Annotated in this window: 50 protein-coding genes and 1 pseudogene (1 of these 51 only partly in view); 21 read left to right on the plus strand and 30 right to left on the minus strand. The window is 71.3% G+C overall.

Translation table 11 applies throughout. From position 1 onward, the window contains the following. Positions 1–173: 173 nt before the first annotated feature. Complete coding sequence (locus tag ACFWJW_RS24110; RefSeq protein ID WP_006603288.1) at positions 174–341, minus strand: DUF3117 domain-containing protein; 168 nt, start codon at positions 339–341, stop codon at positions 174–176. 323 nt (positions 342–664) lie between these two features. Here ACFWJW_RS24110 and ACFWJW_RS24115 point away from each other — a divergent pair, with 323 nt between their 5' ends. After that, positions 665–1465 (plus strand): enoyl-CoA hydratase/isomerase family protein, encoded by an 801-nt coding sequence (locus ACFWJW_RS24115; protein ID WP_387245011.1) that lies wholly within the window; start codon positions 665–667, stop codon positions 1463–1465. Positions 1466–1531: 66 nt separating this feature from the next. Here the strand turns inward: ACFWJW_RS24115 and ACFWJW_RS24120 are convergent, their stop codons facing one another. Continuing rightward, the gene (locus ACFWJW_RS24120) at positions 1532–2137 is read right to left on the minus strand and encodes a DNA-3-methyladenine glycosylase I (RefSeq protein ID WP_387245014.1); all 606 of its coding nucleotides are present in this window, start codon (positions 2135–2137) and stop codon (positions 1532–1534) included. Beyond that, positions 2134–2568, minus strand: coding sequence for a DivIVA domain-containing protein (locus tag ACFWJW_RS24125; RefSeq protein ID WP_387245017.1), 435 nt, complete (start codon positions 2566–2568; stop codon positions 2134–2136). Before ACFWJW_RS24125 ends, ACFWJW_RS24120 begins: the two co-directional genes overlap by 4 nt. 92 nt (positions 2569–2660) lie before the next feature. Between ACFWJW_RS24125 and folP the strand changes: the two genes are divergently transcribed. After that, positions 2661–3560, plus strand: a complete 900-nt coding sequence (gene folP, locus ACFWJW_RS24130; RefSeq protein WP_387245019.1) for a dihydropteroate synthase — start codon at positions 2661–2663, stop codon at positions 3558–3560. Positions 3561–3801: 241 nt separating this feature from the next. Here the strand turns inward: folP and ACFWJW_RS24135 are convergent, their stop codons facing one another. Further along, positions 3802–4551, minus strand: coding sequence for a TIGR00730 family Rossman fold protein (locus ACFWJW_RS24135; RefSeq protein ID WP_387245022.1), 750 nt, complete (start codon positions 4549–4551; stop codon positions 3802–3804). 112 nt (positions 4552–4663) lie between these two features. Beyond that, on the minus strand, positions 4664–5755 hold the full coding sequence (gene dapE, locus ACFWJW_RS24140) for a succinyl-diaminopimelate desuccinylase (RefSeq protein WP_387245025.1): 1092 nt from the start codon (positions 5753–5755) through the stop codon (positions 4664–4666). A 40-nt stretch (positions 5756–5795) separates the two neighbouring features. Between dapE and ACFWJW_RS24145 the strand changes: the two genes are divergently transcribed. After that, positions 5796–6725, plus strand: a complete 930-nt coding sequence (locus ACFWJW_RS24145; protein WP_387245028.1) for a heavy metal transporter — start codon at positions 5796–5798, stop codon at positions 6723–6725. Between the two features lie 302 nt (positions 6726–7027). Beyond that, on the plus strand, positions 7028–7486 hold the full coding sequence (locus ACFWJW_RS24150) for an ATP-binding protein (RefSeq protein WP_387245031.1): 459 nt from the start codon (positions 7028–7030) through the stop codon (positions 7484–7486). A 78-nt stretch (positions 7487–7564) separates the two neighbouring features. Here ACFWJW_RS24150 and dapC read toward each other — a convergent pair whose 3' ends face one another. Continuing rightward, positions 7565–8698, minus strand: coding sequence for a succinyldiaminopimelate transaminase (gene dapC, locus ACFWJW_RS24155; RefSeq protein ID WP_387245034.1), 1134 nt, complete (start codon positions 8696–8698; stop codon positions 7565–7567). Positions 8699–8877: 179 nt separating this feature from the next. Next, entirely contained in the window at positions 8878–9198 is a 321-nt protein-coding gene (gene fdxA, locus ACFWJW_RS24160) for a ferredoxin (protein WP_018089397.1), read from the minus strand. 140 nt (positions 9199–9338) lie between these two features. On the opposite strand from fdxA, the gene ACFWJW_RS24165 reads away from it, so the two are divergent. Continuing rightward, positions 9339–10412: a GNAT family N-acetyltransferase gene (locus ACFWJW_RS24165; protein ID WP_387245038.1), complete on the plus strand. Its 1074-nt coding sequence runs from the start codon at positions 9339–9341 to the stop codon at positions 10410–10412. A 17-nt stretch (positions 10413–10429) separates the two neighbouring features. Beyond that, complete coding sequence (locus ACFWJW_RS24170) at positions 10430–11290, plus strand: tetratricopeptide repeat protein (RefSeq protein WP_387245041.1); 861 nt, start codon at positions 10430–10432, stop codon at positions 11288–11290. On the opposite strand, the gene ACFWJW_RS24175 is transcribed toward ACFWJW_RS24170, so the two are convergent. The 8 genes and pseudogenes from ACFWJW_RS24175 to ACFWJW_RS24210 all read right to left on the minus strand — a co-directional run bounded on the left by ACFWJW_RS24175 (position 11257) and on the right by ACFWJW_RS24210 (position 18814). Continuing rightward, entirely contained in the window at positions 11257–12384 is a 1128-nt protein-coding gene (locus ACFWJW_RS24175) for a PP2C family protein-serine/threonine phosphatase (RefSeq protein WP_387245044.1), read from the minus strand. The two genes, ACFWJW_RS24170 and ACFWJW_RS24175, sit on opposite strands and share 34 nt — an antisense overlap. Positions 12385–12470: 86 nt before the next feature. Continuing rightward, entirely contained in the window at positions 12471–13076 is a 606-nt protein-coding gene (locus tag ACFWJW_RS24180; protein WP_387245047.1) for a response regulator, read from the minus strand. Positions 13077–13086: 10 nt separating this feature from the next. Then, positions 13087–14310: a sensor histidine kinase gene (locus ACFWJW_RS24185; protein WP_387245050.1), complete on the minus strand. Its 1224-nt coding sequence runs from the start codon at positions 14308–14310 to the stop codon at positions 13087–13089. Between the two features lie 5 nt (positions 14311–14315). Beyond that, positions 14316–14465, minus strand: a pseudogene (locus ACFWJW_RS24190) (ABC transporter permease); the annotation flags it as partial. A 167-nt stretch (positions 14466–14632) separates the two neighbouring features. Next, a complete protein-coding gene (locus ACFWJW_RS24195; RefSeq protein WP_387245053.1) occupies positions 14633–16744 on the minus strand; it encodes a hypothetical protein in 2112 nt (703 codons plus the stop codon). Between the two features lie 215 nt (positions 16745–16959). After that, a complete protein-coding gene (locus tag ACFWJW_RS24200; protein WP_387245056.1) occupies positions 16960–17487 on the minus strand; it encodes a DUF6113 family protein in 528 nt (175 codons plus the stop codon). Next, on the minus strand, positions 17484–18494 hold the full coding sequence (gene mshB, locus ACFWJW_RS24205) for an N-acetyl-1-D-myo-inositol-2-amino-2-deoxy-alpha-D-glucopyranoside deacetylase (protein WP_387245059.1): 1011 nt from the start codon (positions 18492–18494) through the stop codon (positions 17484–17486). The genes ACFWJW_RS24200 and mshB overlap by 4 nt, the downstream gene beginning before the upstream one ends. A 125-nt stretch (positions 18495–18619) precedes the next feature. Continuing rightward, positions 18620–18814: a hypothetical protein gene (locus tag ACFWJW_RS24210; protein ID WP_006603310.1), complete on the minus strand. Its 195-nt coding sequence runs from the start codon at positions 18812–18814 to the stop codon at positions 18620–18622. Between the two features lie 282 nt (positions 18815–19096). Here ACFWJW_RS24210 and ACFWJW_RS24215 point away from each other — a divergent pair, with 282 nt between their 5' ends. Beyond that, entirely contained in the window at positions 19097–21292 is a 2196-nt protein-coding gene (locus tag ACFWJW_RS24215) for a prolyl oligopeptidase family serine peptidase (RefSeq protein ID WP_387245064.1), read from the plus strand. A gap of 107 nt (positions 21293–21399) precedes the next feature. Here the strand turns inward: ACFWJW_RS24215 and ACFWJW_RS24220 are convergent, their stop codons facing one another. Then, a complete protein-coding gene (locus ACFWJW_RS24220; protein ID WP_387245067.1) occupies positions 21400–22512 on the minus strand; it encodes a hypothetical protein in 1113 nt (370 codons plus the stop codon). A gap of 485 nt (positions 22513–22997) precedes the next feature. Here ACFWJW_RS24220 and ACFWJW_RS24225 point away from each other — a divergent pair, with 485 nt between their 5' ends. The 5 genes from ACFWJW_RS24225 to ACFWJW_RS24245 all read left to right on the plus strand — a co-directional run bounded on the left by ACFWJW_RS24225 (position 22998) and on the right by ACFWJW_RS24245 (position 29259). Beyond that, on the plus strand, positions 22998–24032 hold the full coding sequence (locus ACFWJW_RS24225) for an ABC transporter permease (protein ID WP_387245070.1): 1035 nt from the start codon (positions 22998–23000) through the stop codon (positions 24030–24032). Positions 24033–24134: 102 nt separating this feature from the next. After that, on the plus strand, positions 24135–25934 hold the full coding sequence (locus ACFWJW_RS24230; RefSeq protein WP_387245073.1) for an ABC transporter substrate-binding protein: 1800 nt from the start codon (positions 24135–24137) through the stop codon (positions 25932–25934). A 129-nt stretch (positions 25935–26063) separates the two neighbouring features. After that, positions 26064–27035: an ABC transporter permease gene (locus tag ACFWJW_RS24235; protein ID WP_387245076.1), complete on the plus strand. Its 972-nt coding sequence runs from the start codon at positions 26064–26066 to the stop codon at positions 27033–27035. A gap of 10 nt (positions 27036–27045) precedes the next feature. After that, complete coding sequence (locus tag ACFWJW_RS24240) at positions 27046–28107, plus strand: ABC transporter ATP-binding protein (RefSeq protein ID WP_387245079.1); 1062 nt, start codon at positions 27046–27048, stop codon at positions 28105–28107. A 12-nt stretch (positions 28108–28119) separates the two neighbouring features. Beyond that, on the plus strand, positions 28120–29259 hold the full coding sequence (locus tag ACFWJW_RS24245) for an ABC transporter ATP-binding protein (RefSeq protein ID WP_387245082.1): 1140 nt from the start codon (positions 28120–28122) through the stop codon (positions 29257–29259). Positions 29260–29355: 96 nt separating this feature from the next. Here ACFWJW_RS24245 and ACFWJW_RS24250 read toward each other — a convergent pair whose 3' ends face one another. The 7 genes from ACFWJW_RS24250 to ACFWJW_RS24280 form a co-directional block, all read right to left on the minus strand. Further along, a complete protein-coding gene (locus ACFWJW_RS24250; protein ID WP_387245084.1) occupies positions 29356–30420 on the minus strand; it encodes an ABC transporter ATP-binding protein in 1065 nt (354 codons plus the stop codon). Continuing rightward, positions 30407–31426 carry an ABC transporter ATP-binding protein gene (locus ACFWJW_RS24255; protein WP_387245087.1) on the minus strand — a complete coding sequence of 340 codons (1020 nt, stop codon included), beginning with the start codon at positions 31424–31426 and terminating at the stop codon, positions 30407–30409. Before ACFWJW_RS24255 ends, ACFWJW_RS24250 begins: the two co-directional genes overlap by 14 nt. Before the next feature lie 11 nt (positions 31427–31437). Further along, a complete protein-coding gene (locus ACFWJW_RS24260; protein ID WP_387245090.1) occupies positions 31438–32427 on the minus strand; it encodes an ABC transporter permease in 990 nt (329 codons plus the stop codon). Then, complete coding sequence (locus tag ACFWJW_RS24265; RefSeq protein ID WP_387245093.1) at positions 32420–33343, minus strand: ABC transporter permease; 924 nt, start codon at positions 33341–33343, stop codon at positions 32420–32422. The genes ACFWJW_RS24260 and ACFWJW_RS24265 overlap by 8 nt, the downstream gene beginning before the upstream one ends. Positions 33344–33383: 40 nt before the next feature. Continuing rightward, entirely contained in the window at positions 33384–35003 is a 1620-nt protein-coding gene (locus ACFWJW_RS24270; protein ID WP_387245096.1) for an ABC transporter substrate-binding protein, read from the minus strand. Positions 35004–35276: 273 nt separating this feature from the next. Then, positions 35277–37181, minus strand: coding sequence for a translational GTPase TypA (gene typA, locus ACFWJW_RS24275; protein WP_387245099.1), 1905 nt, complete (start codon positions 37179–37181; stop codon positions 35277–35279). A gap of 184 nt (positions 37182–37365) precedes the next feature. Beyond that, positions 37366–39747, minus strand: coding sequence for an ABC transporter substrate-binding protein (locus tag ACFWJW_RS24280; protein WP_387245102.1), 2382 nt, complete (start codon positions 39745–39747; stop codon positions 37366–37368). Positions 39748–40154: 407 nt separating this feature from the next. Here ACFWJW_RS24280 and ACFWJW_RS24285 point away from each other — a divergent pair, with 407 nt between their 5' ends. From ACFWJW_RS24285 to ACFWJW_RS24300, 4 genes are all read left to right on the plus strand, one after another. Next, on the plus strand, positions 40155–40454 hold the full coding sequence (locus ACFWJW_RS24285) for a hypothetical protein (protein ID WP_042148165.1): 300 nt from the start codon (positions 40155–40157) through the stop codon (positions 40452–40454). A gap of 121 nt (positions 40455–40575) precedes the next feature. After that, on the plus strand, positions 40576–41403 hold the full coding sequence (locus ACFWJW_RS24290) for a hypothetical protein (RefSeq protein ID WP_387245105.1): 828 nt from the start codon (positions 40576–40578) through the stop codon (positions 41401–41403). 34 nt (positions 41404–41437) lie between these two features. Next, positions 41438–43396, plus strand: a complete 1959-nt coding sequence (locus ACFWJW_RS24295) for a fumarate reductase/succinate dehydrogenase flavoprotein subunit (RefSeq protein ID WP_387245108.1) — start codon at positions 41438–41440, stop codon at positions 43394–43396. Next, positions 43393–44190, plus strand: a complete 798-nt coding sequence (locus ACFWJW_RS24300) for a succinate dehydrogenase/fumarate reductase iron-sulfur subunit (RefSeq protein ID WP_387245111.1) — start codon at positions 43393–43395, stop codon at positions 44188–44190. Before ACFWJW_RS24295 ends, ACFWJW_RS24300 begins: the two co-directional genes overlap by 4 nt. An 82-nt stretch (positions 44191–44272) precedes the next feature. Here ACFWJW_RS24300 and ACFWJW_RS24305 read toward each other — a convergent pair whose 3' ends face one another. The 6 genes from ACFWJW_RS24305 to ACFWJW_RS24330 form a co-directional block, all read right to left on the minus strand. Further along, complete coding sequence (locus ACFWJW_RS24305; protein WP_387245159.1) at positions 44273–46945, minus strand: SpoIIE family protein phosphatase; 2673 nt, start codon at positions 46943–46945, stop codon at positions 44273–44275. 171 nt (positions 46946–47116) lie between these two features. Continuing rightward, the gene (locus tag ACFWJW_RS24310; protein ID WP_387245162.1) at positions 47117–47578 is read right to left on the minus strand and encodes an ATP-binding protein; all 462 of its coding nucleotides are present in this window, start codon (positions 47576–47578) and stop codon (positions 47117–47119) included. 291 nt (positions 47579–47869) lie between these two features. After that, positions 47870–48292, minus strand: coding sequence for a (deoxy)nucleoside triphosphate pyrophosphohydrolase (locus tag ACFWJW_RS24315; RefSeq protein ID WP_387245114.1), 423 nt, complete (start codon positions 48290–48292; stop codon positions 47870–47872). Positions 48293–48343: 51 nt separating this feature from the next. Continuing rightward, positions 48344–48523, minus strand: a complete 180-nt coding sequence (locus ACFWJW_RS24320) for an SPOR domain-containing protein (RefSeq protein WP_018089368.1) — start codon at positions 48521–48523, stop codon at positions 48344–48346. 241 nt (positions 48524–48764) lie between these two features. Further along, positions 48765–50459 (minus strand): APC family permease, encoded by a 1695-nt coding sequence (locus ACFWJW_RS24325; RefSeq protein ID WP_387245118.1) that lies wholly within the window; start codon positions 50457–50459, stop codon positions 48765–48767. 244 nt (positions 50460–50703) lie between these two features. Next, a complete protein-coding gene (locus tag ACFWJW_RS24330) occupies positions 50704–51456 on the minus strand; it encodes a GntR family transcriptional regulator (RefSeq protein ID WP_387245120.1) in 753 nt (250 codons plus the stop codon). Between the two features lie 333 nt (positions 51457–51789). Between ACFWJW_RS24330 and ACFWJW_RS24335 the strand changes: the two genes are divergently transcribed. Together ACFWJW_RS24335 and ACFWJW_RS24340 are read left to right on the plus strand one after the other, a co-directional pair. After that, complete coding sequence (locus ACFWJW_RS24335) at positions 51790–52539, plus strand: PIG-L deacetylase family protein (RefSeq protein ID WP_387245123.1); 750 nt, start codon at positions 51790–51792, stop codon at positions 52537–52539. Positions 52540–52797: 258 nt separating this feature from the next. After that, entirely contained in the window at positions 52798–53556 is a 759-nt protein-coding gene (locus tag ACFWJW_RS24340) for a carbonic anhydrase (protein ID WP_387245125.1), read from the plus strand. Positions 53557–53652: 96 nt separating this feature from the next. Here the strand turns inward: ACFWJW_RS24340 and ACFWJW_RS24345 are convergent, their stop codons facing one another. Beyond that, the gene (locus tag ACFWJW_RS24345) at positions 53653–54078 is read right to left on the minus strand and encodes an ATP-binding protein (protein ID WP_387245128.1); all 426 of its coding nucleotides are present in this window, start codon (positions 54076–54078) and stop codon (positions 53653–53655) included. Between the two features lie 162 nt (positions 54079–54240). Here ACFWJW_RS24345 and ACFWJW_RS24350 point away from each other — a divergent pair, with 162 nt between their 5' ends. From ACFWJW_RS24350 to ACFWJW_RS24360, 3 genes are all read left to right on the plus strand, one after another. Next, positions 54241–55008, plus strand: a complete 768-nt coding sequence (locus ACFWJW_RS24350; protein WP_387245131.1) for an IclR family transcriptional regulator — start codon at positions 54241–54243, stop codon at positions 55006–55008. 38 nt (positions 55009–55046) lie between these two features. Then, complete coding sequence (gene glpK, locus ACFWJW_RS24355) at positions 55047–56561, plus strand: glycerol kinase GlpK (RefSeq protein ID WP_387245134.1); 1515 nt, start codon at positions 55047–55049, stop codon at positions 56559–56561. A 176-nt stretch (positions 56562–56737) separates the two neighbouring features. Beyond that, on the plus strand, positions 56738–57023 hold the start of the coding sequence (locus tag ACFWJW_RS24360; protein ID WP_387245137.1) for a molybdopterin-dependent oxidoreductase. It continues 851 nt past the right edge of the window; 286 of the gene's 1137 nt are visible here — the first part of the coding sequence; its start codon is at positions 56738–56740; the stop codon falls past the right edge of the window.

Here is a 57023-nt window from a genome sequence, read left to right on the forward strand (position 1 = left end):
TGGGTCTGCCCGTCCACGGCCCACAAACCCGGGCTCCACCCCCCCCCCCGCTGCGTCCCCACGCCCCCCCGCCCCGCGGCGCGCCTTCACTGCGCGCCACGTGCCGGGGCCGGGGTAATACGGCTGGGGATACCGGGGTCAACCCCGGGAAACCGCCGGTTGCGCCGCCCTTGTCAGACGGTGACCTTGTCCAGGGCCTCACCCAGGGCCTTGGCTTCGTCGGGGGTCAGCTCGACGACGAGCCGCCCGCCGCCTTCGAGCGGAACACGCATGACGATGCCCCGCCCCTCCTTGGTCACCTCGAGCGGGCCGTCGCCCGTCCGCGGCTTCATGGCCGCCATGCTCGTTCCCCTTCCTGAAACCAGCTCATCTCAGCCGACGGCCCGAATAGGCACGTGTCACCGGCATCGAACACATTGCTTCCAGGCCATTATCCCGCATCGAACGACCCGATGACCAACATCGGGCTGCATCCCTTCGGCAACGCGCTCCCGCAAACCCCCTCAATTCGGAGAGGCGGCTGCAATACTTCTCCCCCCGCCGACCCCCGGCGCGCCCGCAATCTTTGATGTACGTCACATGCCGATGCCCGATGATCTCCGGCATCCTGAGCGCTGACTGCCGCTGCCGAGCAGTCCGAGCCGCGACGGAGGGGACTCCCACTATGGCCGACACCGTGCTCTATGACGTGACCGACGGACTCGCGACGATCACGCTCAACCGCCCCGACGCGATGAACGCGCTGAACATCGAGGCGAAGGTCCTGCTGCGGGACACGCTCCAGGAGGCCGCCGCCGATCCCGCCGTGCGCGCCGTACTCCTGACCGCCACCGGGCGCGCCTTCTGCGTCGGGCAGGACCTCAAGGAGCACATCGGCCTGCTGGCCGAGGACCGGGCCACCGGCTCCGGGAAGACCATGAACACCGTGCGTGAGCACTACAACCCCATCGTGACGGCGCTGACCGAGATGCCCAAGCCCGTGGTGGCGGGCGTCAACGGGGTCGCCGCGGGCGCCGGCGCGGGCTTCGCGATGGCCGCCGACTACCGCGTGGTCGCCGACTCCGCCTCCTTCAACACCTCCTTCGCGGGGGTCGCGCTGACCGCCGACTCCGGGATGTCCTGGACCCTGCCGCGGCTGATCGGCCAGGGCCGGGCCGCCGACCTGCTGCTCTTCCCGCGCAACGTCGGTGCCCAGGAGGCGTACGAGCTGGGGATCGCCAACAAGGTCGTGCCGGCCGAGGAGCTGGCCGGGGAGGCCGCGGCCATCGCCCGCCGGCTGGCCCAGGGCCCGACCGCCGCGTATGCCGCGCTCAAGGAGTCGCTGGCCTACGGGGCGGGGCACTCGCTCGTCGAAACCCTCGGCAAGGAGGACGAACTACAGGGCCGGGCCGGGGCGTCGGAGGACCACCGGATCGCGGTCGAGGCGTTCGTGAAGAAGGAGAAGCCGGTCTTCCTGGGGCGCTGACCCGCCCTGGGACCGGCTGCCCGGGACGCTGACGCGCCCTGGGACCGGCCCCGCCGGCCGGCCGGGTCAGCCGGCCGCCGCCTCCACGGCCGCCCGGACGTGGCACTCCGCCAGATGGTCGTTGACCAGGCCGCATGCCTGCATCATCGCGTAGGCGGTGGTGGGGCCGACGAAGCGGAAGCCGCGCTTCTTGAGGTCCTTGGCGAGCGCCGTGGACTCCGGGGTCGTCGGCTGGAGATCGTCGACGGTGCGCGGCACCGGCCGGCCCGCCCGGGCGGGGGCGAAGGACCAGATCAGGTCGTCGAGCTCGCCGGGGGCCAGCTCGGCGGCGACCTTGGCGTTGTTGATCGTCGCGGCGATCTTGGCGCGGTTGCGGATGATGCCGGGGTCGGTGAGCAGCCGCTCGGCGTCCGCGTCCGTGAACCGCGCCACCTTCGCGACCCGGAAGCCGGCGAACGCCGCGCGGAAGCCGGGGCGGCGGCGCAGGATCGTGATCCAGGAGAGCCCGGACTGGAACGCCTCCAGGCTCATCCGCTCGAAGAGGGCGTCGTCGCCATGGACCGGCAGGCCCCATTCGGTGTCGTGGTAGGCGCGGTAGTCCGCCATCTGCGCCGACTCCAGCCCCCACGGGCAGCGCGGGATGCCGTCCGGTTCCCTCACCACGCCGCTCATTCCCGCTCCTCGTCATCCGGCCGCCGACCGGGCGCTTCGGGTGCGGCCGCGGCATTCCCGCCGGGCCCCGTCTCCGGTACCGGACCGAGCACCGGCGGGCCGTCCTGTATCAGCCCCGGGCCGCCCATGGCGGAGGCATGCGCCCCGGCCAGCGCGGCCTCCAACTCGGCGATCCGGGCGTCCCGCTCGGCGAGTTCGGCACCCAGCCGGTCCAGGACGTCGTCAACTTCGGTCATCCGATAGCCACGGACGGTGACCGGCAGGCGGACGGCGGCCACATCGGCGCGGGCCACGGGGCGGTCCTCCGGCAGCGGGTCGTGCAGCCGGTCCGGCTCGGAATCCCGCAGCCCCCCGCCGTCACCGCCACCGACGACCACGAGCGTGACCGCGGCCACCACCACGACCATCGCGATCAGCAAGAACCAGAACACGACCAACTCCCCGGACTATGTGCCTGCACTGATCGTGCCATGCGGGTGTGACAGTTAGGGTCGCTCCCGGACCACGGAGAGGGAGTCAGGGAATGCTGCGGCTGGGGAATCGCGAGTTCGGCGCGCACGAGCCGGTGATCATGGCGATCGTCAACAGGACGCCGGACTCGTTCTACGACCAGGGCGCCACGTTCCGTGACGAGCCCGCCCTCGACCGGGTGGAACAGGCGGTGGCCGACGGTGCCGCGATCATCGACATCGGCGGCGTCAAGGCCGGTCCCGGCGAGGAGGTGAGCGCCGAGGAGGAGGCCCGCCGCACGGTCGGGTTCGTCGCCGAGGTGCGCAAGCGCTTCCCCGACGTGGTGATCAGCGTCGACACCTGGCGGCACGAGGTCGGCGAGGCGGTGTGCGAGGCCGGCGCGGATCTGCTCAACGACGCCTGGGGCGGGGTCGATCCACGGCTCGCCGAAGTTGCCGCGCGCTATGACGTCGGCCTGGTGTGCACCCACGCAGGCGGCGCCGAACCGCGGACCCGGCCGCACCGGGTGACCTACGACGACGTGATGGCGGACATCCTTCGGGTGACGCTCGGACTGGCCGAACGGGCCGTGGAGTTGGGCGTCCGGCGGGACGCGATCATGATCGACCCGGGGCACGACTTCGGGAAGAACACCCGGCACAGCCTGGAGGCGACCCGCCGGCTCGGCGAGATGGCGCAGGCCGTTCCCCGAGCGCTCGGCTTCGCTCAAGCAGGGGATACGCCCTTCCCGGTGCTGGTCTCGCTGTCCAACAAGGACTTCGTCGGAGAGACCCTCGACAAGCCGGTCAAGGAACGCGTGCTCGGCACCCTCGCGACCACCGCCGTCTCGGCCTGGCTGGGCGCCCAGGTCTACCGCGTCCACGAGGTCGCCGAGACCCGGCAGGTGCTCGACATGGTCGCCTCGATCGCCGGCCACCGTCCCCCGGCCGTCGCCCGCCGGGGCCTGGCCTGAGGGAGACGTCCCTTAGGGCTCGTGCGAACAGATGCCGTAGGGGGTGCGTGAGCCCCCTCGGGGCCACAAACGGGATGGGGGGCGGGGGTATTCCCGGGCCTCGCCCGCTGGCGGGGGCCGGGCGGCGCCGGTCAGCACGGGGCCCGGGCGCTGCCGGTCAGCGCGGAGCCCGGCCAGTGCCAGCCGGCGCGAGGCCCAGCTCGCGGTCCCGGGCCGCCCCGCCCCCTAGATCCCGCCGCCCCTAGATCCCGACCTCCTTGGTCACCAAGGCGATTGCCTCGTCCACGTCGTCGCTGAGGTGGAAGAGTTCCAGGTCGTGCATGGATGCCTTGCCCTGGGCGATGAGGGTGTCGCGCAGCCAGTCGACCAGGCCGCTCCAGTAGGCCGTGCCGAAGAGCACGATCGGGAAGCGGGTGACCTTGCGGGTCTGGACGAGGGTGAGCGCCTCGAAGAGCTCGTCGAGGGTGCCGAGGCCGCCGGGGAGCACCACGAACCCCCGGGCGTACTTCACAAAACACGTCTTGCGGACGAAGAAGTAGCGGAAGTCCACGCCGAGGTTCACGTACTCGTTCATGCCCTGCTCGAAGGGCAGCTCGATGCCCAGCCCGACGGAGGTGCCACCGGCCTCGTTGGCGCCCTTGTTGGCGGCCTCCATGGCGCCGGGGCCGCCGCCGGTGATCACCGCGAAGCCGGCGTCGACCAGGGCCCGGCCGATCCGTACGGCGGCGTCGTACTCCTTGGAGTCACGCGGCGTACGGGCCGAGCCGAAGACGCTGACGGCCGGGCCCAGCTCGGCCAGCGCGCCGAAGCCCTCCACGAACTCCGACTGGATGCGCATCACGCGCCAGGGATCGGTGTGCACCCACTCGGAGGGGCCTTCGGAGTCCAGCAGCCGCTGGTCGGTGGTGCCGGTCTGCACCTGCTCCTGGCGGCGCAGTACGGGACCCAGCCGCTGCTCCTCAGGGACCGGTGCTCCCTCGGGACTGGCCATGTCGTGCTCCCTCCGCTGGCAGATCGTTTGCCTGTTCAGCGTAGATCCGCCGACATGAAGAGCAGGGGAATTCGGTGGGGAGGCGAGCGGTCGGCGGCGGGCCCGGGGGGCGTCAGGCCGTCAGCCAGGCACGCAGCCGTTCCTCACAATGCAGAATGCGGTCGATTTCCACCCGCTCGTCCTTTTTGTGCGCGAGCAGGGAGTAGCCGGGGCCGTAGTTGACGGCCGGGACGCCCAGGGAGCTGAAGCGCGAGACATCGGTCCAGCCGAACTTGGGCATCGCGGTGCCGCCGACGGACTCCATGAAGGCCCGGGCCGCCGGGTGGGACAGGCCGGGCAGCGCGCCCGGGGAGTGGTCGTCGACGACGAACTCGTCCACCGGGCAGTCCGCGAAGACCTCGCGGACGTGGGCCACCGCCTCGTCGGGGGTGCGGTCCGGTGCGTAGCGGAAGTTCACGGTGACCGTGCAGGCGTCCGGGATGACGTTGTTGGCGACGCCGCCCTCGATGCGCACGGCGTTGAGGCCCTCGCGGTATTCGAGGCCGTCGATGACCGGGCGGCGCGGTTCGTACGCGGCGAGCTTCGCCAGGATCGGGGCGGCGGCGTGCAGCGCGTTGGCGCCCATCCAGCTGCGGGCGGAGTGGGCGCGCTCCCCGGTGGTGCGCAGCAGCACCCGGAGGGTGCCCTGGCAGCCGCCCTCCACCTGGCCGTCGGACGGCTCCAGGAGGACGGCGAAGTCCCCGGTGAGCCAGTCGGGGTGGGCGTCGGCGACATGGCCGAGGCCGTTGAGGTGCGCGGCGACCTCTTCGTTGTCGTAGAAGACGAAGGTCAGGTCGCGGTTGGGGGCCGGGACGGTGGCGGCCATCCGCAGCTGGACGGCGACGCCGGACTTCATGTCGCAGGTGCCGCACCCCCAGAGCACGCCGTTCTCGTCCAGCCGGGAGGGGACGTTGTCGGCGATCGGCACGGTGTCGAGGTGTCCGGCGAGCACCACCCGCTCGGCGCGGCCCAGGTTCGTGCGGGCCACGACGTTGTTGCCGTAGCGGTCGACGGTCAGGTGCGGGAGCGCGCGCAGCGCGTGCTCGACGGCGTCGGCGAGGTCCTTCTCGTTGCCGCTCTCGGAGGGGAAGTCGACGAGCTGCGCGGTGAGCGCGGCGGCGTCGAGCGAGAGGTCGAGGGCGGGGTGATCTGTGGAGCGCTCCATGGATCCGACCCTATCGGCAGCACTCCAGTACGGTGGGCCCGTGTCCGCACAGCCCTCAGCCCCCCGCCGCCGCGCCCGTCTGTGGCGCGCCGCCGCAGCCGTCGCCGTACTGATCGGACTGGCCGGCTATCTCGTGGTCCAGTTCGTGACCGGTGGCCCGGGGGCACCGCAGTGCACGGTGCGCGCCGAAGGGGACGCGAAGGACTACGAGCTGTCCCCGGAGCAGGCCGCGAACGCCGCGACGATCTCGGCGGTGGCGTCCTCGCGCGGGCTGTCGGAGCGGGCGGTGACGATCGCGCTGGCGACCGCGATGCAGGAGTCGGGCCTGCGCAACATCGACTTCGGTGACCGGGATTCGGTCGGGCTCTTCCAGCAGCGGCCGTCGCAGGACTGGGGCACCGTGCAGCAGATCATGGACCCGGTCTATTCGGCCGGGGAGTTCTACCGGCATCTGTCGAAGGTGCCCGGCTACTCCCGGCTGCCGCTGACCGTCGCCGCGCAGAAGGTGCAGCGCAGCGGCTATCCGCAGGCGTACGCGAAGCACGAGGCGAACGCCGCACGGCTGACCGGCGCGCTCTCGGGCCGCGACCGGGACGCGATGACCTGCACGGAGAGCCGCCCGGTGGACGGGCAGGCGGGTGGCGCCGCGGCGGTGCGGGAGCGGCTGGTGCGGGAGTTCGGCGCCGGGGTGCTGCCGCGGACGGGCGACGGCAAGGGCCGTGCCACGGGCGGCGGGAGCGGCGTGACGATACCGGTGCGGCAGTCCGGTGCGGTGGGCGCGGGCGATGCCGAGCGGCGCGGCTGGGAGCTGGCCATGTGGGCGATGGCGCACTCCGCCGAGCTGCGCATCGAACAGATCTCTTACGCCGGCCGGATGTGGCAGGCGGACGATGCGGGGAAGGGCTGGCAGCGGGAGCCGGCCGATTCCGCGGTGGCCGCGCACCATGTGCGGATCGTCACCGCGCAATAGTTTGCCCGGTCCCCCGGAAGGGGCATCGGCATCAATTCCCTTTCAGCTGGGGCGAGTTGGCTGCACCTCGCGTAAGCCTTCAGTCAATTCCCTTGTACGCAAAGGGCTGTGACGTTTCCGCGGCAGCTCGGCGCGTGCACATATTGCCCGTCTTTATCCAGGGCCGATTATGTGACGCGTTACCAACTCTTTACCGGAGTTCACCGCAACCTTCGGGGTTCTGACGCGGTAGTCAGTGCGTCCGCCAGGCGGATATGGCACATCTGTCAGAAGTACGAGTCCTTCTCCGTAAAAGGAGCACCATGTCCCTCCCCGTTACGCGTCGGATCGCCCGAGCCGCCCTGCTCGTTGCAGCAGGTGCCGCTCCCGTGGTCGCTGCGGCCGGCTCCGCGAGCGCTGCGGAGCTGCCCACCAAGGCACTCGGCGGACTGACGGCGCCCCTGGACTCCCAGAACACCAGCGAGACCCTCGACCACACCGCGCGCGACGGCGTCGGCCTGGTGAACGCGGCCGGCAGCAAGGCCGCCACGAAGCTCGCCCCGGCGCTCGTCGAGACCGCCGGCCCCGTCGTGAAGAAGGCCATGCCGTTCACCCAGGCCGCCGTGGACAAGGCGGAGGGCGTGGCCCGCCCGATCGCCAAGAAGGGCGTCTCGACCAGCTCGCTGCCGCTCGACGCCGCCAAGGGACTCGTCGGCTCGCCCAAGGGCCTGCTCGCGCCCGCCACCGGCCTGCTCGGCGGTCTGCCGCTCGGCGGCCGCTGACCGGCGGTCCGCCCGTACGACGCGCAGGGGCCCGGGGAGTTCGCTCTCCCCGGGCCCCTGCGCGTGGTCAGCCGCGGCTCACTGCGCCAGCCGGCGCACCGCCGCTTCCACCCGCTCGTCGGTGGCGGTGAAGGCGATCCGTACGAACCGCTCCCCCGCCGGGCCGTAGAACTCGCCGGGGGCGACGAGGATGCCGCGCTTGGCGAGGTCGCCGACGGTGTCCCAGCAGGGTTCGTCGCGGGTCGCCCAGAGGTAGAGCGCGGCCTCGCTGTGCTCGATGCGGAAGCCGGCGGCCTCGAAGGCGCCGCGCAGCGCGGCGCGGCGGCGGGCGTAGCGGGCACGCTGCTCGGCGACATGGGCGGTGTCGCCCAGCGCCACGACGGTGGCGGCCTGCACGGGCGCCGCGATCATCATGCCGCCGTGCTTGCGGATCTGGAGCAGGTCGCCGAGGACCGCGGCGTCACCGACGAGGAACGCGGAGCGGTAGCCGGCCAGGTTGGAGCGCTTGGAGAGCGAGTGGACGGCGACGAGGCCGTCGTGGGAGCCGCCGCAGATGTCCGGGTGCAGCACGGAGACCGGGTCGGCCTCCCAGCCCAGTTCCAGGTAGCACTCGTCGCTGAAGACCAGCACCCCGTGCTCGCGCGCCCAGGCGACGGTGCGGCGCAGCTCGTCGGCGCTCAGCACCCGGCCGGTGGGGTTGGACGGCGAGTTCAGCCAGAGCAGCTTCAGACCGCTGGGGTCCAGCTCCGTGGGGTCGTCGTAGACGACCGGCTCGGCACCGGCCAGCCGGGCGCCGACCTCGTAGGTCGGGTAGGCCAGCCGGGGGTAGCCGACCTTGTCGCCGGGGCCGAGGCCCAGTTGGGTGGGCAGCCAGGCCACCAGCTCCTTGGAGCCGACGACCGGCAGCACATTGGTGTGCTCCAGGCCCCGGGCGCCGAGCCGCTCGGCGGCCCAGCCGGTGAGCGCGTCCCGCAGCGCGGCCGTGCCCCACACCGTCGGGTAGCCGGGGCTGTCGGCCGCGTCGGTCAGCGCCTGCCGCACCAGCGCGGGGACCGGGTCCACCGGGGTGCCGACGGACAGGTCCACGATTCCGTCGGTGTGCGCGGCGGCCGTGGCCTTGTACGGCTCCAGACGGTCCCAGGGGAAGACCGGCAGACGGTCGCGGAGCGACGCGCGCGGGGATTCGGGCCGGGATGACGGTGCTGCGCCCACGGTGCTCTCTTTCTCGGGTGGTGCGGGGCCCTCGGCGGAAATGCTGCGGTCCCGTACGGCGGCAGGCCGTACGGGACCGGGGCGGCGCCGTGCGACCTCCCGTGGCTGACACTGGGAGGTGCCCCCAACGACACGGGAGCAAGAGGGAGCGGGCAGGCTCCCCCTTGGTCCTCGGGTCGTTACTGGTTCTGCGGCGGCAGGGCCGCGATGAAGGGGTGGTCCCGCTCGATCAGACCGAGCTTGCTGGCGCCACCGGGCGAACCGAGCTCGTCGAAGAACTCCACATTCGCCTTGTAGTAGTCCTTCCACTCCTCCGGGGTGTCGTCCTCGTAGAAGATCGCCTCGACCGGGCAGACCGGTTCACAGGCACCACAGTCGACGCATTCGTCCGGGTGGATGTACAAGGACCGGGAGCCCTCGTAGATGCAGTCGACCGGGCACTCCTCGATGCACGCCTTGTCCTTGACGTCGACACAAGGCTGCGCGATGACGTAGGTCACGCTGTCGTTCCTCCTCGGTAGGGCCGGCGGACCGATTGGCAGTACCGCCGCTGGGCGCGCGGGAGCGCGGCGTCGTCGATGCCCGCCATCTAGTATCTCCGTTCCCGGGCGCGAGACGAACAAGAGGGGCGGTTTGAGCGATGGAATTCCTGGCCGGCGGACGCGCGGAGGTCCGGATCACCCGTGCTGACGTGGGCAAAAGGGTATCCGTCCGGCGTCTGACCGGGGGCGGTGCGGGGGTTCCCCCGTTCACCGACGCGGTCGGCGTTCTCACATCCTGGGATCAAGGTGTGCTGAGCATCACACGGCGCAGCGGCGAGATCGTACGGATCGAGGAGTCCTCGCTGGTGGCGGCCAAGGTGGTGCCCGACCGTCCGGCCACCGCCCGGCACGGGGCCGCGCGGCCGTCCACGGGGGAACCGGCCCGTCGGCGGGGGCCCGCCGCCACCGCCCGCGAGCTCCAGACCGTCGCGGCCCGCGGCTGGCCCGCCGTGGAGACGGCGCCTCTCGGGGAGTGGACGCTGCGGGCCTCCGGCGGATTCACCCGCCGCGCCAATTCGGTGCTGCCGCTCGGCGACCCCGGTGTCCCGCTGGATGCGGCGCTGGAGCGGATCGGCCAGTGGTATGAGGAGCGTGGCCTGCCGCCGGTGATCGTGGTCGCCACCGGGCAGGCCGACAGCGATGAACGGCTGGCCGCGGAGCTGGCGGAGCGCGGCTGGACCGACGAGCGGTACACCACCGTCCGGATCGCGGCGCTGGCGCCGCTCGCCGACACCGACGCGGACACCACCCGCGTCCTGCTGTCCCGGGAGCCCGGCGCGGACTGGCTGGCCCTGTACAACCGGACCGGTGCGGCCGCCGCGTCGGAGGAGGCCGCCCGGACCGCGTGGCAGGTACTGACCGGCGGGCCGTCGGTGTGGTTCGCGACGGTGCGCGGCGCGGACGGCGGGACGGCGGCGATCGGACGGCTGGTCGTGGACGGGCGCTGGGCGGGCTTCGCGGCGCTGGAGGTGGCACCGGCCGCCCGGCGGCAGGGGCTGGCCACGCTGGTGATGGCGGCGCTCGCCGAGCGGGCCCTGGAAGAGGGCGCCTCGGCCGCGTATCTCCAGGTCGAGGCCGACAACGCGGACGCTCTGGCGTTCTACGACCGGCTGGGCTTCACCGAGCACCACGGCTATCACTACCGGCGTGCCCGGCCCGGCGGCCGGCGCTGAAGGGGACTCCCACCGATATGCCCCAGGAACCCGAGCCGGAGCCGGACGACGCCCGCGCCGCACGGCGGCAGCAGTTCGCCGAGGCCGCGCGGGCCGAGCGGCCCGATCTTGCGCTGCTGTGTCTGCTGATCGGTGCCGAGGCCGATCCCGCGCTGGACGAGGCGGGCTGTGACGCGGTGCAGATCGAGCTGGACCGGCTGGCCGGGCTGCTGCCGTACGCCCCGGCAGGTGGCCCCGGGGCCTGGGCCCGCAACCTCAGCGAGCTGCTCGGCACCCGGTGTGGCTTCGGCGGCTCGCCCGCCGACTACCGGCGGCTGGAGTCCTCGCTGCTGCACGAGGTGCTGCGGCGGCGACGGGGCCTGCCGATCCTGCTGTCGGTGGTGTGGATGGAGGTCGCCCGGCGGGCCGGGGCCCCGGTGTACGGGGTGGCGCTGCCGGGCCATTTCGTCGTCGGCTTCGGCGACCCCGCCGGCAGCCACGTCCTGGCCGATCCGTTCGCGGGCGGCCGGCCGCTCACCGACGAGGACGCGGAGCTGCTGGTCGCGGGGGCGACCGGGGAGCCGCTGAGCGCGCGGATGATGACGCCCGCCGATCCGCTGGAGATCGTGCTGCGGATACTCAACAACATCCGGGCCTGGGCGCAGGCCCGCCCGGAGCACAGTGCGGTGCAGCTGTGGGCGCTGGAGCTGTCGCTGCTGCTGCCGAGCCATCCGGCGCGGCTGCGGCAGGAGCGTGCCCAACTGCTCGTCCAGCGGGGTGAGTTCCTGGCCGGGGCGGCCGAGCTGGAGGAGTACGCCCGGGTGGTGGAGGCCGTCGACGCGGCCGGGGCGCTCGCGATACGGCGTCAGGCCGCGGCCGCACGGGCCATGCTCAACTGAGTGGCGGCGGGGGTGCGCCGGACGACCAGCGCGGTCGCGTCGTCCTTGAGGTCGCCGCCGGTGAATCTCTCCAGATCGGCCCGGAGGGTGCGGGCCAGCTCCGGGGGCTCCAGGTCCGTCCACCCGGCCAGCCGCTCGGCCAGGGGGTAGAACTCACCGTCCTTGCCGCGCGCCTCGGTCACCCCGTCCGTGCACAGCACGATCCAGTCGTCCGGATCGGGGTGGATCCGGACGCTGTGCCGGGGCCCGCCGCCGAGCATGCCCAGGCCGAGCGGCAGGCCGCCCTCGCCGTCCCGGCGCTCGGTGACCTCGCCGTGGCGCACCAGGTAATACGGGATGTGGCCGCAGGACAGCACCCGCCCCTGCCGCGAACCGGCCGCGCTGCGGATCTCCAGCAGCAGCGCCGTGACGAAGCGCTCGTCGGCGCCCTGCTCGACGGAGCGGGCGTTGTGCCGGATCAGCGCCTGCTCCATGCGCTCGGCCACCGACTCCAGCGATTCCTGGTACTGCGCGGCCTCCCGGAACGACGCCAGCACCTCGACGCCCGCCCCGATCGCCGGCATGCCCTTGCCCTGTACGTCGCCGATCATCAGCCGGAGGCCGTGCGGGGTGTCGATGGCCTCGTAGATGTCGCCGCCGACCCGGGCCCCCTCCTGGGCGGAGACATAGAAGCCGTACGCCTCGATCGCGCCGGCGCTGAGCGGCAGCTCGCGCAGCATGGCCCGCTGCACGGTGTCGGCGACCAGCCGGGTCCGGGCGTGCAGGGCCTCCCGCTGGAGACGGGTGCGGCACAGCATCAGGGAGAAGACGGCCACCAGGCAGGCGCCGAAGATCCCGACGACCCGGCTGGCCGGGGCCCAGTCGGGCACCGTGAAGAGGTCGATGTAGGTCAGGCACACGACGAAGACGACCGCCACCAGGAGCGTCCGCCGGAACGAGCAGCGCAGCGCGGCGTACAGCGGGGCGATGCCCAGGAAGGCCGAGATGTGCAGTTCCGGGCCGGTCGTCGCGTCCAGCACGGCGACCAGGAGGATCGCCAGGATGAGCAGCAGGGGAGCCCAGACGCGGTGCTCGGTGGATCGGTCGGCAGGCATAACACTTCAAGCCTGCAAGACTCCGCCGGAGACCGCACCGGGACGAAGGTCCCGGGCGCGCGCGGGACCGGCGCCCGCTCGTCGGACTACAGCCAGCCCTTGTCGCGGGCCGTACGGACCGCCTCGGCGCGGTTGCGGGCGCCCGTTTTCCGGATGGCGGTGGAGAGGTAGTTGCGGACCGTGCCCGGGGACAGCTGGAGCGCGGCGGCGATCTCGGCGTTGGTGGCGCCGTCGGCGGCCGTCAGCAGCACCTCGCGCTCGCGCGCGGTCAGCGGGCTGGCGCCGTCGGCGAGCGCGGCCGCGGCCAGCGCCGGGTCGATGACCCGTTCGCCGCGCAGTACGCGCCGTATCGCGTCGGCGAGCCGGGCCGCCGGAGCGTCCTTGACCAGGAAGGCATCGGCGCCCGCCGCCATGGCGCGGCGCAGATAGCCGGGGCGGCCGAAGGTGGTGAGGATGACGGTCTTCACCGTGGGCAGGGCGTCGCGCAGCGCGGCCGCCGCGTCCAGTCCGTTCAGCCCGGGCATCTCGATGTCCAGGAGGGCGACGTCCACGGCGTGCTCCCGCGCGGCGGGGAGGACCTCGTCGCCGCGCGCCGCCTGGGCCACGACCTCCAGGTCGTCCTCCAGTGACAACAGCGCGGCCAGCGCCTCGCGGACCATCGACTGGTCCTCCGCCAGCAGCACTTTGATCATGCGGGTCACCCTAAGGGGTTCGGAGGGACGGTGAGGGGCCCGTGGTGGAGCCGCTCAGGGGGACACGGGCGCGCAGCGCGAAGCCGCGGCCGCGCGGGGCCGGGCCGGTTTCCAGCCGGCCGTCCGCCAGGGCGAGGCGCTCGCGCAGACCGCTGAGGCCGTTGCCGTCGTGCCGGTCGCGGGGCGGGCCGGTGCCGTCGTCGAGCACCGTCAGGCACAGGCGGTGGCGCTCGTCGGCCTCCCGCTCCTCGGTGAGCAGCAGCTCGCAGCGGCGGGCGCCGCTGTGACGTATGACGTTGGTGACGGCCTCGCGCAGCGCCCAGGCCAGGGCGCCCTCCTCGTCGGCGGCGAGCCCGCGGTACTCGCCCTCCAGGGCCGGGTCGACGACGGCCGTGACGCCGGCGGTGCGCAGCGCGGCCCGCGCCCCGGCCAGCTCGACGGCGAGCCGGGGGCGGCGGTAGCCGGTGACCGCCTCCCGCACATCGAGCAGGGCCTGCCGGCTGACCTGTTCGATGTCGGCGACCTGCCGGGCGGCTTCGGCCGGCCGGTCGGGCAGCATCCGGCCGGCCAGCTCGCTCTTGAGGGTGATCAGGGAGAGGGAGTGGCCGAGGAGGTCGTGCAGATCGCGGGAGAGCCGCAGCCGTTCGTCGTTGGCGGCGAGGCGGGCGACCTCCTCGCGGGCGGCGCGCAGTTCCCTGGACGTATGGATCAGATACTGCACGCCGACCATCATGAAACCGCAGCCCAGCGCCGGTAGCCCGTAGGCGAAGAGGTAGTAGCCGCGGATCGCCGGGTCGTGGGCGCCGACGGCGAGCAGCGCCATGGTGACCAGCGGGATGGACCAGCGCGACAGCCGCCAGGGCAGCACCACTCCGCAGGCCACGCTGGTGAAGATGAACAGCACCAGCCAGGAGGAGTCCAGCATCCAGGACAGCGTGGTGGACAGCACCAGCAGCAGCGCCAGGGAGCCGTGGACCACCGATCGGGTCCGCTCGCCCCAGATGTGGCGGAAGACCACGACGAAGTAGCAGAGCACGAAGAGCGTGAGCCCGAGGCCGCCCCAGATCCGCTCGGCGGTGGAGGCGACGGGCCCCAGCAGCTGGCCCACCGGGCCGGCCAGATACAGCAGCCAGAGGGAGATCCACATCGTCTTGCCGAGCGCCTGGCGGCGGTTGCGGGGCGGCTGCCCGATCAGCATGGGACTGCGGTCCGCCGGCTCACGTTTCCCCGTCATGCCTCTCACGCCTTGTGGGTGTCCTTGCGGTACAGGCCGGCCGCACCGGCGGTGAAGACCAGCAGATAGCCGGCCAGGATGGCGACGTCCTTGAGGTGCGGTGCGCCGCCGCCCTCGACGGCGGTGCCGAGCGCCGCGTAGGCGTGGGTCGGGAGCCGTCATGCTTTTCAGCTTCCGGCCTCTGCGCGCCGCGCGGCAGTGCCGGCTGTCAGCACTCCCCCGTGACATCCGTCATGGGGGAGGCCCCCTAGGGGTCTTCCCGGGATGACCGGGCAGACGCCCTGAGGGGGCCTCTCACCTGCGATGTCGCGTGGTACGGCGGTCAGTTGCCGTTGGTGGCGATGGTCTGCACCCGCTCGCTCGGGCTGGTGCCCTGGAGTGCCTTGCCGACCGCGCTCGCCACCTCCTCGACGCTGACCGGGTGCTTGGAGCCGTCGCCCTTGGTGACCATGACGCCGTTGAAGGTGTCGCCGTAGAGCTGCTTGAGAGCAGGCCGGTCGTAGTAGGGCACCAGAGCGCCGTTGACGATCTTGAACGACAGGAACTTCGGGATGGACTTCTGCGGGCTGAAGGAGACCGTGTGCGCCGCGTCCGTACGGACCGTCACCAGACCGGACATCGCGGGCTCCGCGAACTGCTTCAGCGCCCGGTCCACCGCGGCCTTGCTGACCTGCGGCTGCTGGGTGCCGGCGGCCAGCATCACCGGTGCGTCGGTGCCGGTCGCGGCGCGCTTGCGGTAGGCGTCGGTGACCTTCTTCTTGGACGCGTCCACATCGATCGCCTTGTGGGGCGCGCCGTAGTGCGGCACCGCCTTGCCGTTCTCGAAGGTGATCCCGCCGTCCTCGGCGGCACCCCCGGGTCCGGTGGCGTTCTCCAGGGCGATCTGTAGCTTCTCGTCGTCGACGATCACCGCGGGCTCGGCCGTGCGGTGCACACCGAACAGCGAGCCGATGACGGAGACCGGGTTGTAGTCCCGGCCGGCCGCCCTGCGCACCGTCGCCTGCGGGTCGATGTCCAGACCCGCCGTGGTGGGCCGGAGGGTCGCGGACTTGCCGTCGACGCTGAGCTTGAGCGGCGCGGTACGGCTGTTCTTGAGCGCCGTCTCCAGCTTCTTGACGGCCTCTTCCTTGGTGGTGCCGCCGATGTCCACCCCAAGCACGGTGGTGCCGTTGGGCACGTCGGCGTGGTCGAGCAGCAGCCCGGCGCCATAGGCGACACCGGCCAGCACCACGACGCCGACACCCGCGAGAACGAGCTTGTTACGGCCCTTCTTGGGCGGGTTGATCGGCTCGGGGATCTTGGGCCGCGGCCTGGGGGCGGCGCTGTCGCCCTCACCGGCCGGGGCGTGTGCGAACGGCGACGGGGACGACGGCTTCTCGTCGCCGGGGATCTTCGGGATGCCGCTGACCAGCGTGTCGCCGGACACCCGGTCGCGGCCGCCGGAGGCGCCGCCCTGGGGGCCCTTCGGGCCGCGCTTGCCCTTGGGGGCGGTGGGCAGTCCGCCGGTGACGCCGCCGCCGAGACCGCTGCCCGGTCCGGCGAGCGGCGCCGGCGGCTGCGGGGTGAGCTCCGCGGTGTCGTCGATCCGGGGCGTGCCGCCGGTGCCGGGGTCGCTGAAGCCGGGCGGCAGGTTGAGCGCCGAATTGCCGCGCGCCGGCCCGGTCGTCGGACCGCTCGGACCGCTCGGGCCACCCGCCGGGGCGTCGAACGGGCTGTGGTCGCGGGCGGGAGCGGCGGGGTCGTCGAACGGCGTACCGCCACCGGGCGCCGCCCCGTCGAACGGCGAGGCGGCAGCAGCCGGACCCCCGTCGAACGGCGAGCCGCCGCCCGGCCGGGCACCGCCGTCGAACGGCGAAGCGCCCTCCTGCGGTGCCGGGCTGTCGGAGAAGTACGGCAGGTCCGGGCGCTGCGGGGGCGTGGGGCCCGACGGAGCACGCGGCGGCGTGGCACCGCCCGGGGCGGGCGGCACCGCGTGGGAGCCGGTGGACGAGGACGCACCGGCGCCGCCCTGCGGCTTGCGCGGCGCGAACCAGTCGCTGGTCTTCTCGGACGGGCCGCCCGTGGGGGCCTCGTCCGCCGGGGCGTCCGGCCGGGGCGTGTTCGCCGTCCGCTCCGCGTTCCGCTCGGCGGGGCGGGGCGTGCCCCGGGAACCGGCGGCACCGCCGGAACCAGCCGATCCGTTCATGCCGGCCTCCTCACCGACGGGCTTGCGCACGACGACCGGCGGGATGGGGCGTGACCCCGGAATGTTGATCTTGATCCGCGTCGTCAGCGTGGTCTCGGTCTTGGGCTCCTCCGGCTGCGCCGCGGCACCGGACGCCGGTGTGTCGCCGGCCTCTCCCCTGGGCGAGCCGTACGGCGGCGTCCCGGACGGGTACGCGGCTCCGCCACGGCCCTGGGGGCCGGAGGACGAACTGTCAGATTCACGACTCAAAGCAGGTTCTCCCGGTTGGCTCCGCCGCTCGTCAGAGATGATCCCCGGCCTCAGACCGGGAGGTGCCCCCAGGGCGGCGCGACGGCGCGCACCACCATACTGTCCGCCGCGGGCGGCCACCCGGGGAGCGTACGAACACCCCCGCCCCGGGCGAACCCCCGGGACCCGGTTCGTTCACCCGGACCGGCGCGGCATCCGTCCCGGTATGGACCACGTCATCCGCCAACTCGGCCGGGCCGGACGCCCGTCGGACGCATCTGCTTGGCGGTGGCGCAGATCACAGCGACCACGATGCCGCCCAGCAGGAAGATGTACGAGCCGAGCCCCGCGCCGAAGAGAAAGTCACCTTCCGGCCGGACGTTGCCGAGCAGCAGGAACACGGTCACCAGCCAGGCCGCGCCGGGCACCAGTACGCCCGCGGAGGTGCCGGTCGCCCGACCGCCCCCGTAGAACAGGCCGCCGACGCCGGCCAGGGCCAGCGCCAACCCGCCGGGGAACCAGGCCGCTTGCACCAGCGTTCCGGCGGCGGCCACCAGGACGCCCGCGACCAGAAGCAGCACATATATGCCGACCCGTCCCACCGTCAGCGGCGCGGCCGGCACGGAACCGGCCAGCGGCGCCACGGCGGCGCCGGACGGCCTGCCGGACGTTCCGCCCGAGCCCGCCCGCGACCGCTTCCGGTTACCGGAAGCCGCGCCGCCGTTTCCCTCACCGGCGTTCCCGCCGCCCTTCGCCGTGCTCATTCCGCCGCCTCCTCAATCCGGGCACTCTCCTCCATACCCACCATTTCGCCGATACCCGCGAAGAGATCGTCCTCCCGGACCCCCTCCGCGGCGCCCGGGACACCGTGCACCAGCCGATAGTGCTCCGTGCCGAACAGCGGCTGGCCCAAGTCGTTGGAGAGCGCGAAGAACGGTCCGTCGACCGCGATCTGGGTGTAGTGCGCCCGCATCGCCGCGGACTTCGCGGCCGCGTACCCGGGCTCGCCGCCGAGGGACGCCGTGACCTCGGAGTCCGGCACCACGCCCGGCACATCGTCGACGGTGGCCACCCCGGGGAAGCCGTGGCCGGCCGCGCGCAGCCGCGCGAAACCCTCCTCGACCACCGACCGGGGGTTGCAGTTCCAGTAGATCTTCGCGATCTCATGGGCCCGGCCCAGCTCCGGCCGGAAGTCCGCCCGCGCGGCGAGCTCGGCGCCGCGCATGGCGACACGGTGCGCCTTGATGTGATCGGGGTGGCCGTATCCGCCGTTCGGGTCATAGGTGACCAGGACCTGCGGCCGGACCTCCCGGATCACGGCCACCAGTTCACCCGCCGCCTCGTCGAGGGGGGCCTGCCAGAAGGCGTCCGGCCGGTCGTTCTGGGGCGCGCCCATCATCCCGGAGTCCCGGTAGCGGCCCGGCCCGCCGAGGAGGCGGTGGTCGGTGACGCCCAGGGCGGCCATGGCGGCGGCCAGCTCACCGGCGCGGTACGCGCCGAGGGTGTCGTCGCGGTCCGGCGCGAGCGCGGCGAGCTCGGGCGGGATGACCTCGCCCTCCTCGCCGAGGGTGCAGGTCACCAGGGTGACCAGCGCGCCCTCGGCCGCGTACTTGGCCATGGTCAGGCCGTTGTTGATCGACTCGTCGTCGGGGTGCGCATGCACCAGCAGCAGCCGCCGGGAAAAGGCGGCGGGCGAGGCGCTCCCCCCGGCGGGTGCCGAGGCGCTCCCCTCGGCGGGTGGCTGCGGGGGACGGGCGGGCTGATCGGTCATGCCGACAGCCTACGAGCCGCCCCGTCCGCCGCCCGCAGGCGATCCCGTCCGCCACCCAGGTGCCCGGCCGCCGGCCGGGCACCCGGCGGACGGGCGCACCGCGGACGGGCCCGGCCGGGGGCGGCTCAGAACTTGATGTTCCCGAGCATGCCGGCGACGTTCGTCGTCAGCTGCTTGATCGTCGGGGCGATGGACGAGCTGGCCAGATAGAAGCCCAGCAGCATGCAGACCAACGCATGCGGGGCCTTCAGTCCAGACTTCTTGACAAGCAAGAAGACGATGATCGCCAGCAGCACCACCGCCGAAATCGAGAGTGCCACGGCGGCTCACCTCCAAGTACTCACGGTCCGGACAGAGTTCAGGGTGCCCGGACCGACTTCACGACCCGCGCACCCGGGTATGCCAAGGGCTCTTTACCCCGTACCCACTACGCGCAAGGGATCATAACTTTCCGCGCTAGCGCATAAGTCGGAGCACGGAAGCAGAGCGGGGGCGCACATGATCTTCACGAGCGCGACCGGGGTGAGCCGGTCCGCCGTCGGGGGCGGCCCCCACGGCTCCGACCCTGCCCTGACCGGCGCGAAACCCCTAGGCTCGGCACCATGACCGGACAGCCTTCGTTCCCGCGGCAGTACGCCCGTACGCAGCGCTTCACCCTGGGCGCCCCGCGCAGCTACGCTCTCTCCCCCGACGGCGCGCGCGTCGCCTTCCTCCGCTCCGGTTCGGGCACCGACCCCAGCCAGCAGCTGTGGGTGCTCGACCTGGAAGAGGGACGGGAGTTCCCGGCCGCCGACCCGCGGGCCCTGCTGGCCGGCGCGGACGAGGACCTCCCCCCGCAGGAGCGGGCCCGCCGCGAGCGCAGCCGGGAGAGTTCGGCGGGCATCGTCGGCTATGCGACCGACTCCGCCGTGGAGTTGGCGGCGTTCACGCTCTCGGGGCGGCTGTTCGTCTCCGAGCTGCGGGCCGGCACCACCCGTGAACTCCCGGTCCAGGGGCCGGTGGTGGACCCCCGGCCCTCGCCGGACGGCCGGCAGGTGGCCTTCGTGGCGGACGGCCGGCTGCGGGTGGTGCCGGTGGACGGCGCCGCGACGTCGGACGAAGACGGCGACGAGGGCGGCGCGGCGGCCGGCGGGCGGGCGGACCGGGTGCTGGCCGAGCCCGACGGGCCCGAGGTGACCTGGGGGCTCGCGGAGTTCATCGCGGCCGAGGAGATGGGGCGTTACCGGGGTTTCTGGTGGTCACCGGAGAGCGACGCGGTGCTGGCCGCGCGGGTCGACGAGGCGCCGGTGCGGCGCTGGTGGATCTCCGACCCGGCCCATCCGGACCGGGAGCCCACCCAGGTCCCGTACCCGGCGGCCGGCACCCGCAACGCCGAGGTCACCCTCACCCTGCTCGGCCTGGACGGCACCCGCACCGACATCGTCTGGGACATCGAGCGCTACCCCTATCTGGCACGCGTCCACTGGTCCGCGGCCGGGCCGCCGCTGCTGCTCGTACAGGCCCGCGACCAGCGCGACCAGCGCTATCTGACCGTCGACACCACGACCGGCGCGACCCGGACGGTGCACGAGGACGAGGACGAGGCGTGGGTCGAGCCGTTCCCCGGGGTGCCGGCCTGGACGCCGGACGGCCGGCTGGTGCGGATCGCGGACGAGGGCGGCGCGCGCAAGCTGTTCGTCGGCGACCGGCCGCTGACCGGGGCGCCGCTGCACGTCCGGGCCGTCCTGGACATCGGCGAGGACGACGTCCTGTTCTCCGCGAGCGGCACCGATGTGCACGACATCGGCGTCTACCGGGCCTGGTTCCGCGGCAGCGGTGACCAGGGCGGCTGGGAGCGGGTGGCCGAGCGCCCGTATCCGACGGTGTCCTCCGCGGTGCGCGGCGGGGCGCTGACCGTGCTGTCCCAGGCGTCGCTGGAGCGGCCCGGCACCCAGGTGGAGGTGGTGCGGCTGGACGCCGACGGCGGGGAGAAGACGCTCGCCACGATCGGTTCGCACGCCGAGCAGCCGTCCCTGACCGCCCGCCCCCGTCTCGTGCTGGCCGGGGAACGGGAGATTCCGTGTGCGGTGCTGCTGCCGAGCGGCTATCAGGAGGGCGATGGTCCGCTGCCGGTGCTGCTGGACCCGTACGGCGGTCCGCACGGCCAGCGCGTGGTCGCCGCGCACCACGCCCATCTGACCTCGCAGTGGTTCGCCGACCAGGGCTTCGCGGTGATCGTCGCGGACGGCCGGGGCACCCCGGGCCGCTCCCCCGCGTGGGAGAAGTCGGTCTCCCGGCGGATCGCGGAGTACGCCCTGGACGACCAGGTCCATGCCCTCCAGGCGCTGGCCGGATCCTTTCCGCTGGACATGGCGCGGGTGGCCATCCGCGGCTGGTCCTTCGGCGGTTATCTCGCCGGGCTCGCCGCGCTGCGCCGGCCCGATGTCTTCCACGCGGCGGTGGTGGGCGCGCCGGTCACCGACCTCCGTCTGTACGACACCCACTATCAGGAGCGTTACCTCGGCCACCCGGACGAGGAACCGGCGGTCTATGCGGAGAACTCGCTGATCACGGACGAGGGACTGTCCGGAGCGGTGCGGCCGCACCGCCCGATGCTGATCGTGCACGGCCTCGCGGACGACAACGTGGTCGTGGCCCATTCGCTGCGGCTGTCCTCGGCCCTGCTGGCGGCGGGCCGCCCGCACGAGGTGCTGCCGCTGTCCGGGGTGACGCACATGGCGGCACAGGAGCAGGTGGCCGAAAACCTGCTGCTGCTCCAAGTCGACTTCCTCAAGCGGTCGTTGGGAATGCCGTCCTGACCACGGGAATACCCTCCGCCACTTCCCCGTTGTGGCTCCGCAGGGGCCCCACACCCCTTACGGGATCCGTTCGCCCGCCCCCTGAGAGCCCCCGCCCCCGGCCCGTCTCACCAGCCGGGCGGGAGCGTGGACGGCGGGGGCGGGGCGTGCGGCGGCCGCGCCTCGCCCGGGGCGGCGCCGTAGGCCAGCACCGCGTCCCGCTCCGGGACCGCCGCCGGGACGCCGGGCCGGGCCGCCGCGATCAGCACGGCCAGCCCGGCGGCCACCACGAAGCCCGCGGTGCCCAGCTCCAGCTGGGCCCGTAGGGGCAGCACGGCGAAGCGGCCCAGCTTCCCGGTGTGCCCGGCGAAGGCGAGTGCCACGGTGCCGTGCACGCACAGCAGGGCCGCGGCGGTCAGCGCCGCCGGCCGGCTCCAGGCCGCCCGGCGCAGCGCGGCGGCCGCGGCGCCCAGGGCCAGCAGCGCGAGCGCCACCGCCTGCCAGTGCACCGGCGGCTGGAGCAGCGCGCGGAAGACGGAGGCGTCGCCGAGCAGCCCCTTGGCGTAGATGTCCCCGCCGAGCTGCGCCCACCAGTGGATCTCCCAGCCGGTGACGGCGATCGCGGCGGCGCCCAGGAGGACGGCGACGGTGCGGGCCGCCCCCTTGAACGGCCTGCCGGGTGCCCCGGGGCCCGCCGCCGGCGGCACCGCACGGACCACTCCGTAGGCCGTGGACTCCGGCGCCGTCAGCCCGAGGGCACCGCGCCCGCCGGTCCCGTCCGGCCGCCGGCCCGCCGCGCACACCAAGATCAGGGCGACCGCCAGGGCGAGTTGGACCAGAGCGGTCAGCCGTGCCCGCGCCATGAGACCGCTGTCCAGCCCTTGGAGCCAGCCGGCGCCCAGCATCCACACCAGCGGGACCCGCAGCAGTGCGGTGGCGGCCGCCAGGGAGAGCAGCGCGCCGGTGACCATGGTCGAGGCGACGGCGGTGCGCAGGGCGGCGACCGCGACGAGGAGCGCGCCGAGCACCAGCAGCGGGTCGAGCGCCGAGGTGGCCCAGGCGGTGAACTCCCGTGGCCGGGGCGCCTGTCCGAGCCAGAACCGCCCGACGTCCGCGCCGTGCTGAGCGATGATCAGGTCCCGGCTGATCCAGGCCACGCCGATCAGCGCGAGCAGCAGGCAGACCAGCGCGCCGAGGTGGCGCGCGCCGCGGGTGAGAACGCTGTCCCGCACTGTGGACACGGCTCGCCCCCCGTCCGTGTCGAAGTACCCGAGTCGTCCATGGCACCCCGCACAGGAGGTGCCCCCGCAGGTCTACTCGAGTCCCGGCCCGGCCACAACAGAGCCGGCCGGGGCGACCGGTGAAACCCGGACAAAGCAGCGACCGGCCGGGGCACCGTCTGGCGTCCCGGCCGGTCTACGGCACCCGCACGGCCGTACGTTGTTCATCATGGCGCGTCCGTATATCGGTGTTGCGACAGTGAAGTTGCCTTCATGTTAAAGAAGTTGATGGCGATATGTCTCCCATGCCGCATATCCCGGACCCCTGTCAAGCACGCCCGGGCGTCGATCTGCGCAATCTTCGCTCAAGAAGTAGACGACCTGTTCACGAGCACACCCGATCCCCTTGACTCCGCCATAAATCACTTGCGAAAGTCCGCTCATCCAGCGGTGCGACCAGGTGCCGCTTCACTCTCCAAGAGAACTCGGCGCGGGGGCACTTCGCGATGACTAGTCCATCCCAGACCGCGGCAACCACGTCCGATCCACCCGGACTTGATGCCAAGGGTCTGAAGAAGACGAAGGACGGCAAGGACGGTGAGCTCGTTGGCCGTTCCCCCGGCCAACTGATGTGGCGACGCTTCAAGCGCGACCGCACGGGCGTCATTTGCGCGGTCGTTGTGCTGGCCTTCTTCGTCGTGGCCGCGCTGGCTCCGGTGATCGCCTCGCTGTACGGCAAGAACCCCTACACCTTCTACGGCAACGAGGACCCGAGCCTCTTCGATGAGTTCGGCTATCCGATGGGTGCCAACGGCGGTATCTCCGGGGACTTCTGGTTCGGCATCGAACCGGCCCTCGGCCGCGATCTGTTCACTTCCCTGATCTACGGCATGCGGACGTCCCTGGGCATCTCGGTGGCGGTGACCATCCTGGTGGTCATCACCGGCACGCTCCTGGGCGTCACGGCCGGCTATGTGGGCGGCAAGACCGACTACTGGCTCGGCCGGGTCATCGACTTCCTGCTCGCCTTCCCCAGCCAGCTGACCTTCGTGGCCTTCATGCCCGTGGTCGTGGCGTTCTTCATCCCGCCGGGCGACGAGACCCCCACCTACGTTCGTGTGGTGGCGCTCATCCTGGTGCAGTGGGCGCTGGGGTGGATGGGTCTGGCGCGGCTGCTGCGCGGCCAGGTGCTGTCCCTGCGTGAGCGGGAGTTCGTCGAGGCCGCGAAGATCACCGGTGCCTCCCCCTGGCGCATCATCCGCAAGGAACTGCTGCCCAACGTGGTCACGCCGATCCTGGTGCAGGCCACCTACATGCTCCCGCTGTTCGTCACGGCGGAGGCCGGCCTGTCCTTCCTGGGCGTCGGCATCATGGAACCCACTCCGGACTGGGGGCGGCTGTTCCACACGGCCGGCATGGTCTACGAGAACGACCCGACCTTCCTTCTCTTCCCCGGCGCCGCGATGGTGATCTTCGTGCTGTGCTTCAACCTGCTCGGGGACTCGGTCCGGGACGCCTTCGACCCCAAGTCCGGGCGCTGATCGTCCATTTGAGGGGGGAGCTGTCACCCCCGGGCCGGGCTCGTACCGGTTGCGTCAGGCAGCACATCTGGACAACAACCGACAGGCAGGTGCTGGAACCTCATGAACGCACTATCTACGCGCAGAGCACGCGCCGTGATCGTGGCCCTGGCGGCCGGTTCGCTCGCGCTCACCGGATGCAGCAGCGGCGGCAGCAGCGGCAAGGACAAGTCCCAGACGGACAAGGACGCCGCCGCGCAGGCCAAGGCCGTGGCGCTCGGCACCGCCGCCGACTCCACCGGCCCGGCAACCGAGGTCAAGGGCGCCCGCAAGGGCGGCACCCTGCGCGTCTTCCAGCGTGACAGCTTCAACCACCTGGACCCGGCGCAGATGTACGTCAGCGACCTGGGTGACCTGTCCAAGCTGATCTTCCGTGGTCTGACCACGTACAAGCAGGACGACGCGGGCAAGAAGACGGTCGTCGGCGACCTCGCCACCGACGCGGGCCAGATGTCCGACGGCGGCAAGACGTGGAAGTACACGCTCAAGGACGGCATAAAGTTCGAGGACGGCAAGCCGATCACCTCGAAGGACATCCGCCACACCTTCGAGCGGATGTACGCCAAGTTCATCACCGACGGCCCCACCTACATGCAGACCTGGCTGTCGGGCGCGGGCACCACGTACCGCAAGGCGCTGCCGGACGGTCCGTACAAGGGTGACCACCTGCCCAAGACGGTGCTGGACACCCCGGACGACAAGACCGTCATCTTCCACTTCAAGAAGCCGCAGTCGCAGGTGCCCTACGCGCTCGCCATGGCGGGCTACAGCGTCGTCCCCGAGGGCGCGAAGGACACCAAGGAGAACTACGACGTCAAGCCGGTCTGCGCCGGCCCGTACAAGTTCGCCTCCTTCAAGGAGGGCAAGTCCGCGAAGCTGGTGCGCAACACCAACTGGGACCCGAAGACGGACCCGGCGCGCCACCAGTACGTCGACGGCTTCGACATCACCTTCAACCACCAGTTCTCGGACTCCACCAAGCGGCTGCTGGCCGACCAGGGTGAGGCCAAGAACGCGATCAGCTTCACCAACGCGGTGGAGCCGACGCAGACCAAGCAGGTGCTGGACAACCCCAGCGCCAGCAAGCGCCTGGTGCAGGGCTACCAGCCCTACGTCTGGCAGATGAACATGAACATGGACCGCATCAAGGACAAGAAGATCCGCGATGCGATCACCTACGCCATGCCGAACTCCCAGATCGTCCGCATCAACGGCGGCAGCTACGGCGGTGAGGTCGCCGGCGGTCTGCTCGCCCCGACCGTCGCGGGCTACGTGAAGGGCTACGACCCCTACGGCAAGCTCACGCACCCCAACGGTGAGCCGGAGAAGGCCAAGAAGCTCCTCAAGGAGGCCGGCAAGACGGGCATGAAGCTCGTCTACGCCTACTCCAACACCGAGATCCGCCAGAAGGAAGCCGCGGTCATCGAGGACGCCCTGAACAAGGCCGGCTTCGACGTCCAGAAGAAGGAGGTCGACGCGGCCTCCTGGTACCAGCAGATGGGCAAGGTCGACAACGGCTTCGACATCTACATGACCGGCTGGGGCCAGGACTGGGCGGACGCCTCCACCGTCATCCCGCCGTCGTACGACCCCCGTCAGATCCAGGACGGCGCGGCCAACTACTCGCACATCCGTGACAAGCACGTCAGCGAGGAGATCGACCGCATCGAGAAGATCACGGACATCAAGCAGCAGACCGCGGAGTGGCAGAAGCTGCACCGCTACATCGTGGAGAAGGTCAACCCGGCCGCCCCGGTCTTCTACACCAAGACGCTCCAGCTGTACGGCTCCAACGTGGGTGGTACCCGCTACAACAGCGACACCAACTACCTGGACCTGAACACGCTGTTCCTCAAGAAGTAAGACGCACACAGAAGCAAGCACCGGAAGCGGTCCGGAGAGCGCGCGGCACGGCGGAGCGCGCGCTCTCCGGGGCCTTCCCCGCCACTCCGTCACTCCCCACAGCCGCCGTCCTGAGAGCAGCGAACTGCCATGCTTCCCTTTCTATTCCGCCGGATCTTCGGCGCGGTCGTCATCCTTCTCCTGCTGAGCGCCTTCACGTTCTTCGTGTTCTTCTCCACGGGTGACCCGGCCATGATGGCGTGCGGCAAGAACTGCACCGCCGACAACGTGGCCCTGATCCACCAGAACCTCGGTCTCGACAAGCCCCTGCCGACGCAGTACTGGGACTTCCTCGTCGGCATCTTCGCGGGCCGCGACTACTCGGTCGGGCACTGTAGCGCCCCCTGCTTCGGCTACTCCTTCGCCACCAAGCAGGACGTCTGGGCGACGATGATGGACCGGCTGCCCACCACGGCGTCGCTGGCCGTCGGCGGCGCGGTCGCGTTCCTGGTGATCGGCCTCGGTGCCGGTCTGCTCGCCGCCTGGAAGAAGGGCTCGGTGCTCGACAAGACGGTCACCGGCGCGTCCATGGTGCTCAGCTCGGTGCAGATCTACATCCTGGGCCCGATCGTCCTCGGCATCTTCGTCTACAGCGGCCTCATGGCCTCCCCCAAGTACGTGGAGCTCACCAGCAACCCGGGCGGCTGGTTCATGGGCCTGCTGCTGCCGTGGCTGGTGATGTCGACGATCTTCACCGCCCAGTACACCCGTATGTCGCGCTCGACGATGATCGAGCAGCTCCAGGAGGAGCACGTCCGCACCGCCAAGGCCAAGGGCATGCCGGCGCGCTACGTCTTCCTCCGCTACGCCTGGCGCGGCTCGCTGATCCCGATCGTCACGATCCTCGGCATCGACCTGAGCTCGCTGTTCGGCGGCGCCATGATCACCGAGTACACCTTCTCACTGGCGGGCCTCGGCCGGCTGGCCATCAACTCCGTCATCACCCTCGATCTGCCCATGATCCTCGGCGTGCTGATCTTCAGCGCCGCGCTGATCCTGGTGTTCAACATCATCGTGGATGCGACGTACGCCCTCATCGACCCGCGCGTGCGCCTGTCCTAGGAGAGCCCAAGTGACCACACTCACCAAGACCGAGGACGCGCCGGTCCCGACCGGATCGGACCCCTTCCTCTCCGTCCGCGACCTGCATGTCCGGTTCTCCACCGAGGACGGCATCGTCAAGGCGGTCGACGGCCTCTCCTTCGACCTCGAACGCGGGCAGACGCTCGGCATCGTCGGCGAATCGGGATCCGGCAAGTCCGTCACCAACCTCGCCGTGCTGGGGCTGCACAACCCCAAGAGCACCGAGATCACCGGCGAAATCACGCTGGACGGCCAGGAGTTGACCGGGGCCAGGGAGAAGACCCTGGAGAAGCTCCGCGGCAACAAGATGGCCATGATCTTCCAGGACGCGCTGACCGCCCTGTCGCCGTACTACACGGTCGGCCGGCAGATCGCGGAGCCGTTCATCAAGCACACCGGCGCCAGCAAGCGCGAGGGCCGGCAGCGCGCCATCGAGATGCTGACCAAGGTCGGTATCCCGCAGCCCAATCTGCGGGTGGACGACTATCCGCACCAGTTCTCCGGCGGTATGCGCCAGCGCGCGATGATCGCCATGTCGCTGGTCTGCAACCCCGAGCTGCTGATCGCCGACGAGCCGACCACCGCCCTGGACGTCACCGTCCAGGCGCAGATCCTGGACCTCCTCAAGGACCTCCAGCAGGAGTTCGGCTCCGCGATCATCCTGATCACCCACGACCTCGGCGTGGTCGCCGACGTCGCGGACGACCTGCTGGTGATGTACGCGGGCCGGGCCGTCGAGCGGGGCTCCGTCAAGGAGATCCTCGGCCGGCCGCAGCACCCGTACACCTGGGGCCTGCTGAGCTCCATGCCCCGGCTCAGCTCGGACGTCCACGAGGAGCTGCACCCGATCCCCGGGACGCCGCCGAGCCTGCTCACCCCGCCCTCCGGCTGCGGGTTCCACCCGCGCTGCGGCTTCACCGGCGAGGTCGGCGGCGCCCGCTGCGCCGACGAGCGGCCGCTGCTGGAGCTGGGGCGCGCCGCCGCGTGCCACCTGAGCGCCGAGCAGAAGCAGACCCTCTTCACCGAGCAGATCAAGCCCCGGCTGGGCTAGGGAGCTATCACCATGGCAGAGAACGTCACCCTCCCGGCGCCCCGTGACGCCGCGCCCGCCCCGGGCGAGCCGCTGCTCACCGCCGAGGGCCTCACCAAGCACTTCCCGATCCACGGCGGCTTCCCGTTCAAGCGGAAGGTCGGCGCGGTCCAGGCGGTCGACGGCATCGACCTGACCGTGCACGCCGGTGAGAGCTTCGGTCTGGTCGGTGAGTCGGGCTGCGGCAAGTCCACCACCGGACGGCTGCTCACCCGGCTCATGGAGCCGACCTCCGGCAAGATCACCTACGCGGGCCGGGACATCACCCACGCGGGCCGCAAGGAGCTGGCACCGATCCGCTCCGAGATCCAGATGATCTTCCAGGACCCGTATGCCTCGCTGAACCCGCGGCAGACCGTCGGCACCATCATCGGCGGCCCGATGGAGATCAACGGGATCAACCCGCCCGGCGGCCGGGAGAAGCGGGTCCAGGAACTCCTGGAGACCGTCGGTCTCAACCCGGAGCACTACAACCGCTTCCCGCACGAGTTCTCCGGCGGTCAGCGCCAGCGCATCGGGGTGGCCCGGGCGCTCGCCCTGGAGCCGAAGCTGATCGTCGCGGACGAGCCGGTCTCCGCGCTCGATGTCTCGATCCAGGCGCAGGTCGTCAACCTGCTCCAGAAGCTCCAGCGGGAACTGGGCATCGCGTTCCTGTTCATCGCCCATGACCTGGCGATCGTGCGGCACTTCAGCGAGCGGGTCGCGGTGATGTACCTCGGCAAGATCGTCGAGGTCGGCACCCGCGACGAGATCTACCAGCGGCCGCGCCACCCCTACACCCACGCGCTGCTCTCGGCGGTGCCCGAGGCCAAGCTGGTGGAGGACGAGGAGGAGGACCGCGAGCGCATCCGCCTCGCCGGTGACGTCCCCTCCCCGGTCAACCCGCCCTCCGGCTGCCGGTTCCGTACGCGGTGCTGGAAGGCGCAGGACAAGTGCGCCACCGAGGAGCCGCCGCTCGTGCGGATCGGCGGGAACGAGGCCGGGCACCTCACCGCCTGCCACTTCCCCGAGGAGCCGACGACCGCGGCCCGCGGCGAGGACATCATCCTCGACCCGGCGCTGGCCGCGATCGAGGAGTCCGCGGCGGCCGAGGACAGCGACACGGACAAGTAGCCCTCCGTCCGGAGCCGGAGCCCGCTTCCCCTGAGGGGAGGCGGGCTCTCGGCGTCCGCGCCCCCGGGGGCCGCGCACGGCCGTCGGCCCGTACGGCTACTCGCTCGGCACCACGTGCCGCTCCTCGGCGAAATGACAGGCCGAGGCGTGCCCGGCCGGGCTCGCCGTCCCGCGGAACTCGGCGGGCACGTCCAGCGGCGGTACGACGTCGGCGCACAGCTGTTGGGCCTTCCAGCAGCGGGTGCGGAAGCGGCAGCCGGAGGGCGGGTTCGCGGGTGACGGGACATCGCCCGCCAGCAGGATGCGGTCCCGGTGGGTGCGGGCGTCCGGGTCGGGGACGGGCACGGCGGACAACAGGGCCTGGGTGTACGGGTGCGTGGGGTGGTCGTAGATCTGCTCCTGGGTGCCGGTCTCGGCCAGCCGGCCCAGGTACATCACCGCGACCCGGTCGGAGATGTGCCGTACGACGGACAGATCGTGGGCGATGAAGACGTACGAGAGCGCGAACTCCCGCTGCAACTGCTCCAGCAGATTGACCACTTGCGCCTGGACCGAGACGTCCAGCGCGGAGACCGGCTCATCGGCGACGATGATCTCCGGGCGCAGCGCCAGACCGCGGGCGATCCCGATGCGCTGGCGCTGGCCGCCGGAGAACTGGTGCGGGTAGCGGTTGATGAACTCGGGGTTGAGCCCGACCACTTCCAGGAGTTCCTGGACCTTTCTGCGGCGGTCCCGCCTGGGGGCCGCCTCGGGGTGGATCTCGTAGGGCTCGCCGATGATGTCGCCGACGGTCATCCGGGGGTTCAGGGAGGTGTAGGGGTCCTGGAACACCATCTGGATGTTGCGGCGTACGGCCTTCAGCGCGCGGGCCGAGAGGGTGCTGATGTCCTCGCCCCGGTAACGGATCTGACCGGACGTCGGACGTTCCAGCCCGACCAGCAGCCGGGCGACGGTGGACTTGCCGCAGCCCGATTCGCCGACGATACCGAGCGTCTCCCCCTGGTGGAGGTCGAAGGAGACCCCGTCGACGGCCTTGACCGCGCCGACCTGCTTCCGGAAGAGCACCCCCCGGGTGAGCGGGAAGTGTTTGACCAGGTCGCGGATCTCCAGGATCGGGGGCCCTGGGGCGGCCGCCGGGCCGCCGCCGTCATCGTGCGCCATCGAGGGTCTCCTTCCAGAAGTGGCAGGCGCTGGCCCGGCCGGGGCCGGCGTCGTACAGGGGCGGCGGATCGGTGCGGCAGATGTCCTGGGCCAGCGGGCAGCGCGGGTGGAAGGGGCAGCCGGGCGGAATGGCCGTCAGGCTGGGTGGCAGGCCCTGGATCGCGTACAGCCGGCGGCCCTTCCGGTCCAGCCGGGGGACGGAGTCCAGCAGGCCGCGGGTGTACGGGTGGGCGGGGGCCCGGTAGAGCTGGTGGACGGAGGCGGTCTCGACGATCCGGCCGGCGTACATCACCGCGATCGTGTCGGCGACATCGGCGACCACCCCCAGGTCGTGGGTGATCAGGATCAGTCCCATGGTCAGCTCGCGCTGGAGCTCGGCCAGCAGGTCCATCACCTGCGCCTGGACGGTGACGTCCAGTGCCGTGGTCGGCTCGTCCGCGATGATCAGGTCCGGGCCGAGGGCCAGCGCCATCGCGATCATGATGCGCTGGCGCATCCCGCCGGAGAACTGGTGCGGATAGTCGCCCACCCGCTCCCTGGCCGCCGGGATACCGACCCGCTCCATCAGTTCCACCGCTTTGCCGCGGGCGTCCTTACGGGACATCCCCTCGTGGACCTGGAACATCTCCCCGAGCTGGGCGCCGACGCTGAGGACCGGGTTCAGCGCGGACAGCGCGTCCTGGAAGATCATCGCCATCTTGGCGCCGCGGATCTTGCGCCGTTCGTCCTTGCGCAGGGTGAGCAGATCGCGCCCCTGGAAGACGACTTCGCCGCCGGTGACGCGGCCCGGCGGCGAGTCGAGAATGCCCATCACGGCCTGGGCGGTGACGGACTTTCCGGAGCCGGACTCGCCGAGCACCGCCAGCGTCTGGCCGGGCGCCACGCGGTAGCTGACGCCGTTGACGGCCTTGGCCACGCCGTCCCGGGTACGGAACTCGACCCGCAGGTCCCGCACGTCGAGCAGGGCCGTACCGGCGCCCGCGGACCGCGCGTCCTCGTTCGTCATCGTCCGGCTCCTCAGCGCAACTTGGGGTCGAGGGCGTCGCGTACCGCGTCGCCGAGCAGGATGAACGCCAGCACCGTGATGCTCAGCGCGCCCGCGGGCCACAGCAGCATGTGCGGCGCGGTGCGGATGTAGGTGGAGGCCGTGGAGATGTCGATGCCCCAGGAGACGGTGGGCGGCTTCAGGCCCGCGCCCAGGTACGAGAGCGTCGCCTCCAGCGCGATGAAGGTGCCGAGGGCGATGGTGGCGACGACGATGACCGGCGCGACGGCGTTCGGCGCGATATGCCGCAGCAGCAGCCGCCGGTTGCCCGCGCCCAGCGCCCGCGCGGCCTGGACGTAGTCGTTCTGTTTGGCGGTGACGACGGAGCCGCGGGCGATACGGGAGATCTGCGGCCAGCCGAGCAGCACGATGAAGCCGACCACCGGCCAGACCGTGGTGTTGGTGACCATGGAGAGGAACACCAGGCCGCCGAGGATGACCGGGATGCCGAAGAAGATGTCGGCGAGCCGGGAGAGCAGGGTGTCGCCCCAGCCGCCGAAGAACCCGGCCAGTCCGCCCAGCAGGCCGCCGAGCAGCGCCGCACCGGTCGTGGCGCAGACACCGACGGTGATGGAGGCACGGGCGCCGTAGACGACCCGGGTGTAGACGTCCCGGCCCTGGGTGTCGAAGCCGAAGGGGTGGCCGGGCTGGGAGCCCTGCTGTGCCTTGGCGAGGTCGGCGCGGTAGGGGTTGCCGGTGGCGATCAGCTGCGGCCAGATCGCGATGACCACCAGGAAGACGATGACCAGCGCGGAGAGCACGAAGACCGGGTTGCGGTACAGGTCGTGCCAGGCGTCGCTCCACAGGCTGCGCGGCTTGCCGACGGGGGCTCCGGGCGGGCCGGCGCCGGGCGGGGCCGCACCGGGCCGCCGTTCCAGCGACTCCGCCTCGCCGATGGCCAGTGCGGCGGAGCCGCCGTCGCCGTGGCCGATGGCTTCCTTGGGGACGTAGGACTCAGGCATAGCGGATCCTCGGGTCGAGGACGGCGTACAGCAGGTCGACGAGGAGGTTCGCGAGCAGGAAGACCAGCACCAGGATCGTCACGAAGCCCACGACGGTCGGCGAGTTCTGCCGCAGGATGCCCTGGTAGAGCTGGTATCCGACGCCGTGGATGTTGAAGATGCGCTCGGTGACGATCGCGCCGCCCATCAGGGCGCCGATGTCCGTGCCGATGAAGGTGACGACCGGGATCAGCGAATTGCGCAGCAGATGGCGGGTGATGACGCGGTGCCGGGGCAGGCCCTTGGCGACGGCGGTGCGGACGTAGTCGGCGCGGGCGTTCTCCGCGATCGAGGTCCGGGTCAGCCGGGTGACGTAGGCGAGCGAGACCAGCGCCAGCACCAGCCCCGGCAGCAGGAGTTCGTTGAGCGGCGCCTCGGGGGCGACGGACGGCGCGGCCCAGGCCCACCGCACCCCGAACAGGAACTGGAGCAGATATCCGCTGACGAAGGTCGGGATGGACACCACGACGAGGGTAAGGACCAGCACCGTGGTGTCGATGTCCCGGCCGCGCCGCAGTCCGCTGAACACCCCCAGCACGATGCCCACCAGCATCTCGATGACGACGGCGACCAGGGTCAGCCGGAGCGTGACGGGGAAGGCGGCGGCCATCAGCTCGGTGACCGACTGGCCGTTGAAGGCGGTGCCGAAATTCCCCTGGAAGATCTGCCCCATGTAGTGCAGATACTGCTTCCACAGCGGTTCATCGAGGTAGAGGTCGCGGCGGATCCGGGCGGCGGTGGCGGGGTCGGGGGCCCGGTCGCCGAACATCGCGGCCACCGGGTCACCGAGGGCGTACACCATGAAGAAGATGAGGAAGGTGCTGCCGATGAACACCGGGATCATCTGGAGCAGCCGGCGGATCACATAGCGGCCCATGATGCACCGGCCTTCCTCGCCCCGCGGCCCGTGGGCACGGTCAGTTGACCTTGATCTCGTTGTAGACCGGCACGCTGAACGGATTCAGGGCGACATTGCTGATCCGTTCCGAATAGCCGCCGCTGCCGTTCTGGTACCAGAGCGGAATGGCCGGCATCTGGGCGGCGAGGATCTTCTCCGCGTCCTGGAACGTCGTGACGGCCTTCTTCTGGTCCGTTTCCGCGTTCGCCTGGTTCACCAGCTTGTCGAAGGAGGCATTGCTGAACTTGCCGTCGTTGGCGGAGGCGTTGGTGTAGTACAGCGGCTGGAGGAAGTTCTGGATCAGTGGATAGTCCATCTGCCAGCCGGCCCGGAACGGCCCGTTCATCCGCCGGGCGGTGAGCTTGTTGCGGAAGTCGGCGAACGTGCCGACGGGGGCCCCGACACATGCCTGGTCCTCTCCCAGCGACTTGTTGATGCTGTTGCAGAGGGCATCGATCCAGTCCTTGTGGGAGCCCGTATCGGCGTTGTACGCGAGGGTGATGCTGCCGCCGGGGAGTCCGCCGCCCTCCTTGATCAGCTGTTTCGCCCTGGCCGCGTTGAACTCACACGCTTCGCCGCACAGCCCGGCCTTGTAGCCGCCCTCCGGTCCGAGCACCGGCGAGGTCCAGTCCGTGGCGGGCGTGCGGGTCCTCTGGAAGATCTCCCGGGTGATCTGGTCCCGGTCGATCGCCATCGACAGGCCCCGGCGCACCTTCTCCGCGCCCGGCCGCGCCCACCGCTTGTCGTACATGGGAAAGGCCAGGGTCTGGATGATCCCGGCCGGCTGATTGATGTAGCGGCCGCCCAGATCCGCCCGGACGTTCTTCAGCTGTGCGGCCGGCACATCGTCGACCAGGTCGATATTGCCCGCCTGGAGATCGGTATAGGCCGTGTTGTTGTCCGTATAGACCCGCAGATCGATTCCGCCGTTACGCGCCGGATCGTCCCCCGGATACTTGTCCCACTTCCGCATCCGCAGCACCGACCCCTTTTCGTAGGAGTCCACGGTGTACGGCCCGTTTCCGACCGGCTTCTCGATCCAGGCGTCATGGTCCCGGAAGAACGCCTGCGGGAGCGGCATGAAGGCCGAATAGCCCAGGGTGTCCGGCCAGCTGGAGAACTTCTGGTTGAGCTTGACGGTGAAGGTCCGGTCGTCCTTCACCGCCAGCCCCGACAGGGTCTTGGCCTGCGGGCTCCCCTTGTCCGGATGCACCTGGGCGAAGCCGTCGATGTACTGGAAGAACGGTGCGTTCTTCTGCTTGTTGCTCAACAGAGCGCCATAATTCCAGGCGTCCACGAAGGACTTGGCGGTGACCTTTTCCCCGTTGCTGAAGGTCCATCCGTCCTTCAAGGTCACCGTGAAATTCTGCGAATCCTTCGTCTCGATGCGGTCCGCGATGACGTTCTCCGCGGCGCCCGTCTTCGGGTTGTAGCGCTTGAGCCCCCGGAACAGCATTTCCAGGACCTTGCCGCCCTGGACCTCATTGGTGTTCGCCGGCTCCAGCGGATTCTGCGGGTCTCCCCAGGACGCGCTGACGACCCCGGAACGGTCCGCGGCGCTCCCTCCCCCGCACCCCGTGGCCACGAGGGCGACGGTGACGGCGCATGCGCCCCACTTCGCGCACGTGGCTCTCCGCATGACGCCTCCTCAGCTCCGGGATCATGCCTAGGGCCACATAAGACCGCACAGCAGGACACACCGCACTCCGGCGGCGTCCACCAGTGCTCCGCAACCCTGAGAAACCCCTCGGATGCCCGATCGGGGAGGGAGCGGGGGCGCCCCGGAGTTCCCTCCATGCGAGGCACGGGCCGGCCGGCCACCGACGACGAAGGGGCGCCCCTCGCACAGAGGGACGCCCCATCGTTTCGGGCCGGGATACCGGCGGCAGCCGTTACCGCTCGGCGCGGTCCTTTAGCGCTTCGCGCGGGAAGCCGTGCGGCCGCGCTCCTTCTGGTCCAGGACGACCTTGCGGATACGCACGGCCTCCGGGGTCACCTCGACGCACTCGTCGTCGCGGCAGAACTCCAGGGACTGCTCCAGCGACAGCTTGCGCGGCGGCACGATCGCCTCGAACGAGTCGGCCGAGGAGGAGCGCATGTTGGTGAGCTTCTTCTCCTTGGTGATGTTCACGTCCATGTCGTCGGCGCGGGAGTTCTCGCCGACGATCATGCCCTCGTACACCTCGGTGCCGGGCTCGGTGAACAGCACACCGCGCTCCTGGAGGTTCGTCATCGCGAAGGCGGTGACGGCACCGGAGCGGTCGGCGACCAGGGAGCCGTTGTTACGCGTGGTGAGCGTGCCGAACCACGGCTCGTGGCCCTCGTGGATCGAGTGCGCGATACCGGTACCGCGGGTGTTGGTCAGGAACTCCGTACGGAAGCCGATCAGGCCGCGGGACGGGACGACGAACTCCATCCGGACCCAGCCGGAGCCGTGGTTGGACATGTTGTCCATCCGGCCCTTGCGGACACCCATGAGCTGGGTGACGGCGCCCATGTGCTCCTCGGGCACGTCGATGGTCATGCGCTCGACGGGCTCGTACGTCTTGCCGTCGACCTCCTTGGTGACCACCTGCGGCTTGCCGATGGTCATCTCGAAGCCCTCCCGGCGCATCTGCTCCACCAGGATGGCCAGCGCCAGCTCACCGCGGCCCTGCACCTCCCAGGCGTCGGGACGCTCGGTCTCCAGGACGCGCAGCGAGACGTTACCGATCAGCTCGCGCTCCAGGCGGTCCTTGACCTGGCGGGCGGTGACCTTGCGGTCCTTGACCGCGGCCTTGGCGTCCGCGCCCTTGCCGGTGCCGCCCCGGCCGACCAGCGGCGAGGTGTTGGTACCGATGGTCATGGAGATCGCCGGCTCGTCGACCGTGATCAGCGGCAGCGCGACCGGGTTCTCCGGGTCCGCCAGCGTCTCGCCGATCATGATGTCGGGGATACCGGCGACCGCGCAGATGTCACCGGGGCCGGCCTTCTCGGCGGGCTTGCGGGTGAGCGCCTCGGTCATCATCAGCTCGGTGATGCGGACGTTGGCGATGGTGCCGTCCCGCTTGATCCACGCGACGCTCTGGCCCTTGGCCAGCTCGCCCTGCTCGACGCGGAGCAGCGCGATACGGCCGAGGAAGTTGTCCGCGTCCAGGTTGGTGACGTGCGCCTGGAGCGGGGCGTCGGCGTCGTACTGGGGGGCCGGGACGGAGTCCAGGAGCGTGGTGAAGAACGGCTCCAGGTTGGTGCTGTCGGCCGGGACGGTGCCGTCCGCCGGCTTGGTCAGCGAGGCCACGCCGTCACGGGCGCAGGCGTAGACGATCGGGAACTCGATCTGGTCCTCGTCCGCGTCCAGGTCCAGGAACAGGTCGTAGGTCTCGTTGACGACCTCGTCGATCCGGGAGTCGGGGCGGTCGGTCTTGTTGATGCACAGGATGACCGGCATACGGGCCGCGAGGGCCTTGCGGAGCACGAAGCGGGTCTGCGGCAGCGGACCCTCGGAGGCGTCGACCAGCAGGACGACCGCGTCGACCATCGACAGACCGCGCTCGACCTCGCCACCGAAGTCGGCGTGGCCGGGGGTGTCGATGATGTTGATCGTGATCGGGTCCCCGCCGTCCTTGGGGTGATACTTCACCGCCGTGTTCTTGGCGAGGATCGTGATGCCCTTCTCACGCTCCAGGTCGTTGGAGTCCATCATCCGGTCGTCGAGCTTCTCGGCGGCGTGTTCGGCGAACGAACCGGCCTGCTTGAGCATGGCGTCGACGAGGGTGGTCTTCCCGTGGTCGACGTGGGCGACGATGGCGACGTTACGAATGTCGTGGCGGGTGGGCATACTGGCGGCGCTTCTCCCGGAATCGTGGGTGGCGACGCGTCCATTCGGTACGCGCGCCCGCCGGGCATAACGAAGCCACGGCCTCACCCCATCGTACGGGGCCGCGGCGGCATTGGCCGCCGCGGCCCGTACATATGCGCTATGACCTGCGGATTCTTACCATTTATTCGCCCGGACTCCACCCCTACTTCTGGTAGCCGATGTCCTGGAAGCGGGGCGTGGCGAAGCCGAAGGCGCCGACGTTGGCGAGCGACTTCTTCGTGGCCACCAGCTCGGGCCGCTGGTAGAGCGGGATCGAACCGGCGGCCGCCCAGATCCGGGCGTCGGCCTGCGCCACCAGCGTGTGCGAGGCGCCCTCGTCCAGCTCGGAGGCGGCCTGGTCGAAGAGCTGGTCGATGTGGTCGGTGCCGACCCGGGTGTAGTTCTGCTCGACGGTCAGCGAGCCGTCGGGCGCGGGCTGCGGCTTGGCGTAGATCGGGCGGGCGTCGGTCGCCGGGTAGGCGGTGCCGGGCCAGGAGTACAGCGCCAGGTCGTAGTCACCGGAGGCGATGTGGTCCTGGAAGTAGCTGGCGTCGGAGACCCGCTGGAGGGAGGTCTGGACGCCGATCTTGCCGAGCATCGAGGCGATCCGCCGTCCGACGGTGCGCAGCTGCTCGGAGCCGGCGCCGTCGGGGAGCACGAAGCGCAGGGTGAGCGGCTTGCCGTTCTTCTTGACGGCGGCGATCCGGGACGTCTTGCCGTCGGCCGGCTGCGGTGCGGCCACGGCGTCGGCGGCGCGCTCGACGGCGGCGTGCCGGGCCCCCGGGTGCCCGCCGGACCCCGGCAGCTGCCCGGTCTGTCCGGTCTCGACCCGCTCGGCGGCACCGAGCGCCTCCGCCGCCCGCTTCTTGTAGCGCTTGTACTTGGCGTACGCCGCGGAATCGGTGTCACCGTCCGCGTCGGCCTTCTCACTGGCGGCCGCCTGCTTGTAGAACGAGGCGCTCTGCCGCAGCAGGGCGGACTGCTGGACCTCCGAGCCGACCGCGCCGGTGAAGGACAGCGGGGCCTCGGCGGCGGCGGGCCGGTCACCGCGGCCGGGCGCACCGGCGTGGCCGCGGCCGGCGCGGGCCGGGTTGCGGTCGTCGGAGCCGTCCGGCCCGTCCTCCGCGGAGTCGTCCCGGTAGCCGTCCTCGGCGTACCGGTCGTCCGGCCGCCCCTCGCCGTCCTCGTCCGGGTAGCCGTCGGGCGCCGGTGCGCCGCGATTCTCGCCGGCCTGCTGGTGGTCGGCGCCGTCGCTCTTCCAGCCGGCGTCCGCGAGCAGCGCCTTGGCCGCCCCGGAGTCCGGCTCGCCGAGCGCGGCGCTGTGGTCGGCGTAGCCGTACTGCCCGGCCATCAGCAGATGGCTGCCGAGCGGCTTGGACGGCAGGTCGAGCGGCTTGAGGACGGTGTCCGCGAGCGCCTGCCGGTCCAGGGCACGGGCCACCGCCCGGCGCACCCGGTCGTCGGCCAGCGGCCCGCTGCTGCCGTTGAGGGCGAGCTGGGTGTAGGCGGGCTCCAGGGCCTTGCGGATGGTGTAGCCGCGCAGGGCGGTGTTCTCCGCCGCGGCGGCCCTGGCGCCGGCACGGGCGCCGTCGCCCTGCGGGCCCGCGTGGCCGTCGGCGCGCGTCCCGGGCGAGCCGGCATCGGCCGGCCGCCGGGCGGAGGCGACCCGCTTCGCGGCGATCTGGTCGACCGCGGCGACATCGACGCTCCCCTCGGCCAGTGCCGCGGCCCGCTTGTCGCCGGGCAGGGACTGCAACACGATCTGCTTGAGCTTGGCGCGGTCGCCCCACCACCCCGGGTTGCGGACGAGGACGACGCGCCCCTCCTTGGCGTCCCGCTCCCGGACGAGGAACGGGCCGGCGCCGACCTTGAGCTGCTCCCGGGCGCCGTCGTTGAAGGCATTGGGGCTGCCCATCACGCTCTTGGGGTAGAGCGGTGTGAACAGGGACCGCCAGTCGGCGTAGGGGCGGGCGAAGGTGACCTTGACCTCATGGGCGTTCGCGCCCTGGGCGACCTTGCCGATCCGGTCGTAGCCGGCGTTACGGGCGGTCCAGTAGGCGTTGTTCTTGCCGCGCAGCGCGGTCCACTGGGCGACGAAGTCGGCGGCGGTGATCGCCGTGCCGTCGCTCCAGCGCGCCTTGGGGTTGATCTTGTAGGTGACGACCTGCTTGGGGTCCCGGCTGCTGACGTCCGCTGCGTCGAGGAAATCGGCGTTGCGCTGCGGTCTGCCGCTCGCGTCGATGGTGAACATGCTGGGCAGCACCGCACCGGCGATCCGCGCGGTGGTCGCGTCGGCGTCGGCCTGGAAGGCGTTGAGGGTGCCGGGCATCGCATCGACGGCCCAGCGCAGGGTGCCGCCGCTCTTCAGGTCGCCGCGAGGTGCCGGGGCGATGTCCTGGGACGCCGCGACGGACGCCTCCCGGTCGTCCTCGCTGCATCCGGTCAGGGCCGGCAGCGGGAGCAGCACCCCCGCCGCGATGAGCGCGGCACAGCGGCGTCCGCGGCACACCGCGCGGCGGCCTGCAAGGTGATCGTGGTCGGTCATGACGGTTACCTCCGGGCTCGCCCGCGCCGCGCCGAGCACCGCCTGGGGCTGACCGGCGCACCACGTTCGGCCGATTTTGCGGCTCATCACATCTATGGCCCCCCTACTGAAAGCGACCGCGCCCGGACCGGCAGTCCGACACGGCGGCCACCGCGCCAAGGCCACCCGCCCGGCCCAACACAGGGGCCCCGGGGCGGGTCACGGCGGGGTTCGCGGGGGTGCGGGCCGCCGTCCGCCGCCGCCCGCTCTCGTAACGGCGTTCGACCTACGCCGGGGCGCATGGTTGCCGGAACGTACCGGTTCGAGTCGTAATCGCGCTGGACCCCTTCCCAACGCCTACTGTGACGCGCGACACTCTCGGGCGCATGAGATCGCCCACCACACCTTCAAAAGTGAGGGCACGTTATATGTCCCTACAGGACGCAATGACGGCGGTTGAGCGCAGCCTGGACGACCTGATCCGGTCGGTGGGAAAACTGGAGACGCAGCTCGGCGCCGGCCTGGACATCCGCCGGGTCCGTACGGACACCGACCATCTGCGCGAGAGTCTCACCCTGCTGAAGCAGAGCGTGGCGGCCGCTCCCCCCGCCCACCGGCGCACGCCCGAGGTCGAGATGGTGCCGATCTCCGACGCCCCCTACAACTCCGCGCTGTGGACCGACGCCCAGGACGAGGGCCTCGGGTCCAGGAACGGCCACGCGCCGTAGGGGAAAACCCCTGGTGGAGGACCCCTAGGGGGTGGCTTCGCCCCACTCAGACCCCTACCCCGTTGCCGCCCCGGTGGAAGCATGGAGCATTCGGCCGGAGCGCCCTTCACGGAGACCGACGTTGGCCACTGGCACCGAACCCTCATCGCAAGCGGGCGCGACCGGCGTGCACGCCGCCTCGCGCGCCGCCATCCCCGCCCGTCATCTGCGCACCGACCGCTGGTGGCTGGCGCCGGCCTGCACCGCCGCCGGGCTGCTCGCCTTCATCGTCTACTCGACCTGGCGGGCCTTCGCGAACGCCGACTACTACGCCGCGCCCTATGTCTCGCCGTTCTACTCGCCCTGTCTGGCGGAGAACTGCCACACCATGCGCGGCGGCCCCAACTGGGAGCTCTTCGGCAGCTGGTGGGGCCTGTCCCCCGCCCTGCTGATCCTGATCTTCCCGCTGGGCTTCCGGCTGACCTGCTACTACTACCGCAAGGCTTACTACCGCGGCTTCTGGGCCTCGCCGCCGGCCTGCGCGGTCGCCGAACCGCACAAGAAGTACACCGGTGAGACCCGCTTCCCGCTGATCCTCCAGAACATCCACCGCTACTTCTTCTACTTCGCGGTGCTGGTGGCCGGCGTGCTGACCTACGACACCGCGCTGACCTTCCGTGACGAGCACTACGCCTGGGGCCACATGGGCCTGGGCTCCCTCATCTTCCTCGTCAACATCGTGCTGATCTGGGCGTACACCCTCTCCTGCCACTCCTGCCGGCACATCATCGGCGGCCGGCTGCGGCACTTCTCCAAGCACCCGGTGCGCTACCGGATGTGGGGCTGGGTCGGCAAGCTCAACGAGCGGCACATGGTGCTCGCCTGGTCCTCGCTGATCAGCGTGGCCGCCGCGGACTTCTATGTCTTCCTGCTGGCGAGCGGGGCGTTCGCCGACCCGCGCTTCTTCTGACGACAACAACTCCTAAGGAAAGGTGTGCCCCCTGATGGCGCATGTGGACCGGCAGGCATGGGACGTGGTCGTGGTGGGCGCCGGCGGCGCCGGACTGCGGGCCGCGATCGAGGCCCGCGAAGCCGGTATGCGGACGGCCGTGATCTGCAAGTCCCTGTTCGGCAAGGCCCATACGGTGATGGCCGAGGGCGGTATCGCGGCCAGCATGGGCAACGCCAACGAGCATGACAACTGGCAGGTCCACTTCCGGGACACCATGCGCGGCGGCAAGTTCCTCAACCAGTGGCGGATGGCCGAGCTGCACGCCCGGGAGGCGCCCGACCGGGTGTGGGAGCTGGAGACCTGGGGCGCGCTCTTCGACCGCACCGCCGACGGCCGGATCTCCCAGCGCAACTTCGGCGGCCATGAGTACCCGCGGCTGGCGCATGTCGGCGACCGTACGGGCCTGGAGCTGATCCGCACCCTCCAGCAGAAGATCGTCTCGCTCCAGCAGGAGGACGAGAAGGAATTCGGCGCGTACGACGCCCGGTTGAAGGTCTTCCAGGAGTGCACGGTCACCCGGGTACTGAAGTCCCCCGACGGCGACCGGGTGTCCGGCGCCTTCTGCTACGAGCGGGAGTCCGGCCGCTTCTTCGTGCTGGAGGCGCCCGCGGTGGTGCTGGCCACCGGCGGTATCGGCAAGTCCTTCAAGGTGACCTCGAACTCCTGGGAGTACACCGGCGACGGCCATGCGCTGGCGCTGCTGGCCGGGGCGCCGCTGGTCAATATGGAGTTCGTGCAGTTCCACCCCACCGGCATGGTCTGGCCGCCGTCGGTGAAGGGCATCCTCGTCACCGAATCCGTCCGCGGCGACGGCGGGGTGCTGCGCAACAGCGACGGCAAGCGCTTCATGTTCGACTACGTCCCGGACGTCTTCAAGGAGAAGTACGCGGAGACCGAGGACGAGGGCGACCGCTGGTACGAGGACCCCGAGCACAACCGCCGCCCGCCCGAGCTGCTGCCCCGCGACGAGGTGGCGCGGGCCATCAACGCCGAGGTCAAAGCGGGCCGCGGCTCCCCGCACGGCGGCGTCTATCTGGATGTCTCCACCCGGATGCCGGCCGAGGTGATCAAGCGCCGGCTGCCCTCGATGCACCACCAGTTCAAGGAACTGGCCGATGTGGACATCACCGCCGAACCGATGGAGGTCGGCCCGACCTGTCACTACGTGATGGGCGGTGTGGACGTCGATCCGGACACCGCGGCGGCGACCGGGGTGCCCGGGTTGTTCGCGGCCGGTGAGGTGGCCGGCGGGATGCACGGGTCCAACCGGCTGGGCGGCAACTCGCTGTCCGACCTGCTGGTCTTCGGCCGCCGGGCCGGGCTGCACGCGGCCGAGTACGCGGCGTCGCTGGCCGACCGGCCGGCGCCCGATCCGGTCCAGATCGACGCGGCGGAGGCGGAGGCGCTGCGCCCGTTCAGCGCCGAGGACACCGAGGCCACCGGGGGTGCAACGGACGCCGGCCGGGTCCCGGCGGAGAACCCGTACACCCTGCACCAGGAGCTCCAGCAGGCGATGAACGACCTGGTCGGCATCATCCGCAAGGAGAGCGAGATGTTCGAGGCGCTCAAGCGGCTGGCCGATCTGCGGGTACGGGCCCGGCGGGCCGGCGTCGAGGGGCACCGGCAGTACAACCCGGGCTGGCACCTCTCGCTCGATCTGCGGAACATGCTGCTGGTCAGCGAGTGTGTGGCGCGGGCGGCGCTGGAGCGCGAGGAGAGCCGGGGCGGGCACACCCGCGACGATCATCCGGCGATGGACCGGCACTGGCGCCGGCTCAACCTGGTCTGTGAACTCGCCGATCCGCAGGGCGATTCCCGGGCCGCTGACCCGGCGCTGGGCCAGATCCGGCTGTCCCGCCGGGAGAACCCGCCGATCCGCCGCGATCTGCTGGAGCTGTTCGAGAAGGACGAGCTGGCGAAGTATCTGACCGACGAGGAGCTGAGCCGGTGAGCCAGGCGCAGACAGAGCAGCAGGCCGGGAGCTACCAGGCGCACTTCCGGGTGTGGCGGGGCGACGCGGACGCCGGGGAGCTGGCGGATTTCACCGTCGAGGTGCACGAGGGCGAGGTGGTGCTGGACATCGTGCACCGGCTCCAGGCGACCCAGGCGCCCGATCTCGCGGTGCGCTGGAACTGCAAGGCGGGCAAGTGCGGTTCGTGCAGCGCGGAGATCAACGGGCGGCCGCGGCTGATGTGCATGACCCGGATGTCGGTCTTCGACCGTACGGAGACCCTCACGATCACCCCGTTGCGGGCCTTCCCGGTCGTCCGTGACCTGGTCACCGATGTGTCCTTCAACTACGCCAAGGCCCGCGAGATCCCGTCGTTCGTGCCGCCCGCGGAGCTGGCGCCCGGTGAGTACCGGATGCAGCAGGAGGACGTCGGCCGCTCGCAGGAGTTCCGTAAGTGCATCGAGTGCTTCCTGTGCCAGGACACCTGCCATGTGGTGCGTGACCACGAGGAGAACAAGGCGGCGTTCGCCGGTCCGCGCTTCCTGATGCGGATCGCCGAGCTCGATATGCACCCGCTGGACGCGGCCCCGGCGTCGGGGATCGACCGCAAGGCCACCGCGCAGGACGAGCACGGGCTGGGCTACTGCAACATCACCAAGTGCTGTACCGAGGTCTGCCCCGAGAACATCAAGATCACCGACAATGCGCTGATCCCGCTGAAGGAGCGCGCCGCGGACCGCAAGTACGACCCGCTGGTGTGGCTCGGGAACAAGATCCGGCGCCGTACCGAATGAGCCGGTAACGGGTGCGCGGGGGCCGGTGTCACCGCCGGCCCCCGCGCCACGTCCGCCCGGGTCTCCGAACGGGCTCAGCGTCTCAGAACAGGCTCAGCAGGGCCTCCGCCGGATCCACCGCCGTCGACTCCCCGTCGGGCAGGGCGAGTTCGAACCACACGGTCTTGCCGCGCGGGGTACGGCGGCTGCCCCAGCCCTCGCTCAGCAGACCGACCAGCTGGAGTCCGCGGCCGCCCTCGTCGGTGTCGCGGGCGCGGCGGCGGCGCGGCTGGGCGAGGTCGGCGTCCCAGACCTCGCAGACCAGCGAGCGGTCCAGCAGCAGACGCAGCCGGATCTCGCCGTGGCCGTGCCGCAGTGCGTTGGTCACCAGCTCGCTGACCAGCAGCTCCGTGGTGTCGACCAGGTCCTGGAGGCCCCAGTCCGTGAGCTGGTCGCGGGCCAGTTCCCGGGCGCGGGCCACCGAACGCGCCTCCGGCGCCAGATTCCAGTCGCCCACCGCGTCCTTGGGCAGCCCCTGCACCCGCGCCATCAGCAGCGCGATGTCGTCCTCGCCGTGCGAGGTGTCCAGGGCGTTCAGGACGTGGTCGCAGGCGTCCTCCAGCGGGCGGTCGGCGCCCGAGAGGGCCGTACGGAACGCCCGCAGCCCCTCGTCCAGCGGATGGTGGCGGGACTCCACCAGACCGTCGGTGTAGAGCGCCAGCAGCGCGCCGTCCGGCAGCTCGACCTCGATCTCCTCGAACGGTTCCCCGCCGACGCCCAGCGGCATCCCCGGGGGGACGTCGAGCAGCAGCGCGTCCTCGCCGTCCTCGACCAGCACCGGCGGCAGATGCCCGGCGTTGGCGAACGTACAGCGCCGGGTGACCGGGTCGTAGACGGCGTAGACGCAGGTGGCGAGGTAGACCTCGGAGAGATCGGCGGTACGGGCGGAGCGCCCCGTCTCGGGCGCGGCCTCGGCGGCTCCGGACCGGCCGCGGGCGGACCGGGACTGGGACCGGCCGTCGCCGTCGCCGCCGAGCCCGCGGGCGATCTCGTCCAGCGCCGAGAGCACCTCGGCCGGTTCCAGGTCCAGCAGCGCCAGCGTGCGGACGGCGGTGCGCAGTTCGCCCATGGCCACGGCGGCGCGCAGTCCGCGCCCCATGACGTCGCCGACGACCAGGGCCGTGCGGTGGCCGGGGAGTTCGATGACATCGAACCAGTCGCCGCCGACCTCGGTGGCGGTGGTGCCGGGCAGATAGCGGCAGGCGATGTCCAGGCCGGCCGCCTCCGGGTCGCCGGGCGGCAGCAGACTGCGCTGCAATATCAGCGCGCGTTCGTGTTCCCGGCGGTAGAGGCGGGCGTTGTCGATACAGACCGCGGCGCGCGCGGCCAGCTCGACGGCGAGCGCGGTGTCGCGCTCCCCGAACGGCTCGCTGCCCTTCGTACGGGAGAACTGCACCAGCCCGACGACGGTGTCCCTGGCGACCATCGGCACGGCGAGGGTGGAGTGCACCACCGCGCCCAGCTCCGGCCCGTCGTCGCTCTCCCGGCCCGGGATGATCTGCGCGTGGGCGGTCCGCAGGGCGCCCGCGCAGGGGGAGTTGAAGGGGTAGCGGTGGACGGCGCCGACCGCGACCGGGCCGGGTGCGTCGCCCAGGACTCCGGGGGCGGTGGCGAGCGGGGCGTCCGAGACGGCGCTGGCGAAGGCGACCCGGCGCAGTTCGGCGCTGCCGTCGCTGGTGCCGGGCGGGGCCTCGTCACCGGACAGCAGGCCCTGGTAGAGGTCCACCGAGGCCAGATCGCAGAACTGCGGGACGGCGACGTCCAGCAGGGTGCGGGCGGTGGTCTCCAGGTCGAGGGAGTTGCCTATCCGGGCGCCGGCCTCGTTGAGCAGGGCGAGGTTACGGCGGGCGTTGGCGGCCTCGCGCTCGGCCCGGCGCCGGCCGGTGACATCGGCGGCCAGCGCCGCGACACCGATGGGGCGGCCGCTGGCGCCGTGCAGCCGGTAGAGCGACACCGACCAGCGGCGGCGGTCCTCGTCGTTGGAGGCCAGGCCGACCAGCTGCATCTCGGCGACCGGCTCGCCGGTGTCCAGGACGCGGCGCAGCGCGGCGGTCATCCGCTCGGCCTCGGACCGGGGCAGGAAGTCGTGCGGGCCGCAGCCGCGGTACTTGCTCGCCGGGCCGCCGAAGACCGAGGCGAACCGCTCGTTGACCCGCAGCAGCTTCAGGTCCGTGCCGAACAGGGTGAAGCCCATGGGAGATTGACCGAAAACGGCCTGCGAGGCGGCGAGGTCGGTTTCGATGCCGCGCAGCGCCCGGACGTCGACGACCAGGCAGACCGCGGCGCGTTCACCGTCCTCGTTGCGGGACGGCATCACATAGATCTCGGCGAGGCCGTCGGCCGTGCCGTTCGCTTCCCTGCGGTAGGGCACCAGGCCGGTCCACTCCCGGCCGTCGAGTATCTCGGACACCTTGCGGTGCCCGGTCTCCCGCAACTCCCGCGGGACGAACGCCTCTACGGGGTCCTTGCCGAGCGCGTATCGGGCGGGGATGCCGAGCATCTGCTCCGCGCGCTCGCTCCACTGCTCGATCCGCCCGTCGGGGCCGAGCGAGAAGGAGGCCACCCGGATGTAGTCGTAGATCGAGCCGGGCCGGCTGCTCTGCCATACGGGCGGACCGTGCAGTTCGCGCAGGGGTGGATGGCCACCTGGGTCGCCGGGGCTGTCCACACCGCCCTGACCTTCGGCCTGCGCGGGTTCTGCCCCGCCAGATGACATCTTGCTCACGAGCCCCGTCCCCTCCAGCTCATCGTGCCCGGACCGGACCAGCTCGAGTATCCAATACCCCAGCTATCCGGAACACGGTCTTCACGATCACAGCACAGTCTCGATCGCAGCTCATCGACGGAATGTCGATGAGATGGCAACGATCAGGACTTCATCTGTCTCCTAACCAGCCACCGACAGCTCGAACCACACTGTCTTACCGCTCTTTCCGCGCCGGGTCCCCCAACGTCGCGAACTGCATGCGACCAGCTGCAATCCACGGCCTCCCTCGTCATCGGGAGCGGCGTCGCGCTCCCGCGGCGGGTCGGGCAGCGGATCGGAGACCTCGACGAGCAGCCCGTCGGCACTGAGCAGCACCATACGGACGCCGATGGGCCCGCTCGCATGGCGCAGGGAGTTGGTGACGAGCTCACTCACGAGTAGTACGGCCATATCGGCGGCGCCGTTCAGGCCCCAGTCGTCCATGACCCGCCGGACGGCCGTACGGGCGGTGCGCACCGCTCCCGGGTCGGCCGGGAAGCTCCATTCAGCGGTGGCGGCACCGGTGGCCTTGCTGCGCCTGCGAGCGCTGCCGGAGCCGGGCTCAGGGACCCCTGCCGCTGCGCTGTCGCTCACGCCGATCACATCCCAGCCCGATGGCATCCCCGTCGTCTTGTCCGTGTCGAGGGGGTCAATCTGGACATACCCGGTATCCCTCCCCGCATATCGCCTAGGGCGGTGCACTGTGGCACAAATGAAACATATTGCGGGGATGGCGGACCGAGTGGCGGGCGAGGCCGGATGCCGGCGGGGCCGGGTGCGCGCGGGGAGGACGCGGGCAGCGGCGGCAGGACGCGGGAGGCGGCGGGCAGGCCGCAGACGGGGGCGGGCAGGGGCGCAGGCAGCGGCGGGCAGGGCGCGGCCGGCTGCGGCTCGTTACCGCCGTACGCCCGTCGCCCCGGCCGGGGCCGCCAGCCGGCGCATCGCCACGGCGACCGCCGGGCGGTCCTGGTCCAGCCAGTCGACCTGGTTCTCCTCGCCGGGCAACAGCCAGCGCAGTGCGTCATGGTCCTGGAGCGGCCGCGGCTCCCCGGACAGCAGCCGGGCGGTCCACACCTGAAGGACATAGCCGGGGCGCAGTATCCACTCGCCCGGAATCCGCTCCAGGGCCGCGGCCTCGACACCCAGCTCCTCGCGCAGCTCCCGCTCCAGCGCCTGCTCGGGTGTCTCGTCGTCCTCCACCTTGCCGCCGGGCAGCTCCCAGCGGCCGGCCAGCGCGGGCGGTGCGCTGCGCCGTGCGGCCAGCAGCCGCCCGCGCTCGCACACCGCTCCGCCCACCACTACGCGCACGGTCGTCATGCGCGGCAGCCTACGTCCCCCGCCCTGGTCCCGCTTGCCGCCCGGCGCCCCTCAGGTCGCCGCGCGGTCGGCCTTCTCGACCACGTAGAGCTGCTGGCGGCCGCGCGTCTCCAACCGGTCGGCCACCCGCTCCGCCTCCGCTCGGGTGGCATACCGCCCCACGCGATAGCGGTTGCCCCCTTCGTCCTGGCGGATGACGAGCCAGGGGAGCACGGCTCCACCCTCAGTCATTACGCCCCTCCGTCCGCCGGATAGCGCGCCGTCACGCGCTCCTGGTCTGCTGATGCCGAAATCGCAATCCGCATATGCCCGAGCGTACGCCCGACCTTCACTCAGCGGATATGGATTTACACAAAGAGGTACCGAACCGGCCACCCGCGGGCCCCGGCGAACCGGAAGCGGCCTGCGAGTGGCCGGTGGGGCCCGAGGGGCTCGGGCTGACGTATCGGCGCCGACGGCGCGGGAGCGGGGCTCAGGCCCTGACGGAGACCTTGTCCCCTTCGGTCTCCTCGGCCGCCTCGGCCTCTTCCGCCGCACGGATCTCGGCCTCGGCCTGCACCAGCGTCGGGTTGCGCCAGGAGCTGCGCACGCCCCAGTAGTAGAAGGCCAGTCCGATCAGGGCGACCAGGACGATGTCCCAGCCCTCGGGCAGATAGCCCTTACCGCCGAACTCCTTACCGCCCATGTACGAGACGGCGGCCATGACCAGCAGATACGCCACCATCCAGGCGCCGGCCTTCAGATGCGGGCGCAGCGCGGCCCACGGCTTGCGGCCCTGGGTCAGCGGCTTGCCGATCTCGTACCAGGCCCAGACCGGGAGTCCGACGGCCATGATCAGGATGACCTTGCCGGTGAGCGGCCAGCGGCCCCAGTACAGGACCAGCGAGCCGAAGATCATCGCGATCGGCGCGATCACCGGCATCGCCTTCAGCTGCACCGGGCGCTTGAGGTCCGGCGCGACGCGGCGCAGCGACATCACCGCGACCGGGCCGGTGATGTACGAGATGACCGTGGCCACCGAGACGATCTCGGCGAGCGAGCCCCAGCCGCGGAAGACGGCGAGGAACAGGAAGGCGATCACGAGGTTGAGCAGCAGCGCCGGGCGCGGCACACCGGTCTTCTTGTCCACCTTGCCGAAGATGCCCGGCAGATGACCGTTCTCCTGCACACCGTGGATCATGCGGGAGGTGGTGGCCGCGTAGATCATGCCGGTGCCGGACGGCGACACAAAGGCGTCCGCGTACAGCAGCAGCGCCAGCCAGTTGAGGCCCCAGGCGATGGCGAGGTCGGCGAGCGGCGAGTTGAAGCCGAGGCCGGCCCAGCCGCCGCCGGCGGCCAGCTTGTCGCCGGGCACCGCCATCAGGAACGCGACCTGGAGCGCGACATAGATGACCAGCGCGATCACGATCGACCAGATGACGGCCTTCGGCAGCGACTTGCCGGGGTTACGGGCCTCGGCGGCGAGGTTCAGCGGGGACTGGAAGCCGTTGTAGGCCCAGACGATGCCGGAGACGGCGACCGCGGTGAAGACCGAGCTCCAGCCGTTGGGCGTGAAGCCGCCGTGGTGAACGATGTTGCCGGTGTCGAAGTGCGCCAGCATCAGCGCGCCCGCGGTCATGGCCGGGACGACGACCTTGAAGACCGTGATCGCGGTGTTGGTCTTCGCGAACAGCGAGATCGCGAACCAGTTGAGGAAGAAGTAGAAGATCAGCAGCACGCTGGCGAGCCCGACACCGGTGCCGGTCAGCTCCTTGCCGTCGTACAGCGCCTGCGCCCAGCCGAAGTCCCAGGAACTCATGTACTGGACGGAGGCGGTGGCCTCACCCGGGATGACCGAGACGATCGCGATCCAGTTCGCCCAGGCCGCGAGGTAGCCGGCGAGCGAGCCGTGGGAGTACTGGCCGTAGCGGACCATGCCGCCGGCCTTGGGGAACATCGAGCCGAGCTCGGTGTAGGTGAGGGCGATCGTCAGAGCGACCAGCGCTCCGATGATCCAGGCGAGGATCGCGGCGGGGCCGGCGATGGCGGCGGCCCGCTCGGCTCCGAAGAGCCAGCCGGAACCGATGATGGACCCGAGACCAGTGGCGGTCAGGGCGATGGTCCCGAGGGACCGACGGTAGTTCGAGTGCGCGCCCTGCTCCGCACTCGGGGTCTTCGTCGTGCTCACGTGCTGGTCTCCTGGTCTTCCCCCGTGCCGTGCACAAACTTCGCCATCGTAAGAGCGAATCGGACGGTCGACTTCCCCCACTCGGCCAAAAATCGCGCCCAGTTGAGGGTCTGTGGGGTATCCCACACCGGGTTGCGGGCGGCATTTGCCAAGAAAGTGGGCGAAATGGGGCACGAACCTGAGAACCAAAGGCGCGCTGTGCGCGTCTAGGCGACACACACAGGGCACCGAACCACCACACCATCTACTTCACAGGCAGGTGGTAGGCGACCCGATAGCGGTCCGCGAGGGTGACGACATCGGCCGTCTCGACCGGCCGGCCACCCGCGAAATACGTCCGCGAGACGACCAGCACCGCATGCCCCGGCACCCCGCCCAGCGTCATCGCCTCCTCCGCGAGCGACGGCCGCGCACCGACCTCCTCGACGACGTTGTCCACCACCACGTCGATGGCCGCCATCCGTTCGACCACCCCGCGGCCCGCCAGCGGCCCCTCCTCCGGCAGCATCACCGGCGTCCGCCCGGTCACCTCCAGGGGCTCCCACGAGGTCGAGAGCATCGACGGCTCCCCCTCCGCCCGGAAGACATAGCGGGTACGCATCACCTTGGCCCCGTGCGGGATGCGCAGCCGGGCCGCGACCACCGAACCGGCCGCCTCCTGCTCGCTGCTGGACTCCCAGGTGCCGCGCACCCGCTCGTCCGTCTGCTCCTGCCGGAAGGGCGTACAGCCACCGGCCGAATGGAAGCCGACGCGGGCGATACGGCGCGGAACGGGCTGTTCGCGCACATAGGTCCCCGACCCCGAGCGACCCTCGACCAGCCCCTCGGCCATCAGGACCTTGCGCGCCTCCAGGGCGACGGTGTCCGAGACGCCGTACTCCTCGCGGATGCGCGCCTGGGAGGGAAGGCGGGTGTGCGGCGGCAGCACCCCATCGACGATCTTCTGGCGCAGGTCGCCGGCGACGCGGAGGTACGCGGGCTGCTCACCGAAAGGCACATGCCCCTCCCAACAGCTTGACAGTCAGCAACAGCGTGGCAACCGCGCGTTGCCGACCGCAACCTTGGGCCAGATGTTCACCTGATGTGATGAATCCCAGCTCAGCACGTGTATGAGGCGAGATCAGGCTCTACCAGGCCCGGCATCCCCACCCCGCGCCACCCCACTGGTTCTTTCCACCCGGGTGGACGCGACCCATACATGTCACGATCGAAACGGGACCACGTTCGAAGGACACGTCCGAAACGGCATACCGGACACGGCACTGCCCGGCTCGAAGACGCCGCACCAGGAACGCGGAACGCGGCATCAGGACGGGAAGGAAGGCAGCCCATGCCCGCCGAACCCCACCTCTCCCCCATGCCCCGGGACTGGCAGCGGGCGCTCGCCGTCGTCGCCCACCCGGACGACCTCGAATACGGCGCCGCGGCCGCCATCGCCGAGTGGACCGGGGCCGGGCGGCAGGTCAGCTATCTCCTGGTCACCCGCGGCGAGGCCGGTATCGACGGGCTCGCACCCGCCGAGTGCGCCGCGGTCCGCGAGACCGAGCAACGGGCCGGCGCCGCGCTCGTCGGCGTCCACACCGTCGAGTTCCTCGACCGCCACCACGACGGTGTCATCGAGGCCGGCCCGGCGCTGCGCCGCGATCTGGCCGCGGCCATCCGCCGCCACCGCCCGGAGCTCCTGGTCACCCTCAACCACCACGACACCTGGGGCGGCGTCCAATGGAACAGCGCGGACCACCGGGTGGTGGGGCGCGCCGTCCTGGACGCGGCGGGCGACGCCGGCAACCGCTGGATCTTCCCCGAGCTCGCCGGCACCCAGGGCCTGGCGCCCTGGAACGGGGTGCGCTGGGTGGCCGTGGCGGGCTCCCCGCACCCCACGCACGCCGCCGAGGTCGGCCCCGGCATCGACCGCGCGGTCGACTCGCTGGCGGCCCACAGCACCTACATCAAGGGCCTGGGCGGCTCCACCCAGGACCCCCGCGCCTACGCCCGCAGCTTCATCGAGCAGACGCTGCGCGCCGGCGGCGAACGCTACCGGGGCCGCCCCGCCACGCTCTTCCAGCTCTTCCCCCGCTGAGGTGCACGGCCTCCCGGGAAGCCCGCGGACGAACCCGGACGCCAGCCCCGCGACCTCCTCCGGCCGTTCCAGCGGCATCGTGTGCGTCCCGTCCACTGGGTGGGCCGGGCCGCCGCCGGCCGGGCCCGTTCTGTGGGCCGTCGGTGGCGCAGCGGGCCGCACCCGCTTGCGCCTCCCGCCGAGCGCCCGCACCGCCCTGAACAATCGCCCCTGACCAGGACGTATGCATGCGTCTCAGCGGACTGAGGGGAACGACCGATGGACGGAGCGAGACAGCCGGACCGCAGAGCCCTGTTGGCCGGCGGACTGTTCGCCGCCACGGCGGCACTCACGGGGTGCTCCTCGGCGAGCACCGCCCCGGCAGCAGCCGGCGCCTCGCCGCAGGCGCGGCCCACCATGCAGCCCACCGCGCGGCCGACCACCCCGGAGGCGGCCTTCACCCGCCTGATGGAGGGCAATGAGCGCTGGGTGAGCGGCGACCTCCAGCACCCCGACCGGGATCCGGACCGGCGCGAATTCGTGGCCCAGAAACAGACGCCGTTCGGGTCGGTCCTCGCGTGCATCGACTCCCGGGTGCCGCCGGAGCTGCTCTTCGACACCGGACTGGGCGACCTCTACGTGATGCGCACGGGCGGCGAGGCGGTCGGGCCGGTGGTCACGGGATCCGTGGAGTACGGGCCGATGACCAGCGGTACTCCCCTCATCGTGGTCCTCGGCCACCAGCGCTGCGGCGCCGTCGAGGCGTCGTACAAGTCCCTCCGCGACGGCAAGCCGCTGCCCGGCAACCTGGAGGCCATCGCCCGCGCCCTGCGGCCGGCCTACGAACAGACGGTCCGGGAAGGCGGCAGCGACCCGGTCGACACCATGGCCCGCGCCCAGGTCACCCTGACCGCCGCCAATCTCCGCACCAACCAGGACCTGGCCCCCCTCGTACGCAAGGGGACCCTCGCCGTGGTCGGCGCCTACTACTCCCTGGACACCGGCAAGGTGGAGGTGCTGTCGGGCGCGCCGTCCTGACCTGGCGACGGCCCGGCTGCGCTACCAACGCGGCCGTCTCGGCCGGGGGCTGCCGGGTCCGCCGGGGCAGCCGGGGCGCGCCGGGGCCCGCCGGTTTCAGGCTGCCGGGAGCTCCGCCCACCAGGTGATGCCGCCCGGGTGGACCCGGGTGCCGCACTCGGCCGCCAGGGCGGTGACGATGCCGAGCCCGCGGCCGTGCTCGCCCGGGCAGGGGCCGGCGGCCGGCCGCCCGTCCGCCGCCGGGGGCCCCGCGTCGGTCACCTCGACGCGCAGGGCGCCGCGCCCGTCGGCACCGGCCCGCGACAGCCGCAGTACCGCCGGCGGCAGGGCGTGCACGACCGCGTTGGTGATCAGCTCCGAGATCACCAGGAGCGCGTCCTCGGCGCGGTCCGGGGACAGGTTCCAGTCGGCCAGGACCGTGCGCACCCTGCGGCGTACGACCGGGACGGCCTCAGGGATGTGCGGCAGCGGACAGACATGCTCGTCCGCCTCCGGAACCACCAGGTCAAGCCGTGCCGTCATGCCTCCACCTCCGAGGCCGCTGCCGGCTGGACGCCGGACTTGAGAGGGACGCTATGGCGGACGGTGGAGGCGGTCAATGAACGGCGGTCGGCATTACCGAACGCTGGATCCCGAGGGCTTCTTCCCTCCGGCAGCGGCCGACCGCGGGACTACCATTGCCTCATGGCCGGCCCGGTCCAGTCGATCGAACGGGCGGCGGCGATCCTGCGTCTGCTCGCCAGCGGGCCCCGTCGGCTCGGGCTCGGTGAGGTGGCCGCGTCACTCGGTCTCGCGAAGGGCACCACCCACGGCATTCTGCGCACACTCCAGAACGTCGACTTCGTCGAGCAGGACGCGGCGACCGGGAAGTACCACCTCGGGGCCGCACTGCTGCACCTGGGCACCAGCTACCTCGACGTCAACGAGCTGCGGTCGCGCTCCATCAACTGGGCCGACGCCCTGGCCGCTCGTAGTGGGGAGGCGGTCCGTCTGGGCGCGCCCCTGGAGGGCAAGGTGCTCATCGTCCACCACGTCTTCCGCCCCGACGACACCCTCCAGACCCTGGACGTGGGCGCGCTGCTGCCGCTGCACGCCTCCTCGCTCGGCAAGGTGCTGCTGGCCTTCGGCAGCGTGCCACTGGAGCCGGCCGTGGAGGCCGGGCTGGAGGCGTACACCCGGCACACCCTCGTCGCCCCGGAGCGCCTCACCCGGGCGCTCACCGAGGTCCGGGAGCTCGGGTGGGCCGCCGAAGTACAGGAGATGACCATGGGCGAGGCCGGCATCGCCGCGCCGATCCGGGGCCACGGTGGCCTCGTGGTCGGGGCCATCGGTGCCTCCGGCACGGTCGAGCGGATCTGCGACGCCAAAGGGGCCCCGCAGCCGGCCCTGGTCAGCCAGGTCCGCCACGCCGCCCAGGCGATCTCCAGAGACCTGGGGGCCGCCCGCTGGTAGACCCCGACGCCCGCATGCCCCGCGAAGGGAGGCTGATCATGGTTGAGCGGTATGTGATGTCCATCGACCAGGGCACCACCTCCACCCGATGCATCCTGTTCGACCACCAGGGGCGGCTGGTGTCGGTCGCCCAGCGGGAGCACCAGCAGCACTTCCCCCGGCCCGGGTGGGTCGAGCACGACGCCGTCGAGATCTGGCACACGCTTGAGCGCGTGGTGCCGCAGGCGCTGTCCGACGCCGAGGTCGGCCCCCATGAGATCGCCGCCATCGGGATCGCCAACCAGCGCGAGACGACCGTGCTGTGGGACCGGCGTACGGGAACCCCGCTGGGCAGGGCGATCGTCTGGCAGGACACCCGTACGGCACCGCTGGTCGAGGAGCTCAGAAGCCGGCCCGGTGACGACTTCTTCCTCCGGCGCTGCGGCCTGTCCCCCTCCACGTACTTCTCCGCCCCCCGGATCCGCTGGCTGTTCGACCATGTCGACGGGCTGCGGCAGCGCGCCGAGGACGGCGAGGTGCTGTTCGGCACGATGGAGAGCTGGCTGATCTGGAACCTCACCGGCGGGCCGGCCGGCGGCGTGCACCTCACCGACGTCACCAACGCCAGCCGCACCATGCTCATGAACATCGGCACGCTCGACTGGGACGAGGAGCTGCTGGAGTTCTTCGGGGTCCCCCGCCCGATGCTCCCGGAGATCCGCTCCTCGGCCGAGACCTACGGAGTCGCCCGTTCCGTCCTTCCAGGTGTCCGTATCACCGCGGCCCTCGGTGACCAGCAGGCCGCGCTGTTCGGACAGACCTGCTTCGCCCCCGGCGAGGCGAAGTGCACCTACGGAACCGGCAGTTTCCTGCTGCTCAACACCGGCACCGACCTCGTACGGTCCCGGCACGGGCTGCTCACCACCGTCGCCTACAAGATCGAGGACCAGCCCGCGGTCTACGCGCTCGAAGGCCCGATCGCGGTCACCGGCGCCCTGGTCCAGTGGTTCCGCGACCGGCTGGGCCTGATCAGCACGGCCCCCGAGATCGAGACCCTGGCACGCGCGGTCGAGGACAACGGCGGCTGCTACATCGTCCCGGCCTTCTCCGGGCTGTACGCGCCGCACTGGCGCAGCGACGCCCGCGGCGTCATCGTCGGCCTGACCTCGTACATCACCAAGGAGCACCTGGCCCGGGCCGTGCTGGAGGCCACCGGCTGGCAGACCCGGGAGGTGGTCGACGCCATGAACGCCGACTCCTCGCTCGCCCTGAAGGTGCTCAAGGTGGACGGCGGCATGACGTCCGACAACCTCCTGATGCAGTTCCTGGCCGACGTGCTCGACGTGCCGGTGGTGCGCCCCATGGCCGTCGAGACGGTCTCCCTGGGCGCCGCGTACGCCGCCGGCCTCGCCGCCGGCTACTGGCCCGACCTGGAAGTCCTGCGCCGCAACTGGCACCGGGCCGCCCAGTGGCTGCCGGACATGGATCCCGGGCGGCGGCAGTCGGAGTACGAGAACTGGAAGCGGGCGGTCGAGCGCGCACTCGGCTGGATCCGGCCGCCCACCCCAACTTGACGACTCGTCACCAGAGAGCGCCCGTAGAACGGTTGCACAGGGCCGGGTTCCGCACACCCGGTCGTCCGGTGGCGGCGCCACATCGAGTGTCCGCCCGGCCACCGCAAGCCGATGTCCCAGTTCCGTAAGGAGGCGAGGCGTTCCCCGGCGCCCTTGCGGCGACTGTGATGGGACGCATGAAATCGCGTCTCTCTCCTCCCGTGTTCCAGGGCAGACTCCACGACGCCCGCACGGCGACCTCGATCGGCCGGTGGCTGGGCCCGGCGTTCGCGGTGTGCTTCGTCACCGGCCTGATCAGCCACGTCATGCAGCATCCGCCGGACTGGCCGGCCTACAGCATCCCCAGCCGCCCGTCATGGGGGTACCGGCTCACCCAGGGCCTGCACGTCGCCTCCGGCATCGCGGCCATCCCCTTGCTGCTGGCCAAGCTGTGGACCGTATATCCACGGCTGTTCGATCGGC

This window comes from Streptomyces sp. NPDC127097, assembly GCF_042724075.1.
Classification (GTDB): Bacteria; Actinomycetota; Actinomycetes; order Streptomycetales; family Streptomycetaceae; genus Streptomyces.

Bases quoted from the DNA above. Each gene is read 5' to 3' on its own strand.
- ACFWJW_RS24265 (WP_387245093.1), bottom strand. From the start codon at position 33,343: ATGGGCCGCTATGTGATCCGCCGGCTGCTCCAGATGATCCCGGTGTTC.
- dapE (WP_387245025.1), bottom strand. From the start codon at position 5,755: ATGGAGCGCTCCACAGATCACCCCGCCCTCGACCTCTCGCTCGACGCC.
- ACFWJW_RS24295 (WP_387245108.1), top strand. From the start codon at position 41,438: ATGGCGCATGTGGACCGGCAGGCATGGGACGTGGTCGTGGTGGGCGCC.
- ACFWJW_RS24320 (WP_018089368.1), bottom strand. From the start codon at position 48,523: ATGACTGAGGGTGGAGCCGTGCTCCCCTGGCTCGTCATCCGCCAGGAC.
- typA (WP_387245099.1), bottom strand. From the start codon at position 37,181: ATGCCCACCCGCCACGACATTCGTAACGTCGCCATCGTCGCCCACGTC.
- ACFWJW_RS24250 (WP_387245084.1), bottom strand. From the start codon at position 30,420: ATGGCGCACGATGACGGCGGCGGCCCGGCGGCCGCCCCAGGGCCCCCG.
- ACFWJW_RS24225 (WP_387245070.1), top strand. From the start codon at position 22,998: ATGACTAGTCCATCCCAGACCGCGGCAACCACGTCCGATCCACCCGGA.
- mshB (WP_387245059.1), bottom strand. From the start codon at position 18,494: ATGACCGATCAGCCCGCCCGTCCCCCGCAGCCACCCGCCGAGGGGAGC.
- ACFWJW_RS24175 (WP_387245044.1), bottom strand. From the start codon at position 12,384: ATGCCTGCCGACCGATCCACCGAGCACCGCGTCTGGGCTCCCCTGCTG.
- ACFWJW_RS24270 (WP_387245096.1), bottom strand. From the start codon at position 35,003: ATGCGGAGAGCCACGTGCGCGAAGTGGGGCGCATGCGCCGTCACCGTC.
- ACFWJW_RS24215 (WP_387245064.1), top strand. From the start codon at position 19,097: ATGACCGGACAGCCTTCGTTCCCGCGGCAGTACGCCCGTACGCAGCGC.
- glpK (WP_387245134.1), top strand. From the start codon at position 55,047: ATGGTTGAGCGGTATGTGATGTCCATCGACCAGGGCACCACCTCCACC.
- ACFWJW_RS24340 (WP_387245125.1), top strand. From the start codon at position 52,798: ATGGACGGAGCGAGACAGCCGGACCGCAGAGCCCTGTTGGCCGGCGGA.
- ACFWJW_RS24200 (WP_387245056.1), bottom strand. From the start codon at position 17,487: ATGAGCACGGCGAAGGGCGGCGGGAACGCCGGTGAGGGAAACGGCGGC.
- ACFWJW_RS24335 (WP_387245123.1), top strand. From the start codon at position 51,790: ATGCCCGCCGAACCCCACCTCTCCCCCATGCCCCGGGACTGGCAGCGG.
- ACFWJW_RS24305 (WP_387245159.1), bottom strand. From the start codon at position 46,945: ATGTCATCTGGCGGGGCAGAACCCGCGCAGGCCGAAGGTCAGGGCGGT.
- ACFWJW_RS24350 (WP_387245131.1), top strand. From the start codon at position 54,241: ATGGCCGGCCCGGTCCAGTCGATCGAACGGGCGGCGGCGATCCTGCGT.
- ACFWJW_RS24230 (WP_387245073.1), top strand. From the start codon at position 24,135: ATGAACGCACTATCTACGCGCAGAGCACGCGCCGTGATCGTGGCCCTG.
- ACFWJW_RS24345 (WP_387245128.1), bottom strand. From the start codon at position 54,078: ATGACGGCACGGCTTGACCTGGTGGTTCCGGAGGCGGACGAGCATGTC.
- ACFWJW_RS24170 (WP_387245041.1), top strand. From the start codon at position 10,430: ATGCCCCAGGAACCCGAGCCGGAGCCGGACGACGCCCGCGCCGCACGG.
- ACFWJW_RS24255 (WP_387245087.1), bottom strand. From the start codon at position 31,426: ATGACGAACGAGGACGCGCGGTCCGCGGGCGCCGGTACGGCCCTGCTC.
- ACFWJW_RS24280 (WP_387245102.1), bottom strand. From the start codon at position 39,747: ATGACCGACCACGATCACCTTGCAGGCCGCCGCGCGGTGTGCCGCGGA.
- ACFWJW_RS24135 (WP_387245022.1), bottom strand. From the start codon at position 4,551: ATGGCCAGTCCCGAGGGAGCACCGGTCCCTGAGGAGCAGCGGCTGGGT.
- folP (WP_387245019.1), top strand. From the start codon at position 2,661: ATGCTGCGGCTGGGGAATCGCGAGTTCGGCGCGCACGAGCCGGTGATC.
- ACFWJW_RS24260 (WP_387245090.1), bottom strand. From the start codon at position 32,427: ATGCCTGAGTCCTACGTCCCCAAGGAAGCCATCGGCCACGGCGACGGC.
- ACFWJW_RS24185 (WP_387245050.1), bottom strand. From the start codon at position 14,310: ATGACGGGGAAACGTGAGCCGGCGGACCGCAGTCCCATGCTGATCGGG.
- ACFWJW_RS24150 (WP_387245031.1), top strand. From the start codon at position 7,028: ATGTCCCTCCCCGTTACGCGTCGGATCGCCCGAGCCGCCCTGCTCGTT.
- ACFWJW_RS24285 (WP_042148165.1), top strand. From the start codon at position 40,155: ATGTCCCTACAGGACGCAATGACGGCGGTTGAGCGCAGCCTGGACGAC.
- ACFWJW_RS24110 (WP_006603288.1), bottom strand. From the start codon at position 341: ATGGCGGCCATGAAGCCGCGGACGGGCGACGGCCCGCTCGAGGTGACC.
- ACFWJW_RS24120 (WP_387245014.1), bottom strand. From the start codon at position 2,137: ATGAGCGGCGTGGTGAGGGAACCGGACGGCATCCCGCGCTGCCCGTGG.
- ACFWJW_RS24235 (WP_387245076.1), top strand. From the start codon at position 26,064: ATGCTTCCCTTTCTATTCCGCCGGATCTTCGGCGCGGTCGTCATCCTT.
- ACFWJW_RS24245 (WP_387245082.1), top strand. From the start codon at position 28,120: ATGGCAGAGAACGTCACCCTCCCGGCGCCCCGTGACGCCGCGCCCGCC.
- ACFWJW_RS24165 (WP_387245038.1), top strand. From the start codon at position 9,339: ATGGAATTCCTGGCCGGCGGACGCGCGGAGGTCCGGATCACCCGTGCT.
- ACFWJW_RS24180 (WP_387245047.1), bottom strand. From the start codon at position 13,076: ATGATCAAAGTGCTGCTGGCGGAGGACCAGTCGATGGTCCGCGAGGCG.
- ACFWJW_RS24315 (WP_387245114.1), bottom strand. From the start codon at position 48,292: ATGACGACCGTGCGCGTAGTGGTGGGCGGAGCGGTGTGCGAGCGCGGG.
- ACFWJW_RS24115 (WP_387245011.1), top strand. From the start codon at position 665: ATGGCCGACACCGTGCTCTATGACGTGACCGACGGACTCGCGACGATC.